Annotated in this window: 43 protein-coding genes and 1 riboswitch (2 of these 44 only partly in view); of the genes, 28 read left to right on the top strand and 15 right to left on the bottom strand. The window is 68.4% G+C overall.

The window, feature by feature from the left end:
* The 7 genes from A5732_RS14365 to ileS form a co-directional block, all read left to right on the top strand.
* The coding region annotated (locus A5732_RS14365; protein ID WP_076102544.1) for a non-ribosomal peptide synthetase crosses the window boundary (this coding region is incomplete at its 5' end): on the top strand, positions 1-10,016 show 10,016 of its 15,465 nt. The annotated region extends 5,449 nt beyond the left edge of the window.
* Between the two features lie 104 nt (positions 10,017-10,120).
* The gene (locus A5732_RS14360; protein WP_076102562.1) at positions 10,121-10,963 is read left to right on the top strand and encodes a helix-turn-helix transcriptional regulator; all 843 of its coding nucleotides are present in this window, start codon (positions 10,121-10,123) and stop codon (positions 10,961-10,963) included.
* Positions 10,917-11,318: a VOC family protein gene (locus A5732_RS14355; RefSeq protein WP_076050558.1), complete on the top strand. Its 402-nt coding sequence runs from the start codon at positions 10,917-10,919 to the stop codon at positions 11,316-11,318. The genes A5732_RS14360 and A5732_RS14355 overlap by 47 nt, the downstream gene beginning before the upstream one ends.
* Positions 11,319-11,394: 76 nt before the next feature.
* Entirely contained in the window at positions 11,395-11,964 is a 570-nt protein-coding gene (locus tag A5732_RS14350) for a carboxymuconolactone decarboxylase family protein (RefSeq protein ID WP_076102543.1), read from the top strand.
* Between the two features lie 76 nt (positions 11,965-12,040).
* Positions 12,041-13,165 (top strand): NAD(P)H-dependent flavin oxidoreductase, encoded by a 1,125-nt coding sequence (locus tag A5732_RS14345; protein ID WP_076102542.1) that lies wholly within the window; start codon positions 12,041-12,043, stop codon positions 13,163-13,165.
* Positions 13,166-13,348: 183 nt separating this feature from the next.
* Positions 13,349-13,534, top strand: a riboswitch (M-box (ykoK) riboswitch).
* Between the two features lie 266 nt (positions 13,535-13,800).
* Positions 13,801-14,052 carry an Rv1535 family protein gene (locus tag A5732_RS14340; RefSeq protein WP_076050563.1) on the top strand — a complete coding sequence of 84 codons (252 nt, stop codon included), beginning with the start codon at positions 13,801-13,803 and terminating at the stop codon, positions 14,050-14,052.
* A gap of 372 nt (positions 14,053-14,424) precedes the next feature.
* Positions 14,425-17,541 (top strand): isoleucine--tRNA ligase, encoded by a 3,117-nt coding sequence (gene ileS / locus A5732_RS14335; protein WP_076102560.1) that lies wholly within the window; start codon positions 14,425-14,427, stop codon positions 17,539-17,541.
* A gap of 14 nt (positions 17,542-17,555) precedes the next feature.
* On the opposite strand, the gene A5732_RS14330 is transcribed toward ileS, so the two are convergent.
* Positions 17,556-18,077, bottom strand: coding sequence for a hypothetical protein (locus A5732_RS14330; RefSeq protein WP_171975020.1), 522 nt, complete (start codon positions 18,075-18,077; stop codon positions 17,556-17,558).
* Between the two features lie 66 nt (positions 18,078-18,143).
* Between A5732_RS14330 and A5732_RS14325 the strand changes: the two genes are divergently transcribed.
* Complete coding sequence (locus A5732_RS14325) at positions 18,144-19,538, top strand: DNA polymerase IV (RefSeq protein WP_171975023.1); 1,395 nt, start codon at positions 18,144-18,146, stop codon at positions 19,536-19,538.
* On the opposite strand, the gene A5732_RS14320 is transcribed toward A5732_RS14325, so the two are convergent.
* Positions 19,503-20,459: an asparaginase gene (locus A5732_RS14320; RefSeq protein ID WP_076102540.1), complete on the bottom strand. Its 957-nt coding sequence runs from the start codon at positions 20,457-20,459 to the stop codon at positions 19,503-19,505. The two genes, A5732_RS14325 and A5732_RS14320, sit on opposite strands and share 36 nt — an antisense overlap.
* A 54-nt stretch (positions 20,460-20,513) precedes the next feature.
* Here A5732_RS14320 and lspA point away from each other — a divergent pair, with 54 nt between their 5' ends.
* Both lspA and A5732_RS14310 read left to right on the top strand, forming a co-directional pair.
* Positions 20,514-21,164, top strand: coding sequence for a signal peptidase II (gene lspA, locus A5732_RS14315; protein WP_076050554.1), 651 nt, complete (start codon positions 20,514-20,516; stop codon positions 21,162-21,164).
* Positions 21,157-22,083 carry an RluA family pseudouridine synthase gene (locus A5732_RS14310; protein ID WP_076102539.1) on the top strand — a complete coding sequence of 309 codons (927 nt, stop codon included), beginning with the start codon at positions 21,157-21,159 and terminating at the stop codon, positions 22,081-22,083. The genes lspA and A5732_RS14310 overlap by 8 nt, the downstream gene beginning before the upstream one ends.
* Position 22,084: 1 nt before the next feature.
* Here A5732_RS14310 and A5732_RS14305 read toward each other — a convergent pair whose 3' ends face one another.
* Both A5732_RS14305 and A5732_RS14300 read right to left on the bottom strand, forming a co-directional pair.
* Positions 22,085-22,843 carry a class I SAM-dependent methyltransferase gene (locus A5732_RS14305; RefSeq protein ID WP_076050552.1) on the bottom strand — a complete coding sequence of 253 codons (759 nt, stop codon included), beginning with the start codon at positions 22,841-22,843 and terminating at the stop codon, positions 22,085-22,087.
* A gap of 36 nt (positions 22,844-22,879) precedes the next feature.
* Positions 22,880-23,290 (bottom strand): group I truncated hemoglobin, encoded by a 411-nt coding sequence (locus A5732_RS14300; protein WP_076050551.1) that lies wholly within the window; start codon positions 23,288-23,290, stop codon positions 22,880-22,882.
* 284 nt (positions 23,291-23,574) lie between these two features.
* Here A5732_RS14300 and A5732_RS14295 point away from each other — a divergent pair, with 284 nt between their 5' ends.
* The 5 genes from A5732_RS14295 to dnaE all read left to right on the top strand — a co-directional run bounded on the left by A5732_RS14295 (position 23,575) and on the right by dnaE (position 32,003).
* Positions 23,575-24,615, top strand: a complete 1,041-nt coding sequence (locus A5732_RS14295; RefSeq protein WP_076050550.1) for an SDR family NAD(P)-dependent oxidoreductase — start codon at positions 23,575-23,577, stop codon at positions 24,613-24,615.
* 4 nt (positions 24,616-24,619) lie between these two features.
* Positions 24,620-25,423, top strand: coding sequence for an SDR family NAD(P)-dependent oxidoreductase (locus A5732_RS14290; RefSeq protein ID WP_076102538.1), 804 nt, complete (start codon positions 24,620-24,622; stop codon positions 25,421-25,423).
* 2 nt (positions 25,424-25,425) lie between these two features.
* Positions 25,426-27,678, top strand: a complete 2,253-nt coding sequence (locus tag A5732_RS14285; RefSeq protein WP_076102537.1) for an MMPL family transporter — start codon at positions 25,426-25,428, stop codon at positions 27,676-27,678.
* Between the two features lie 259 nt (positions 27,679-27,937).
* Positions 27,938-28,369: a type II toxin-antitoxin system Rv0910 family toxin gene (locus tag A5732_RS14280; RefSeq protein ID WP_065054331.1), complete on the top strand. Its 432-nt coding sequence runs from the start codon at positions 27,938-27,940 to the stop codon at positions 28,367-28,369.
* Positions 28,370-28,436: 67 nt separating this feature from the next.
* Positions 28,437-32,003: a DNA polymerase III subunit alpha gene (gene dnaE, locus A5732_RS14275; protein ID WP_076102536.1), complete on the top strand. Its 3,567-nt coding sequence runs from the start codon at positions 28,437-28,439 to the stop codon at positions 32,001-32,003.
* A gap of 87 nt (positions 32,004-32,090) precedes the next feature.
* On the opposite strand, the gene A5732_RS14270 is transcribed toward dnaE, so the two are convergent.
* Positions 32,091-33,029, bottom strand: coding sequence for an MBL fold metallo-hydrolase (locus A5732_RS14270; RefSeq protein WP_076102535.1), 939 nt, complete (start codon positions 33,027-33,029; stop codon positions 32,091-32,093).
* Positions 33,026-33,472 carry a PPOX class F420-dependent oxidoreductase gene (locus A5732_RS14265; protein WP_076102534.1) on the bottom strand — a complete coding sequence of 149 codons (447 nt, stop codon included), beginning with the start codon at positions 33,470-33,472 and terminating at the stop codon, positions 33,026-33,028. Before A5732_RS14265 ends, A5732_RS14270 begins: the two co-directional genes overlap by 4 nt.
* 62 nt (positions 33,473-33,534) lie before the next feature.
* Between A5732_RS14265 and A5732_RS14260 the strand changes: the two genes are divergently transcribed.
* The 4 genes from A5732_RS14260 (at position 33,535) to A5732_RS14245 (ending at position 38,215) form a co-directional block, all read left to right on the top strand.
* Positions 33,535-33,936, top strand: a complete 402-nt coding sequence (locus tag A5732_RS14260) for a helix-turn-helix domain-containing protein (protein WP_076102533.1) — start codon at positions 33,535-33,537, stop codon at positions 33,934-33,936.
* Positions 33,933-34,409: a VOC family protein gene (locus A5732_RS14255; RefSeq protein WP_076102532.1), complete on the top strand. Its 477-nt coding sequence runs from the start codon at positions 33,933-33,935 to the stop codon at positions 34,407-34,409. Before A5732_RS14260 ends, A5732_RS14255 begins: the two co-directional genes overlap by 4 nt.
* A 90-nt stretch (positions 34,410-34,499) precedes the next feature.
* Complete coding sequence (gene fadD11 / locus A5732_RS14250; RefSeq protein ID WP_076102531.1) at positions 34,500-36,326, top strand: fatty acid--CoA ligase FadD11; 1,827 nt, start codon at positions 34,500-34,502, stop codon at positions 36,324-36,326.
* Complete coding sequence (locus A5732_RS14245) at positions 36,323-38,215, top strand: lysophospholipid acyltransferase (RefSeq protein ID WP_076102530.1); 1,893 nt, start codon at positions 36,323-36,325, stop codon at positions 38,213-38,215. Before fadD11 ends, A5732_RS14245 begins: the two co-directional genes overlap by 4 nt.
* Before the next feature lie 80 nt (positions 38,216-38,295).
* On the opposite strand, the gene A5732_RS14240 is transcribed toward A5732_RS14245, so the two are convergent.
* Positions 38,296-39,471, bottom strand: coding sequence for a spirocyclase AveC family protein (locus A5732_RS14240; protein ID WP_076102529.1), 1,176 nt, complete (start codon positions 39,469-39,471; stop codon positions 38,296-38,298).
* Between the two features lie 229 nt (positions 39,472-39,700).
* Positions 39,701-40,303: a TetR/AcrR family transcriptional regulator gene (locus A5732_RS14235; RefSeq protein ID WP_076050539.1), complete on the bottom strand. Its 603-nt coding sequence runs from the start codon at positions 40,301-40,303 to the stop codon at positions 39,701-39,703.
* A gap of 209 nt (positions 40,304-40,512) precedes the next feature.
* Here A5732_RS14235 and A5732_RS14230 point away from each other — a divergent pair, with 209 nt between their 5' ends.
* From A5732_RS14230 to A5732_RS14215, 4 genes are all read left to right on the top strand, one after another.
* Entirely contained in the window at positions 40,513-41,682 is a 1,170-nt protein-coding gene (locus A5732_RS14230) for a spirocyclase AveC family protein (RefSeq protein ID WP_076102528.1), read from the top strand.
* Positions 41,683-42,513, top strand: coding sequence for a CbbQ/NirQ/NorQ/GpvN family protein (locus tag A5732_RS14225; protein WP_076055246.1), 831 nt, complete (start codon positions 41,683-41,685; stop codon positions 42,511-42,513). It begins immediately after the preceding gene.
* Entirely contained in the window at positions 42,449-44,200 is a 1,752-nt protein-coding gene (locus A5732_RS14220; protein ID WP_436971824.1) for a nitric oxide reductase activation protein NorD, read from the top strand. Before A5732_RS14225 ends, A5732_RS14220 begins: the two co-directional genes overlap by 65 nt.
* 263 nt (positions 44,201-44,463) lie before the next feature.
* Positions 44,464-45,243, top strand: a complete 780-nt coding sequence (locus A5732_RS14215) for a DUF6065 family protein (protein WP_076102526.1) — start codon at positions 44,464-44,466, stop codon at positions 45,241-45,243.
* Positions 45,244-45,250: 7 nt separating this feature from the next.
* Here A5732_RS14215 and A5732_RS14210 read toward each other — a convergent pair whose 3' ends face one another.
* Entirely contained in the window at positions 45,251-46,714 is a 1,464-nt protein-coding gene (locus A5732_RS14210; protein ID WP_076102525.1) for an FAD-dependent oxidoreductase, read from the bottom strand.
* Positions 46,711-47,118 carry a hypothetical protein gene (locus A5732_RS14205; RefSeq protein WP_076102524.1) on the bottom strand — a complete coding sequence of 136 codons (408 nt, stop codon included), beginning with the start codon at positions 47,116-47,118 and terminating at the stop codon, positions 46,711-46,713. The genes A5732_RS14210 and A5732_RS14205 overlap by 4 nt, the downstream gene beginning before the upstream one ends.
* Positions 47,119-47,214: 96 nt before the next feature.
* Here A5732_RS14205 and A5732_RS14200 point away from each other — a divergent pair, with 96 nt between their 5' ends.
* From A5732_RS14200 to A5732_RS14185, 4 genes are read left to right on the top strand one after another with little or no spacing between them, the layout of a single operon-like run.
* Positions 47,215-47,772: a TetR/AcrR family transcriptional regulator gene (locus tag A5732_RS14200; protein ID WP_076102523.1), complete on the top strand. Its 558-nt coding sequence runs from the start codon at positions 47,215-47,217 to the stop codon at positions 47,770-47,772.
* Between the two features lie 53 nt (positions 47,773-47,825).
* Positions 47,826-48,263, top strand: a complete 438-nt coding sequence (locus A5732_RS14195) for a nitroreductase family deazaflavin-dependent oxidoreductase (RefSeq protein WP_076055234.1) — start codon at positions 47,826-47,828, stop codon at positions 48,261-48,263.
* A 32-nt stretch (positions 48,264-48,295) separates the two neighbouring features.
* Positions 48,296-49,579 (top strand): threonine ammonia-lyase, encoded by a 1,284-nt coding sequence (gene ilvA, locus A5732_RS14190; RefSeq protein WP_076055232.1) that lies wholly within the window; start codon positions 48,296-48,298, stop codon positions 49,577-49,579.
* A 17-nt stretch (positions 49,580-49,596) separates the two neighbouring features.
* On the top strand, positions 49,597-50,505 hold the full coding sequence (locus A5732_RS14185; protein ID WP_076102522.1) for a phosphatase PAP2 family protein: 909 nt from the start codon (positions 49,597-49,599) through the stop codon (positions 50,503-50,505).
* Here the strand turns inward: A5732_RS14185 and A5732_RS14180 are convergent.
* Entirely contained in the window at positions 50,485-51,156 is a 672-nt protein-coding gene (locus tag A5732_RS14180) for a pyridoxamine 5'-phosphate oxidase family protein (protein ID WP_076055228.1), read from the bottom strand. The genes A5732_RS14185 and A5732_RS14180 overlap by 21 nt on opposite strands.
* A 40-nt stretch (positions 51,157-51,196) precedes the next feature.
* On the opposite strand from A5732_RS14180, the gene A5732_RS14175 reads away from it, so the two are divergent.
* On the top strand, positions 51,197-52,525 hold the full coding sequence (locus tag A5732_RS14175; RefSeq protein WP_076102521.1) for an aminotransferase class I/II-fold pyridoxal phosphate-dependent enzyme: 1,329 nt from the start codon (positions 51,197-51,199) through the stop codon (positions 52,523-52,525).
* Positions 52,526-52,532: 7 nt separating this feature from the next.
* Here the strand turns inward: A5732_RS14175 and A5732_RS27340 are convergent, their stop codons facing one another.
* The 4 genes in view from A5732_RS27340 to glgX are tightly spaced (at most 56 nt apart) and all read right to left on the bottom strand, a layout consistent with a single transcriptional unit that may run on beyond the window.
* The gene (locus A5732_RS27340; protein WP_171975019.1) at positions 52,533-52,709 is read right to left on the bottom strand and encodes a hypothetical protein; all 177 of its coding nucleotides are present in this window, start codon (positions 52,707-52,709) and stop codon (positions 52,533-52,535) included.
* Between the two features lie 56 nt (positions 52,710-52,765).
* Positions 52,766-54,496 carry a malto-oligosyltrehalose trehalohydrolase gene (gene treZ, locus A5732_RS14170; protein WP_076055224.1) on the bottom strand — a complete coding sequence of 577 codons (1,731 nt, stop codon included), beginning with the start codon at positions 54,494-54,496 and terminating at the stop codon, positions 52,766-52,768.
* Entirely contained in the window at positions 54,489-56,789 is a 2,301-nt protein-coding gene (gene treY / locus A5732_RS14165; RefSeq protein WP_076102520.1) for a malto-oligosyltrehalose synthase, read from the bottom strand. Before treY ends, treZ begins: the two co-directional genes overlap by 8 nt.
* Before the next feature lie 3 nt (positions 56,790-56,792).
* Positions 56,793-57,671 carry the 3' end of a glycogen debranching protein GlgX gene (gene glgX, locus A5732_RS14160; protein ID WP_076055220.1) on the bottom strand. Its footprint extends 1,323 nt past the window's final position, so the window shows 879 of its 2,202 coding nt (coding positions 1,324-2,202); its start codon lies beyond the right edge, outside the window; the stop codon is at positions 56,793-56,795.

Here is a 57,671-nt window from a genome sequence, read left to right as displayed (position 1 = left end):
TCCTGCAGGGCGCGTGGGCGCAGCTGCTGATGTGGCAGACCGGCCAACGCGACGTCGCCTTCGGCACCGCCGTCTCGGGCCGGCCGGCCGATCTGCCCGACGCGGAATCCATGGTGGGTCTGCTGATCAACACCGTGCCGGTGCGCGCCCGCGTTACCGCGACGACCACCGTCGCCGAATTGCTGGACCAGTTGCAGCGTGCCCACAACGACACCCTCGAACACCAGCACCTGGCGCTCAACGAGATTCACCGCATCACCGGCCACGACCAGCTATTCGACAGCCTGCTGGTGTACGAGAACTATCCCGTCAACGCCGCAACGCTATCGGGCGCCAATGACCTGACCGCCACGGCATTCACCAGCCACGAATACAACCACTACCCGCTGTCGCTGCAGGCCGTGCCGGGCGACGAACTAAGCCTGCGTGTCGAATTCGATACCGACGTGTTCGACCCGCCCGACATCGACAGGCTGACCGCGCGGCTGCGACGGCTCCTGGTGGCCATGGCCGCCGACGCGGCCCGGCCATTGGCGGCGCTGGACACGCTCGACATCTTGGAGCATCTCGAGCTGGCGCGGTGGGGGAATCGGGCGGCACTGGCCGAGCGGGCAAGCGCACCGGCATCACTCCCGGAGCTGTTCGCCGCACAGGTGGTCCGCGTCCCCGATGCGGTCGCGTTGACCGTCGACGGCCGCTCGATGACGTATCGCGAACTCGACGAGGCGTCGAACCGCCTGGCGCACCTACTGCTCGACCATGACATCGGCGCGGGAGACGTGGTGGCGCTGCTGTTTTCCCGGTCTTGCGAGGCGATCGTGGCCATGCTGGCGGTCTTGAAGTCCGGGGCGGCATACCTGCCGATCGACCCGGCGCTGCCGGCGTCCCGCATCGGCCTCATGGTCGATGACGCCGCACCCTCCGTCGCGCTCAGCACGACAGCCCTGCGGTCGCGGCTGGCCGGGTTCGGCCTGCCGGTCATCGACGTCGACGACACCGCCGCACCCGACCATCCCGGCACCGCGCTGCCGGCGCCCGCGCCCGAGAACATCGCCTACGTGATCTACACGTCGGGCACCACCGGCGTCCCCAAAGGCGTTGCCGTCACCCACCGCAACGTCGCCCGACTACTGGAATCACTGCACGCGCCGCTGCCCGGTGCGGGCGTGTGGTCACAATGTCATTCGTATGGCTTCGACGTCTCGATCCAGGAGATCTGGGGCGCCCTGGCCGGCGGCGGCCGGCTGGTCATCGTTCCCGAGTCGGTGACCCGCTCACCGGATGAGCTGCGCGCCTTGCTGATCGCCGAGCAGGTCAGCGTGCTCAGCCACACCCCGTCGGCGCTGGCGGCGCTGTCACCGCACAACCTCGACACCGCGCTGATCATCGGCGGCGAACCCTGCCCGGCCGCCCTCGCCGACCAGTGGGCCCCACGACGGGTGATGATCAACGCCTACGGCCCGACCGAAACCACCGTGGACGCGGTGCTCAGTGCGCCGCTGGCCGCGGGCGCGGGAGCGCCACCGCTCGGCTCGCCGGTATCCGGGACGGCCCTGTTCGTGATGGACGGCTGGCTGCGGCCGGTGCCGGCCGGCGTGATCGGCGAGCTGTATGTGGCCGGGGCCGGCGTGGCCGTCGGTTATCTGCGCCGGGCGGGCCTGACCGCGTCCCGGTTTGTGGCCTGCCCGTTCGGCGGCGACGGCGCGCGCATGTACCGGACCGGAGACCTGGTGCGTTGGTCCGCGGACGGCCAGCTGCATTACGTCGGGCGCGCCGACGAGCAGGTCAAGATCCGTGGCCATCGCATCGAGCTGGGTGAAATACGCAGCGCGTTCGCCGGATTGGACGGCGTGGGGCAGGCGGTTGTGATCGCCCGCGAGGACCGGCCGGGCGACAAGCGGCTCGTCGCGTACCTCACCGGGACCGCCGATGTGGCCACGGCCCGCGCCCGGCTCGCCGAGCGGCTGCCGGCCTACATGGTGCCGGCCGCGGTGGTTGGCATCGAGGCATTGCCGTTGACGCCCAACGGGAAACTGGATGCCCGCGCGCTCCCGGCGCCCGAATACACCGCCGGTGAGTATCGGGTCCCGTCCACCCCGACCGAGGAAATCCTGGCCGGTATCTACGCGCAAGTCCTCGGGGTCGAGCGGGTCGGCGCCGACGATTCGTTCTTCGATCTGGGCGGGGACTCGCTATCTGCGATGCGGGTGATCGCCACGATCAACACCACGCTCGACGCCCATGTCGGGGTGCGGACGTTGTTCGAGGCGCCCTCGGTTGGCCAGCTGGCGTCGCGCGTCGGTGCGGGCGGGGGCAGGCTCGACGGCGTGACGGCGCACGAGCGGCCCGCGGTGGTGCCGCTGTCGTTCGCCCAATCGCGGTTGTGGTTCATCGACCAGCTGCACGGCCCGTCCCCCGTGTACAACATGGCGGCGGCGTTGCGGCTGAGCGGACGCCTGGACGCCGCCGCCCTCGGGGCGGCGCTGCGAGACGTCGTGGCGCGCCACGAAAGCCTGCGCACGGTGTTCGCCGCCGTCGAGGGCATACCCCAGCAGGTGGTGTTGGCCCCCGAGCGGGCCGACGTCACATGGCTGGCCATCGACGCCACCGGCTGGTCGCCGGCCCGGCTGGAGGACGCCATCCGCGACACGGCGCGGCACACCTTCGACCTGGCAACCGAAATTCCCTTGCGCGCACAGCTTTTCCGCGTCGACGACGAGGAACACGTCCTGGTGGCGGTGGTGCACCACATCGCCGCCGACGGGGGGTCGCTGGGTCCGCTGGTGCGCGATTTGGCGGTTGCCTACGCCAGTCGCGCGGTCGGGGACGCCCCGGACTGGGCGCCGTTGCCGGTGCAGTATGTCGACTACACGCTATGGCAGCGAGGCCAATTCGGTGATCTGGAAGATCCGGACAGCCCGATCGCGGCGCAGCTGGCGTACTGGAAGCAGGAGCTAGCCGGGTTGCCCGAGCGCCTCGAGCTGCCCACCGATCGGCCGTATCCGTTGGTCGCGGACTACCGCGGGGCGAGTGTGGCCGTGGATTGGACCGCCGAGTTGCAGCAGCGGGTGCGCGCGGTGGCCAATGCGCACAACGCGACGAGCTTCATGGTGGTGCAGGCCGCGCTGGCGGTGTTGCTGGCCAAGATCTGCGCGAGTTCGGATGTGGCGGTGGGGTTCCCGATCGCCGGCCGGCGCGATTCGGCGCTGGACGACGTGGTGGGCTTCTTCGTCAACACCCTGGTGTTGCGCGTCGAAGTGGGCGGAGATCCTACTATCGCCGAAATCCTGGCCCAGGTTCGCAAACGCAGCCTGGCCGCCTACGAGCACCAGGACGTGCCGTTCGAGGCGCTGGTGGAGCGGCTCAATCCCGCCCGCAGCCTGGCGCATCACCCGCTGGTTCAGGTGATGCTGGCCTGGCAGAACACCGAGGCCACCGACCTGAGCCTCGGCGATGTGCGGGTGACCCCGCTGCCGGTCGACACCCGCACCGCCCGTACGGACCTGGCGTGGTCGCTGGCCGAGCGCTGGGCGCAGGACGGCACGCCGGCCGGGATCGGGGGAGCGGTGGAGTTCCGCACCGACGTCTTCGACACCGCCACCATCGAGACGCTGATCGGGCGTTTGCAGCGGGTGCTGGACGCCATGACCGCCGACCCCGCCCGGCGACTGTCGTCGATCGACGTGCTCGGCGCCGACGAGCGTGCGCGCCTCGATGCGATCGGCAACCGCGCGGCATTGTCCCAGCCCCGCGTCGAATCGCCGTCGATCCCCGCGTTGTTCGCCGACCAGGTGGCGCGCCGCCCGCAGGCGATGGCGCTGACGTCCGGCGGTCGGTCGATGACCTATCGGGAGCTCGACGAGACGTCAAACCGATTGGCGCAGCGGCTCATTGACAAGGGCGCTGAGCCCGGGCAGTGCGTGGCCGTGCTGATGGAGCGCTGCGCGCAGGCCGTCGTCGCGATCCTTGCGGTGCTCAAGACGGGGGCGGCCTACCTGCCGATCGACCCCGCGGTCCCGCAGCACCGGGTGGGGTTCATGCTCGCCGACGCCGAACCCATCGCCGCCATCACCACCCGTGGCCTGCGGCCGCGACTGGACGGGTTCGAGGTGGCGGTCATCGACCCCGACGACACCGCCGCACAAGCCCACCCCGCCGGCGCAGTGCCGGCGCCCGCGGCCGAGAACATCGCCTACGTCATCTACACCTCCGGCACCACCGGAACCCCGAAGGGCGTTGCGGTCACGCACCGCAACGTCACCGAGCTGCTGGACTCCCTGCACGGCCGACTCGCATCGACGACCGGGGTGTGGAGCCAGTGCCACTCGCTGGCCTTCGACTTCTCGGTGTGGGAGATCTTCGGCGCGCTGCTGGGCGGTGGGCGGCTGCTGGTCGTGCCCGACGACGTGGTGCGCTCGCCGGAAGACCTGCGCACCTTGCTGATTGACGAAGACGTCAGCGTCCTCAGCCAGACGCCGTCGGCGTTCTTTGCGCTGCAGAGCGCCGACGCCCCGCGCTCGGAACGCCAACTCAACCCGCACGCCGTGGTGTTCGGCGGCGAGGCGCTGGCTCCCCAGCGCCTGGGCAAATGGGTGCACGACCACCCGCGACACCCGCGACTGATCAACATGTACGGCATCACCGAGACGACGGTGCACGCCTCGTTCCGCGAGATCGTCGACGCCGACATCGATGGCCACGTCAGCCCCATCGGAAAACCGCTGGCGCATCTCGGGTTCTTCGTCCTGGACGCATGGTTGCGGCCGGTGCCCGCCGGCGTGATGGGCGAGCTGTATGTGGCCGGGGCCGGCGTAGCCGCCGGCTATCTGGGCCGGGCCGGTTTGACGGCGTCGCGGTTTGTGGCCTGCCCGTTCGGCGGCGACGGCGCGCGCATGTATCGGACCGGCGATGTGGTGCGCTGGGGCCAGGACGGGCAGCTGCAGTACGTCGGGCGCGCCGACGAGCAGGTCAAGATCCGTGGCCATCGCATCGAGCTCGGTGAAATCCAGAGCGCGATAGCCGAATTGGAGGGCGTCGCGCAGGCGGCGGTGATCGCCCGCGAGGACCGGCCGGGCGACAAGCGGCTCGTCGGCTATCTCACCGGTCCCGCCGATCCGGCCGCGGTGCGCGCCCAGCTGGCCGAACGGTTACCCGCCTACATGGTGCCGGCCGCGGTGGTGGCCATCGAGGCACTGCCGTTGACACCCAACGGCAAACTCGACACCCGCGCCCTGCCCGCGCCGGACTACCACGGCATCGATCAGTACAGCGCCCCGGTCACCGCCGTCGAGCAGACCATGGCCGACATCTACGCCCACGTGCTGGGCGTCGACCGCGTCGGGATCGATGACTCCTTCTTCGACCTCGGCGGCGACTCGCTGTCGGCGATGCGGCTGGTCGCCGAGGTCAACACCAATCTCGATGCCCACCTTGGTGTTCGGGCCCTGTTCGAAGCGCCCACCATCCGGCGCCTGGCGGCGCGCCTGGGCGCCGACGGGAGAGATCGCCTGCCGCTGGTGGCCGGTGAGCGGCCGGAAGTGGTGCCCCTGTCGTTCGCGCAGTCGCGGCTGTGGTTCATCGGTCAATTGCACGGACCGTCGCCGGTGCACAACATGGCGATCGCCCTGCGGCTGCACGGGCGTCTGGACGGCGAGGCCTTCGGCGCCGCGCTGGCCGATGTGGTGGCCCGGCACGAAAGCCTGCGCACCCTCTTCCCGGCGCGCGAGGGCATACCTCGGCAGCTGGTGGTCGAGGTCGACGACGCCGAATTCGGTTGGCAGATCACCGATGCGCGCGGGTGGTCGTCCGCCCGGCTGGGCAAGGCCATCGACACCGTGGTGGGCCACCGCTTCGACCTGGCCACCGAGCTTCCGTTGCGGGCACTGCTGTTCCGGCTCGACGATAACGAGTACCTGTTGGTGGCCGTGCTGCACCACATCGCCGCCGACGGCTGGTCGTTGACCCCGCTGGTGCGGGATCTGGGGGAGGCGTACGCCAGCCGGGTGGTCGGGGACGCCCCGGACTGGACGCCGCTGCCGGTGCAGTATGTCGACTACACGCTGTGGCAGCGCGCGCAATTCGGCGAACTGCAGGATCCGCACAGCCTGATCGCCGGACAGTTGCGCTACTGGGAACACACCCTGGCCGGAATGCCCGAGCGGCTGGAATTGCCCACCGATCGGCCGTATCCGTTGGTGGCCGATTTCGGCGGGGCGAGTGTGGCCGTGGATTGGACCGCCGAATTGCAGCAGCGGGTGCGCGCGGTGGCCAATGCGCACAACGCGACGAGCTTCATGGTGGTGCAGGCCGCGCTGGCGGTGTTGCTGGCCAAGATCTGCGCGAGTTCGGATGTGGCGGTGGGGTTCCCGATCGCCGGGCGGCGCGATCCGGCGCTGGACGACGTGGTGGGCTTCTTCGTCAACACCCTGGTGTTGCGGGTCGACCTTGCCGGTGATCCCACCATCGCCGAGGTGCTGGCTCACGTGCGCGCACGCAGCCTGGCCGCCTACGAGCACCAGGACGTGCCCTTCGAGGTCCTCGTGGAGCGGCTCAATCCCGCCCGCAGCCTGGCGCATCACCCGCTGGTTCAGGTCATGTTGGCCTGGCAGAACACCGACGCGGCCGACCTGAGCCTCGGCGACGTGCGGGTCACCCCGGTGCCGGTCGACACCCGCACCGCCCGAATGGATCTCGCGTGGTCGCTGGCCGAACGCTGGACCACCGACGGGCAGCCCGCCGGGATCGGCGGAGCGGTGGAGTTCCGCACCGACGTCTTCGACACCGCCACCATCGAAGCCCTGATCATCCGGCTGCATCGGGTGCTGACGGCCATCACCGCCGACCCCACCCAGCGGTTGTCGTCGGTCGATGTGCTCGGTGCCGACGAGCACGCGCGCCTCGATGCCGTCGGCAACCGGGCGGTGTTGACGCGCCCGTCGCACCGGCCCGCATCGATCCCGGAGGTGTTCGCCGGCCACGTCGCGCGCGACCCCGAAGCCGTGGCCATCCGCTACGGAGCGTGCTCGTGGACTTACCTGGAACTCGAGGAGCGCGCGAACCGGTTGGCGCACTTGCTCGTTGACCACGGCGCGGGGCCGGGGCGGTGCGTGGCGGTGCTGGTCGAACGCTCAGCCCGGGCGGTCGCCGCGATCCTGGCGGTGCTCAAGACGGGCGCCGCGTATGTGCCGATCGACCCGGCCCTGCCGGCGGCGCGGATCGAGTTCATGCTCACCGACGCCGCGCCGGCCGCGGTGCTCACCACCGCCGAGTTGCGTTCGCGGATAGTCGATTCCGGCCCGCTCGTCATCGACATCGACGATCCGGCGATCCAGGACCTGCCCACGACGGCGCTGCCGGCACCGGCACCGCACGACGTCGCTTACACGATCTACACCTCGGGCACCACCGGTGTTCCCAAGGGCGTGGCGGTCACCCACCACAACGCCACCCAACTGTTCGCCTCGCTGGGTGCTGCAGGTCTGCCGGCGGCGCCGGGCAAGGTGTGGAGCCAGTGCCACTCGCTGGCCTTCGACTTCTCGGTGTGGGAGATCTTCGGCGCGCTGCTGCACGGCGGACGGGTGCTGGTGGTGCCCGACGACGTGGTGCGCTCGCCGAAAGACCTGCACGCCTTGCTGGTTGCCGAGAACGTCGACATGCTGACCCAGACACCGTCCGAGGCGGGGTTGCTCGCCACCGACGGCCTGGACTCGACGGTGCTGGCCGTCGCCGGTGAAGCGTGCCCGACCGAACTCGTGGACCGCTGGGCCCCGGGACGGGTGATGGTCAACGTCTACGGGCCCACCGAGATCACCATCGTCGCGGCCGTCAGCGCGCCGCTGATCCCGGGGCCCGAGGTGCCGCCGATCGGTTCACCGCTGTCCGGCGCCGCGTTGTTCGTCCTCGACGCATGCCTGCAACCGGTGCCCGCGGGGGTGGTCGGCGAGTTGTATGTGGCCGGCGGCGGCGTGTCCACCGGCTACCTGGGTCGGCCCGGCCTGACCGCGTCGCGGTTCGTGGCGTGCCCGTTCGGCGGGACCGGTGCGCGCATGTATCGCACCGGGGACCTGGCGTGGTGGGGGACCGACGGGCAACTGCGCTACGTCGGGCGCGCCGACGAGCAGGTCAAGATCCGCGGGTACCGCATCGAACTCGGCGAGATCCAGGCCGCGCTGGCCGCGCTGGACGGCGTGGACCGGGCGCTGGTGATCGCGCGCGAGGACCGCCCCGGTGACAAGCGGCTGGTCGGATACATCACCGGAACGGCCAACCCCGCCGAGATCCGCACCCTGCTGGCCGAGCGGCTGCCCGCCTACATGGTGCCGGCCGCGGTGGTGGTGTTGCCCGCGCTGCCGTTGACGCCCGGCGGCAAACTCGACACCCGCTCGCTGCCGGCGCCCGACTACCAGGGCCCCGACGACTACCTCGCTCCGACCACCGCGGTCGAGGAGATCCTGGCCTGGCTCTACGCCCAGGTGCTGGGTCTCGAGCGGGTCGGGGTTCAGGAGTCGTTCTTCGATCTGGGCGGGGATTCGCTGTCGGCGATGCGCCTGGTCGCCGCGATCTACAACGCCCTGGACATCCACCTGCCGGTGCGCGCCGTCTTCGAGGCGCCGTCGGTGCGCAGCCTGAGCCAGCAGCTGAACGGCGATCATGGTGCGGCAGAAGGCCTTCGGGCCGACTTCGCATCCGTGCACGGCCGCGACGCGACCGAGGTGTACGCCAGCGATCTCACGCTGGACAAGTTCATCGACGCCCCGACGCTGTCCGGCGCGCCGGCGCTGCCGGGCGCGGGCACCCGGGTGCGCACGGTCCTGCTGACCGGGGCCACCGGCTTCCTCGGCCGGTACCTGGTGCTGCAGTGGCTCGAACGGCTGGAACTGGCCGACGGCAAGTTGATCTGCCTGGTGCGGGCCACCTCGGATGAGGATGCGCGGCGCCGTCTCGAAAAGACCTTCGACAGCGGCGATCCCGCGCTGCTGCGGTACTTCCACGAACTCGCCGACGACCATCTCGAGGTCATCGCCGGCGACAAGGGGCGGCCCGATCTCGGTGTCGACGAACAAACCTGGCAGCGGCTGGCCGCCACCGTCGATCTGATCGTGGACTGCGCGGCCGTGGTCAACGGCGTGCTGCCCTACAGCGAGCTGTTCGCCCCCAACGTGGCGGGCACCGCCGAGCTGATCCGGTTGGCGCTCACCACCAAACTCAAGCCGTACACCTACGTCTCGACGGCCAACGTCGGCGACCAGATCGACCCGTCGGCGTTCACCGAGGACGCCGACGTCCGGACCGCCGGCCCGATCCGGATCATCGACGGCAGCTACGCCAACGGGTACGGCAACAGCAAGTGGGCGGGCGAGGTGCTGCTGCGCGAGGCCAACGACCTGTGCGGGCTCCCGGTTTCGGTGTTTCGCTGCGACATGATCCTGGCCGACACCACCTATGCCGGCCAGCTGAACCTGTCGGACATGTTCACCCGGATGGTGCACAGCGTGGTGGCCAGCGGGGTCGCGCCGCGCTCGTTCTACGAGCTCGACGCGCACGGCAACCGGCAGCGCGCGCACTTCGATGCCCTGCCGGTCGAGTTCGTCGCCGCGGCGATCACCACGCTGGGCGCCCAGGTGCTCGACGGGTTCGAGACCTATCACGTGATGAACCCGCACGACGACGGCATCGGGCTCGACGAATACGTTGACTGGGTCATCGAGGCCGGTTACCCGGTGCAGCGCATCGACGACTTCACCGAGTGGCTGCAACGGATGGAGGCCGCCCTGCACGCGTTGCCGGAACGGCAGCGCCACCAGTCGGTGCTGCAGCTGCTGCAGTTGCGCAACGCCCAGCACGTGCCGCCCGCGGACCCGGCTCGCGGGTGCCTGGCGCCGACGGACCGATTCCGCGCCACCGTGCAGGAAGCCAAAATCGGCCCCGACAACGACATCCCGCAAATCAGCCCGGCGGTGATCGTCAAATACGTGACCGACCTGCAACTGCTCGGGCTGCTCGAGCCACCGACCTGACGTCAGACACGCGCCGGGCTAGCGTGGCTGAGATGGGCGGCGAAGTGCAGCGAAGCTGGGAGTTCGTGGCGGCGCCGACGCGCAATGCGCCCGGCGTCACGTCGATGGTGGGTTATCGCTCGCTGGAGGTGCCCGAGACTGTGCATCGCGGTTTGCCGTCGTCGATGTTGACGTTCATTGTCAGCCTCGACGACGGGGTGGAGGCCGCACCCACCGCCGATGGGCTGGCGAGTTCTCGGCCCAACCCGTTGGTCCTCGGGGGATTACACGTGCAGGCCAGCCATGTGCGGCAGCGGCGTGCCCAAGCGGGTGTGCAGCTGGCGGTGCACCCGTTGGCGTCGCGCGCACTGTTCGGTGTGCCCAGCGCCGAGCTGCCCGTCACCGCCTACGACGGTGTCGATGTACTCGGCCGCCGCGCGATCGAGCTCTCCGAACGTGTCGCCGAAGCGCGCCATTGGCCCCAGGTCTTCGCAACGGTGGCCGATTACCTCGTCGATGCCCGGCGCCGCCACGACGATGTGACCGTGCGTCCCGAGGTCGCGCATGCCTGGCACCTGATGGAGCGCACTCAGGGGCGAATTCCCTTGGGCGTGTTGGCAGATCGTGTCGGAGTGAGTGCGAGATGGATGACCACGCTGTTCCAGCGGGAGGTTGGCAGATCTCCGAAGACGGTGTTGAGGCTCATGCGATTCCAGCACGCGACGGCGAGCATCGCGGCGTCGGCGCGTCGAACCGGCCGGGTCGACCTCGCCGCGGTCGCAGCCGATGCCGGGTATTGGGACCAGGCGCACCTGACCCGTGAGTTCGGCCGGTTCGCCGGGGTGCCGCCAAGGGAATGGCTGGCCGAAGAGTTCCGAAACATACAAGACGGCGGGCACTCGTCCGGTTCACGATGGGACCATGACTACTTCGAATCCGACCGTCTGGTTGACGCTGCAGGCACATAACGCTGTCAAACTCATCGACTACTACGTCGACGTGTTCGGCTTCGTCGTCGCGGCCCGATACGGCGAGGGCGACAGGGTCGATCACGCCCAGCTGAATTGGCCGGAAGGCAGCGGCGGGATCATGCTGGGTAGCCACAAGGCCGGCGCGGACTGGTCGCGTGAACCGGGAACCGCCGGCGGCTACATCGTCACCGGCGATCCCGCCGCCCTCTACGAACGGGTGCTCTCACACGAGGCGGAAATCGTTCGCCCGCTCGGCAAAACCGATTACGGTGCAACCGAATTCGCCGTCCGCGACGCTGAAGGCAACTTGTGGTCATTCGGCGACTACGTCGGCGAGCCTATGCCGAGCTGATCGCTGAGGCCCCGACGCCTGGCTACCATGACCGTAGAACGCGACGGTCCCGCCAGCACGGAGGAGTGCTCATCCGATGACAACAGCGCGCCTGCCTAAACTGCCACTCGACGAAGCCAAGGCCGCCGCCGACGAAGCGGCCGTCCCCAATTACATGGCCGAGCTCAGCATCTTCCAGGTGCTGCTCAACCATCCGCCGCTGGCGCGTGGCATCAACGACCTGCTCGCCACCATGCTCTGGCACGGGGCCCTCGACTCGCGGCTGCGCGAGCTGGTGATCATGCGGATCGGCTGGCTCACCTCCTGCGACTACGAATGGACACAGCACTGGCGGGTCGCGTCCCGGCTCGGCGTTCCTGCCGACGATCTGCTGGGCGTGCGGGATTGGCCGAATCACGCGGGGTTCGGGTCCATCGAGCGGGCCGTGCTCGCGGCCACCGACGACGTGGTGCGCGACGGCGCGGTCAGTTCCGCGAGCTGGGCGGCATGCGTGCGCGAATTCGAGGGTGACACAACGGTTCTCGTCGAACTGGTGACGGTCATCGGTGCCTGGCGGATGGTCGCGTCGATCTTGCAGAGCCTGGAGGTGCCGCTCGAGGAGGGCGTGTCGAGCTGGCCGCCGGACGGCCGGTCTCCCCGGTCTTAGCGCCGGCGCGCACACCTGAGTTGCCCACGCGCCGTAGCCGATTGACTTAGCAGTCGATAACTCTTAGCGTCGGGCAATGAGAACCAGGGTCGCCGAGATGCTCGGAGTCGAATTCCCGATCTGCGCCTTCAGCCACTGCCGCGACGTGGTGGCGGCGGTGACCAATGCGGGCGGCTTCGGCATCCTGGGCGCCACCGCGCACAGCCCCCAACGCCTGCAGAGCGAGCTGACCTGGATCGAGGAACAGACCGGCGGTAAGCCCTACGGAGTCGACCTGCTGCTGCCGCCCAAATACGTCGGCGCCGAGCAAGGCGGCATCGACACCACCCAGGCCCGCACCCTGCTGCCCGACGAACATCGCGCGTTCGTCGACGACCTGCTGGCCCGCTACGGCGTCACCGCGAGCGCCGAGGAGCCCCGCGCCTGGCTGGGTGGCCTGAACATCTCGCCCAAGACGTATGAGCCGCTGCTCGACGTCGCCTTCTCCAACAACATCCGGCTGATCGCCAGCGCGCTCGGCCCGCCCCCGGCGGACCTCGTCGAACGCGCGCACGACCGCGACGTGCTGGTGGCCGCGCTGGCCGGCACCACCCGGCACGCGCAACGGCACGCCGCCGCGGGCGTCGACCTGATCGTCGCCCAGGGCACCGAGGCGGGCGGCCACACCGGCGAGGTGGCGACCATGGTCCTGGTGCCCGAGGTCGTCGACGCGGTGGCGCCGGTACCCGTCCTCGCCGCCGGCGGGATCGCCCGCGGGCGGCAGATCGCCGCGGCGCTGGCCCTGGGCGCCGAGGGCGTGTGGTGCGGCTCGGTGTGGCTGACCACCGAAGAGGCCGAGACGGTGCCCGTGGTCAAGGAGAAGTTCCTGGCCGCCAGCTCGTCGGACACGGTGCGGTCGCGCTCGATGACGGGCAAGCCGGCGCGGATGCTGCGCACGGCCTGGACCGACGAGTGGGAGCGGCCGGAAAACCCGGAGCCGCTGGGCATGCCGTTGCAGACAGCGCTGATCACCGAGCCGCAGGTGCGCATCAACCAGGCCGCCGCCCACCAGGGCGCCAAGGCGCGTGAGCTGGCCACCTACTTCGTCGGGCAGGTGGTGGGCTCGCTCGACCGGGTCCGCCCGACGCGTTCGGTGGTGCTGGACATGGTCGAGGAGTTCATCGACACCATCGGCCGGCTCGACGGCCTGGTCGAGAAGTGATTCGCCGCGGCCGGGCCAACTGCGCGGAATTGACGGATTCCTGACGGCTGGCGCGCATATGCGCAGCTCGGCGCGGTGAAGCTGGCCGAATGCTGTGTGCGCCCCTCATGAATGCGTACAGAATCTCGGACACGCTATCCAGGGATTTGACCGCGTCAGTGCCGTCGTGCATCATCGGTCGGGTAAGCACCTCGTTAGGTGAGGCGTCTACACGAATACAGGCCACTGACCCCGAACGTCGAAAGACGCCCCGGGTCAGGACAGCTCCTCCCGGCTTAAGGGTTGAGCCCAGGTGGCTTCCGGCTCGGATTGTTTTCCCGGGCCAGGACACGTCGTGTGGTGCCGAAGCTCTGACGAGTGGGGTGCGGATCTCCGACGGTCGTCGGGTTCTGCTCCTTTGCTGCGCATAGATTGCATGCGGCCCGCGCATGCGTCGTGACCGCGAGGAGGTGAGGGACACATGAGTTCTAGCGATAGTCCGGACCGAAGTCCGAACTGTGTTTCGTCCCGATCCGGTCTCCGGCGCGCGTCGTCGCAACGCTAAGTGGTTATCGCCCAAGCGTTTTGAGATCACACGGGATGGGACACATCAGCCCAGTCAGTCCCCCGTTGGATCTCCCCTTTAGGAGGCGATGATGACCGCAGCTTTCTACGACGAAGTGCTCACCGTAGCTCCCGCCCCCACGCTGACCGTGGTGCGCGACACCGACACGATCCCGGCGCCCGCCCAGGCTCCCGCGGCCAAGGCCCGCCGCCCGTCCGGCAACGCACCGTTCGGCGCCGGGAGCGACCCGCTGGTCGACGGCGCCGCCCGTCTGCTGAGCGTCCCGCTGCGTCACGTGTACGCCGCGCTGTGGCGGGTTGGCGTCCTCGAAGTCCGGGCCTGAAAGCCGAACTTCGATGGACGTCGAAAAACCGTGGCTCCAAGGGGCCGCCTGGCCGCAGACGTAGCTCTGCGCCTTGGCGACCCCTTGGAGTGCACCCGGATTTGCGGGTCTTCGTAGAATCGATCTACTGGCGTCGATCCGGCCATCACCGGGGAGCCTTCGGAAGAACAGCCGTCCTGGCTCAGTAGAACCGAACGGGTAGGCCCGTCACAGCCGTCATCGAGCGGCCACGCGAAAGCGCGGCAAGCGGGGTGGTACCGCGGCGCTCGCGCAGCCAGCGCGTCGTCGTCCCCGGTTTGCACCGTGGCACAGGAGACAACGCGCATCGTGACCGATACACCCGGCCCCGAAGCTGACCTCGAGGCTCAGCCGGTGGACTCCGTCCAGGCCTACCCCAAGCCGGCTGGCGGAGCGCCCGACTTCCCGGCGCTCGAGCTGGAGGTGCTGGACTACTGGGCCCGCGACGACACCTTCCGGGCCAGCATCGCCCGCCGTGACGGCGCGCCGGAATACGTGTTCTACGACGGCCCGCCGTTCGCCAACGGGCTGCCGCACTACGGGCACCTGCTCACCGGCTACGTCAAGGACATCGTCCCGCGCTACCGCACCATGCGCGGCTACAAGGTGGAGCGCCGCTTCGGCTGGGACACCCACGGGCTGCCGGCCGAGCTCGAAGTCGAGCGCCAGCTGGGCATCACCGACAAATCGCAGATCGACGACATGGGCATCGCCGCGTTCAACGACGCCTGCCGCGCCTCGGTGCTGCGCTACACCGACGAATGGCAGGCCTACGTCACCCGCCAGGCGCGCTGGGTCGACTTCGACAACGACTACAAGACGCTGGACCTGCCCTACATGGAGTCGGTGATCTGGGCGTTCAAACAGCTCTGGGACAAGGGCCTGGCCTACGAGGGCTACCGGGTGTTGCCCTACTGCTGGCGCGACGAAACCCCGCTGTCCAACCACGAATTGCGGATGGACGACGACGTGTACCAGAGCCGCCAGGACCCCGCGCTGACGGTGGGATTCAAAGTCACCGGCGGCGACTTGGATGGCGCGCATCTGTTGGTGTGGACGACGACGCCGTGGACCCTGCCGTCCAACCTGGCCGTCGCCGTCAACCCCGACGTGACCTACGTCGAGGTCGAGGCCCACGGCAAGCGTTTCGTCCTGGCCGAGCCGCGGCTGGCCGCCTACGCGCGCGAGTTGGGGGACGAACCCGAGGTGCTGGCCACCCACCGCGGCGCCGACCTGCTCGGCACCCGCTACCTGCCGCCGTTCCCGTACTTCATGGATACGGACAACGCATTTCAGGTGCTGCCCGGTGAGTTCGTCACCACCGAGGACGGTACCGGCATCGTGCACATGGCGCCGGCCTACGGCGAGGACGACATGGCGACCACCGACCAGGTCGGCATCACCCCGGTCACCCCGGTCGATTCCAAGGGGCGCTTCGACGCCACGGTCCCGGATTACCAGGGGCAGCACGTCTTTGACGCCAACCCGCACATCATCCGCGACCTGAAGAACGGCAGCGGCCCGGCCGCGGCCAACGGCGCGGTGCTGCTGCGCCACGAAACCTACGAGCATCCCTACCCGCACTGCTGGCGCTGCCGCAACCCGCTGATCTATCGGGCGGTGTCCTCGTGGTTCGTCGCGGTCACCGAATTCCGGGATCGGATGGTCGAACTCAACCAGCAGATCACCTGGTATCCCGAGCATGTCAAGGACGGCCAGTTCGGCAAGTGGCTGCAGGGCGCCCGCGACTGGTCGATCTCGCGAAACCGCTACTGGGGCACCCCGATTCCGGTGTGGAAGTCAGACGATCCCGCCTACCCGCGGATCGACGCCTACGGCAGCCTCGACGAGCTCGAACGCGACTTCGGGGTGCGGCCCACCAACCTGCACCGGCCCTTCATCGACGAGCTGACCCGGCCAAACCCCGACGACCCGACCGGGGCCAGCACGATGCGCCGCATCCCCGACGTGCTCGACGTGTGGTTCGACTCGGGGTCCATGCCGTATGCGCAGGTGCATTTCCCGTTCGAGAATGCCGACTGGTTCGACGGCCATTACCCGGGCGACTTCATCGTCGAGTACATCGGGCAGACCCGCGGCTGGTTCTACACCCTGCACGTGCTGGCTACCGCGCTCTTCGACCGTCCCGCCTTCAAAACCTGTGTGGCACATGGCATCGTGCTGGGATCCGACGGCCAGAAGATGAGCAAGTCGCTGCGCAACTATCCCGATGTCAGCGAGGTGTTCGATCGCGACGGCTCCGACGCCATGCGCTGGTTCCTGATGGCCTCGCCGATCCTGCGGGGGGGCAATCTCATCGTCACCGAGCAGGGCATCCGCGAGGGGGTGCGCCAGGTGCTGCTGCCGTTCTGGAACGCCTACAGCTTCCTGGCCCTCTACGCGCCCAAAGTCGGTACGTGGCGCACCGATTCGACGCAGGTGCTGGACCGCTACATCCTGGCCAAGCTCGCCGAGCTGCGCGACGACCTGACCCACGAGATGGACACCTGCGACATCTCGCGGGCCTGCGAGCAGCTGCGCCAGTTCACCGAGGCGCTGACGAACTGGTATGTGCGCCGGTCGCGTTCGCGGTTCTGGGAAGAAGATGTCGACGCCATCGACACCTTGCACACCGTGCTGGAGGTGACCGCGCGGCTGGCCGCGCCGCTGCTTCCGTCGGTGACCGAGATCGTGTGGCGCGGCCTGACTTCGCAGCGGTCGGTGCACCTCACCGATTGGCCGCAGGCCGGTGAGGTGCCCGCCGACCCCGACCTGGTCGCCGCGATGGATCAGGTCCGCGAGGTCTGCTCGGCCGCGTCGTCGTTGCGCAAGGCCAAGAAGCTGCGGGTGCGGTTGCCGCTGCCGAAACTCACGGTGGCGGTGGAGAATCCGCAGCGACTGGAGCCCTTCGCCGACCTGATCGCCGATGAGCTCAACGTGAAGAGTGTCGAGCTGACCGACGCGATCGACACCTACGGCCGCTTCGAGCTCACCGTCAACGCGCGGGTGGCCGGGCCGCGGCTGGGCAAGGACGTGCAGGCGGCCATCAAGGCGGTCAAGGCGGGGGAGGGCGTCGTCAATCCGGACGGCACCCTGACGGCCGGACCCGCGGTGCTGCAACCCGAGGAATACAGCTCACGCCTGGTCGCGGCCGATCCGGAATTCACCGCGGCCCTGCCCGACGGGGCGGGGCTGGTGGTGCTGGACGGCACGGTGACCCCGGAACTCGAGGCCGAAGGCTGGGCCAAGGACCGGATCCGCGAGCTGCAGGAGCTGCGCAAGTCGACGGGTTTGGATGTCTCCGACCGGATTTCGGTGGTGATGGCGGTACCCGGCGAGCGGGCCGACTGGGCGCGCACCCACCGCGACCTCATCGCGGGCGAGATCCTGGCCACCAGCTTCGAATTCGGCGATCCGGCCGACGGCGCCGAGATCGGCGACGGCGTGCGGGTGAGCATCGCCAAGGCATAGCTAGCCGGAAGCGCTCAGTCGCTGGACCGCAGCGCCCGGTGGGCGTGCGGCCAGAACGGCATGCCTACAGCCACCGTCGCCCCGGTGGCGATCACGCCAACCGCAACGTCCACGCTCTTGCGGCCATCCGAGGCCCAGTAGACGTCCTTGAGGTCCAACAGCAGCGCCAGCTCGTCGACGATCATCGCGTTGGCCGCGCCGTACGCCACCGCCGCCGCGGGATGCCGCCGTTGCTTCTCGCTTCCGCGCAGCCCCACGCCGGCCACCGTCGCCAGCATCCCGATGCCGATGTTGTAGTGGTGAAAGTGCTTGCCGCCCAACGACACACCGCCACCGGAGGGTCCATGGCCGGCGCGGATCCAGTGGGTGAGGCCGCGCAGGCCCGCGAAGGTGAGGGTGAACGACGCCCAGGCCAGCACCGTGGTCTGCTCCCCGGGTTGCAGGCGTTCGTTCCATTGATGGCGCAGTCGGGCCCATCGCGTCGAGGGCGACGCGCCCCCCTGCGGAACGGCCGCGTCGCCGGACCCGATGGCCATGACAAAACGTTAGTCCAACTGGCGGTTCGCGTGGGCCCTAGCATCGAGCGTGTGGAGTCGCGGTGGGTGCTGCACCTGGACATGGATGCGTTCTTCGCCTCCGTCGAGCAACTCACCCGCCCGACGCTGCGCGGGCGCCCGGTGCTGGTCGGCGGTGTAGGCGGGCGCGGCGTGGTGGCCGGGGCCAGCTACGAGGCGCGCGTGTTCGGGGCGCGCTCGGCCATGCCCATGCATCAGGCCCGCCGGCTGGTCGGCGTGAACGCGGTGGTGCTGCCGCCGCGCGGCGTGGTGTACGGGCTGGCCAGCAGGCGCGTCTTCGACACCATCCGCGCCGTGGTGCCCGTGGTCGAGCAGTTGTCCTTCGACGAGGGGTTCGGCGAACCCGCGCAGCTCGCCGGCGCGTCCGCCGAGGACGTCGAGGCGTTCTGCGAGGACCTGCGGCGACAAGTCCGCGACGAGACCGGCCTGATCGCCTCGGTGGGCGCCGGCTCGGGCAAGCAGATCGCCAAGATCGCCTCCGGGCTGGCCAAGCCCGACGGGGTCCGCGTGGTGCGCCGCGCCGAAGAGCGGCTGTTGCTCGGCGGGCTGCCGGTGCGCCGGCTGTGGGGGATTGGCCCGGTCGCCGAGGAGCGGCTGCATCGCCTCGGCATCGAGACCATCGGTGAGCTGGCCGCACTGACCGAGGCCGAGGCGGCCAACATTCTGGGCGCCACGATCGGGCCGGCGCTGCACCGGCTGGCCCGCGGGATCGACGACCGCCCGGTCGCCGAACGCGCCGAGGCCAAGCAGATCAGCTCCGAATCGACCTTCGCCGCCGACCTGACCAGCCTGGAGCAGTTGCGTGAGGCCATCGAACCGATCGCCGAGCACGCCCATCACCGCCTGCTGCGCGACGGCCGCGGCGCGCGCACCGTCACCGTCAAGCTGAAGAAATCCGACATGAGCACGCTGACCCGGTCCGCGACGCTGCCCTATGCCACCACCGAGGTCGCCGCGCTGGTGGGCATGGCCCGCCGGCTACTGCTCGATCCGCGCGAGATCGGGCCCATTCGCCTTCTCGGCGTTGGCTTTTCGGGGCTCAGTGACGTACGCCAGGAATCGCTGTTTCCGGATTTGGAACTGGCTGCGCCGCAACCGGATTCACCGTCGGTCGAGACCGCGACCGAGGCCATGTATGGGCCCGGGCCCCAGGCAGCGGAGGCCGCGGGGTGGCGGGTCGGCGACGACGTCGCCCACCGCGAGCTCGGGCACGGCTGGGTGCAGGGCGCGGGCCACGGCGTGGTCACCGCGCGGTTCGAAACCCGCAGCTCCGGCCCCGGCCCCGCCCGGACATTTCCCGCCGACGGCGGTGATCTGGTGCGCGCCAACCCGATCGATTCCCTGGATTGGCCCGATTACGCCGGGGGGCTGCAGGCCGATGCGCTGTCAGCCCCACCGGGCAACGACGTCGGCGATGGGTAGCTCGGCGGCCGGCGCGGCGATCAGCAGCACGCGCGCCTGAGGCGGTCGCAGCCGCGGCACCATCACCGCCCCGGCCGCCGCCATGTCGTGGCCGGGGCCGTAGCTGGCACCGACCCGCCCGCCGGGGACGCGGGTGGACACCGCGACGACGATCCCGTCGCCGCAGTGCCGGCGCACCGCGTCGACCACCGCGGGTCCGGCGTTTCCCGAACCCAGCGCCTCGAGCACCACGCCCCGCGCGCCGGCGGCCACGCACGCATCGAGGGCCACCGCGTCGCTGCCCAGGTACGCCGCGACGATGTCGACGCGCGGCGCGTCGTCGGCCCGCAGATCGCCGACGTACGGGCGGGTCTTCGGGCCGGTGAGGGTCACGTCGCCGGCCACGCCGCCGAGCAGCCGGCCGGTGAAGCCGCTCAGGTCCTCGGTGGCCACCTTGCTCATGCCCAGCGGCTGCAGCACCCGGCCGGCGAAGCACAGCAGCACGCCCAGGTCGCGGGCGGCCGGGCTGGCCGCCACCGTCAGGGCGTCACGCACATTCGCGGGGCCGTCCGCGTCGGGGGCGTCGGCGCTGCGCATGGCGCCGGTCAGCACGACCGGGGCCTGGCCCCCATAGGTGAGATCGAGCCACAACGCGCTTTCCTCCATGGTGTCGGTGCCGTGCAGCACCACCACACCGTCGGCCCCGCCGTCGACCGCGGCCGTCACCGCGTCGCGGATCCGGTCCCAATCGGCCAGCGTCAGCTCCGAGCTGTCGACCGCCAGCAGGTCAACGACGTCGACGTCGTGTTCTTCGCGGAAGGGCGCCGTCAGGTCCGACCCGCTGTACGACGGCCGGTGCACCCCGTCGGCGCCGGTGCCGGTCGATATCGTGCCCCCGGTGGCGATCACGGTGAGGCGGGCCATGGTGGCATCATTGCGCATCGCCCCTGCGCGAACATCGCTAGCCTGCGTGGGGCAGTAGGGGATGATGGGGAAGTGCCTGAAGAACCAACGAAATCGACTGAGCCGGTGACCTCAGCCGAAGAGGCTGGTGAGGCCGCCCCGGTCGAGCGAGACCCCGAGCCCGAAACGGCCGCCCCGGCCCAACCCGCGCCACGGCGTATACGGCTGCTGCTGTCGATCGCGGCGATAGTCCTGGCCCTCGACGTCGTCACCAAGGTCCTGGCCGTCAAACTGCTGCCGCCCGGCCAGCCGGTGCCGATCATCGGCGACACGGTGACCTGGACCCTGGTGCGCAACTCGGGTGCGGCCTTCTCGATGGCGACCGGCTACACCTGGGTGCTGACGCTGATCGCGACCGGTGTGGTGGTCGGCATCTTCTGGATGGGGCGCCGGCTCGTCTCACCCTGGTGGGCGGTGGGCCTGGGCATGATCCTCGGCGGCGCGATGGGCAATCTGGTCGATCGCTTCTTCCGCGCCCCCGGGCCGCTGCGCGGGCATGTCGTGGACTTCCTGTCGGTCGGCTGGTGGCCGGTGTTCAACGTCGCCGACCCCTCGGTGGTCGGCGGCGCCATCCTGCTGGTGGTGCTGTCGATCTTCGGGTTCGACTTCGACTCGGTTGGTCGGCGCACCGCCGGCGACCGGCGCAAGGACGAGGGCGGCAGCCAGGACAGTACGGGTGAGTGACCGCTCGATGCCCGTCCCGGAGGGACTGGCGGGCATGCGCGTCGACGCCGGGCTGGCCCGCCTGCTGGGACTGTCGCGCAGCGCGGCGGCCGCGATCGCCGAGGACGGCGGTGTCGAACTCGACGGCGTCCAGGCCGGCAAGTCCGACCGGCTGACCGGCGGTGCCTGGCTGCAGGTGCGGCTGCCTGAGGCGCCCGCGCCGCTGCAGAACACGCCGGTCGACATCGAGGGCATGGCGATCCTGTACTCCGACGACGACATCGTCGCGGTCGACAAGCCGGCGGCGGGGGCCGCGCACGCGTCGGTCGGCTGGTCCGGGCCCACGGTGCTCGGCGGCCTGGCCGCCGCCGGCTACCGGATCACCACCTCGGGGGTGCCCGAGCGGCAGGGCATCGTGCACCGCCTCGACGTCGGCACGTCCGGCGTGATGGTGGTGGCGCTGTCCGAGCGCGCCTACACCGTGCTCAAGCGGGCGTTCAAACAGCGGACCGTCGACAAGCGCTATCACGCGCTGGTGCAAGGACATCCGGACCCGTCCAGCGGGACCATCGACGCGCCGATCGGGCGTCATCGCGGCGGCGAGTGGAAGTTCGCGGTCACCAAGGACGGCCGGCACAGCCTTACCCACTACGACACCGTGGAGGCGTTCGTCGCCGCCAGCCTGCTCGACGTGCACCTGGAAACCGGCCGCACCCACCAGATTCGGGTGCATTTCTCCGCGCTGCATCACCCGTGCTGCGGTGACCTCGTCTACGGCGCCGACCCCAAGCTCGCGAAAAGGCTTGGGCTGGAACGTCAATGGCTGCACGCCCGCTCGCTGTCCTTCGCCCATCCGGCCGACGGCAGGCGGATCGAGATCGTCAGCCCCTACCCGCCCGATCTGCAACACGCGCTGGACGTGTTGCGCGACGAGGGCTGACTCAGGCGGGCTTGCGGGCCTCGACGAGCACCCGCGTGGGGTAGGTGACGAACGGCCCGTCGGCCTCGATGCGCTCGTGCAGTTCGGCAAGCCGCTCGCGGTAGCGCTGCACGCTGAAGTCGGGCACGGTCCAGATCACCTTGCGCAGGAAATACACAATGGCGCCGACGTCGAAGAACTCGGCGCGCATCCGCTCCATCCGCATATCGACGATTTCGAGCCCGGCGGCCTCGGCCTGTGCGCGCACGGCGTCCGGGTGGAACTCGGCCCACTTCTCCGGCTGCGGCCCGATGAAGTACTCGACCAGCTCGGCCATGGTGGCCGGGCCGATGTGCTGGGCGAAGTAGGTGCCGCCCGGCCGGAGCACCCGGAGGATCTCGCTCCACCAAACAGAGATCGGGTGACGCGTGGTCACCAGGTCGAACGCTTCGTCGGCGAATGGCAGCGGCGGCTCGTCGCGGGTCGCGACGACCACCACGCCGAGCGCGTGCAGACGCCGGGTGGCCAGCGCCGCGTTCGGCGGCCACGTCTCGATGGCCGCCATGGTCGGCGGGAACGGTGCCGCACCGGACAGCACCTCACCGCCGCCGGTGTGAATGTCCAGCGCGGCCGACACCGTCGCCAAGCGCCCCCTGAGCAGCCGCTGATACCCCCACGACGGGCGTTCCTCGGTGGCCCGGCCATCCAGCCACGAAAAGTCCCAGCCCTCGACCGGGGCGGCGTCCGCCTCGGCAATCAGGTCGTCAAATGTGCGCCGCATGTCAGGCATGCTAGGCGCGCGGCGCGCCTAAATCCGTTAGATTCTGACCTTGCCGGCGTCGCCCGCGGCGATCTCGGGGGCCAGTGGTGCGATCGCGCCGAGTATCTCGGTGACCGTCTCCGACGGCACCCCGGCGGCGGCCAGCGCGTCCGCCAAATGCCCGGCCACCAAACTGAAGTGGTGCATGGTGATCCCGCGGCCCTGGTGCACCTGCTTCATCGGGGCGCCGCTGTAGGGCTCCGGGCCGCCCAGGGCGGCGGCGAAGAATTCCACCTGTTTGCCCTTGAGGCGGCTCATGTTCGTGCCGGTGAAGAAGCCGGACAGTTCATCGTCGGCAAGCACGCGGACGTAGAAGTCCTCGACCACGACTTCGAGCGCCTCGTGCCCACCGATCCGGTCGTAGATGGGTGCCGGTGCGGAGTTGCGGAAGCGCGCCAGAATTTTCATAAGAAGGATTGGAACATTGCGGCGTTGCTCGTCAGTTAGTGCGCGATCACACCCGGATTGCCCTGTGTAACAACCGGATTGCCCACGGCTGGCGGCCTTTCCCGGCGAGCCGTGAGACCCGGGCGTCGCGTTACATGAGGGCAATCTGCATCGGGGTGATCCACTGATGTCCTAGGTTGGCTTAATGATGCACGTCACATCAGTCGCGCAGCCCCGCAAGTCGGTCGTGGTCAACGGGCAGGCCAGTTGCGGTCGGGGGGCTCACATCATCAGGAGCGAAGCCGATGAATCTCGGTGACTTAACGAACTTGGTGGAGAACTCGATCGGGAACCTGGTGGAAAGGCCACTGGCCGCGGTGTCCCACATCGTCAACACCCCGAACTCGGCTGGGCGGTATCGGCCGTTCTATCTGAGGAATCTGCTGGACGCGGTGCAGGGCCGCACGCTCGAGGAGGCCGTCGAGGGCAGGACCGCACTGATCACCGGGGGATCCTCGGGCATCGGTGAGGCCGCCGCGAAGAAGATCGCGGAGGCCGGCGGTGCGGTGGCCCTGGTGGCGCGCACCCGGGAGAACCTGGAAAAGGTCGCCTCCGAGATCCGCAACGACGGCGGGACCGCCCACGTCTACCCGTGCGACCTGTCCGACATGGACGCCATCGCCGCGATGGCCGATCAGGTGCTCGACGATCTCGGCGGCGTCGACATCCTGATCAACAACGCGGGGCGCTCGATTCGGCGCTCGCTGGAGTTGTCCTACGACCGGATCCACGACTACCAGCGCACGATGCAGCTGAACTATCTCGGTGCGGTCCAGCTGATCCTCAAGTTCATCCCCGGGATGCGCGAGCGGGGATACGGGCACGTGCTCAACGTCTCCTCGGTCGGCGTGCAGACTAGGGCGCCGCGCTTCGGCGCCTACATCGCCAGCAAGGCCGCGCTGGACAGCTTGTGCGACGCGCTGCAGGCCGAGACGGTGAACGACGACGTGCGGTTTACCACGGTGCACATGGCGCTGGTGCGCACGCCGATGATCAGCCCGACCACGCTCTACGACAAGTTCCCGGCGCTGACGCCCGAGCAGGCGGCCGGGGTGATCGCCGATGCGATCGTGCACCGGCCGCGGCGGGCCAGCTCGCCGTTCGGGCAGTTCGCCGCCGTCGCCGACGCGGTCAACCCGGCGGTGATGGACCGGGTGCGCAACCGGGCGTTCGCCATGTTCAGTGACTCCGACGCGGCGAAGGGCGACGAATCATCAACCGAGGCAACGAAATTCGATAAACGCAGCGAGAACTTCGTCCGGGCGACCCGAGGGATACATTGGTGACGGCATGAGCCTTCCAAAACCTGACATTCAGACCACCGTTGTCATCACCGGCGCCTCGTCCGGCATCGGCGCCGAACTGGCCCGCGGGCTGGCCCGCCGCGGCTTCCCGCTGCTGCTGGTCGCGCGGCGCCGCGAGCGCCTCGACGAGTTGGCCAACGAGGTGGGCCAGGAGTACTCGGTGGCCGTCGAGGTGCTGCCGCTGGATCTCGGCGACGGCAAGGCCCGCGCCAAGCTGGGGAGCCGGCTGCGCAGCGAGCCGATCGCCGGCCTGTGCAACAGCGCCGGTTTCGGCACCAGCGGGGTGTTCCACGAGCTGCCGGTGGAGCGCGAGGGCGAAGAGGTCACCCTCAACGCGCTGGCGTTGATGGAACTCACCCACGCGACGTTGCCCGGCATGGTCGACCGCGGCGCCGGCGCGGTGATGAACATCGCGTCGATCGCGGGATTCCAGCCCGTTCCCTTCATGGCGGTCTATTCGGCCACCAAGGCCTTTGTGCAGACGTTCTCCGAAGCGGTGCACGAGGAGCTGCACGGGACGGGGGTGTCGGTGACCTGCCTGTGCCCGGGACCCGTGCCGACGGAGTGGGCCGAGATCGCCAACGCCGAGCGGTTCAGCATTCCCATCGCGCAGGTGTCGCCGCGCGACGTGGCCGAGGCGGCCATCGGTGGCATGGTGGCCGGCCGGCGCACGGTGGTGCCCGGCGTGGTGCCCAAGGTGGTCAGCACCGGCGGCCGGTTCGCGCCGCGCAGCCTGCTGTTGCCGGGCATCAGGATCGGCAACCGATTCCGCGGCGGGCCCAAGAGCTGACGGTGCTACGGGGAGCCGCTCGACTCGCCATAAGCGCGCCGCGCACGATCGTCGCCGGGGCTTTCCTGGTCATGGTCGCGGCCGGAATTTTCGGCTTCTCCGCCCTCGACGTGCTGTCGGCGGGCGGCTATCAGGATCCGTCATCGCAGTCTGCACGGGCCCAGCGGGTGCTCGCGGAGAAGTTTGACTACGGCGACCAACAGATGGTCTTCGAGGTGACCACCGAGGCGGGCGCCCAGAGCGAGTCCGCCCGAAAGGTGGCCACCGACATCGTCGCGCAGCTGAAAGCGTCGCCGGACGTCGCTCAAGTCAGCTCGGCGTGGACCGTTCCGCCGCCGGCCGCGGCGGGCCTGATCAGCAAGGACGGTAAGACCGGATTGATCGTCGCGGGCATTCGCGGCGGCGAGACCGGCGCCCAGCGCAACGCCGCGGCGCTGGCGAAGAAACTCGTGCGCGACCGTGACGGCGTCACGGTGAAGGCAGGTGGCGAGGCGCTGACGTATGCGCAGATCAACAAGCAAAGCGAAAAGGACCTGTTGGTCATGGAATCCATCGCGTTTCCATTGAGCTTCGTTGTGCTGGTGTGGGTGTTCGGCGGCATGCTCGCCGCGGCGATTCCGATGGCGGTAGGCGGCTTTGCCATCGTTTGCACCTTGGCGACGCTGCGAGCGATCACACTCTTCGCCGACGTCTCGATATTTGCGCTGAACCTGACGGTGGCCATGGGTCTGGCGTTGGCCATCGACTACACCCTGTTGATCATCAGCCGATACCGCGACGAGCTCGCCGACGGCATGCAGCGCGAGGATGCACTGGTTCGCACCATGTGCACGGCCGGGCGAACCGTGTTGTTCTCGGCGACGACCGTCGCACTGTCCATGGCCACGATGGTGCTGTTTCCGATGTACTTCCTGAAGTCGTTCGCCTACGCGGGCGTCGCGGTGGTCGCCTTGGCGGCCGTTGCCGCGGTGGTGATTACCCCTGCCTTGATCGTGCTGCTCGGCGACCGGCTGGACTCGCTCAACGTGCGGCGGCTGATTCGCCGGGTCGGCGGGCGTTCAGAGCCGGTGTCAGTCCCGATCGAAGAGAGCTTCTTGTACCGCTCGACGAAAGCCGTGATGCGACGGCCGATTTCGATCGCCGTAGCGGTGATCGCGTTCTTGCTGGTGCTGGGGGCGCCTTTTCTCGGGGCGAATTGGGGCTTCTCCGACGACCGGGTGCTGCCGACATCGGCATCGGCTCGGCAGGTCGGCGACGACATGCGCTTCAATTTCGCGGTCGACGCGGGACAAGACGTAATCGTCGTGATCCCTGATGCGTCCGGGTCGGCGCCCGGCGAGATCGAGCGCTACGCCGTCCAACTCTCGCGGGTAGCCGACGTCGTCTCCGTATCGACGCCTGGCGGGACCTTCCAGAACGGCGCCCCGGTCGGGCCGCCTGCCGCACCCACCGGCGCAAAGGACGGCAGTGTCTTCCTCACGGTGCGCAGTGCCGCGGCGTTGTTCTCCATCGCATCGGAAAGACAGCTGGATCGTCTTCAGGCGATCGCCGGACCTGGCGGCCGCGACGTGCAATTCACCGGCAGGGCGGGGATAAACCGCGACAGCGCGGGAGCGGTGACGTCGCGGCTGCCGCTTGTGCTGTCGATCATCGCGGTGATCACGTTCGCGCTGTTGTTCTTGTTGACCGGCAGTGTGATGATGCCGCTGAAAGCCTTGGTGCTCAACGTCTTTTCGCTGACCGCCGCATTCGGCGCGTTGGTATGGATCTTCCAGGAAGGCCACCTCGGCGCCCTGGGCACCACGGCCAACGGCACCTTGATGGTCCACATGCCGGTGCTGCTGTTCTGCATCGCGTTCGGTCTCTCCATGGATTACGAGGTCTTCTTGGTATCTCGGATCCGCGAGCACTGGTTGGCCTCCGACCGAACGCCAGGGGACAACGACGAGGCCGTCGCGCAAGGCGTGGCTCGTTCCGGTCGGGTTGTGACTGCTGCGGCGCTGTTGATGGCGATCTCGTTCGCCGCGTTGATAGCCGCGCGGGTGTCGTTCATGAGGATGTTCGGTCTGGGACTCACTCTGGCGGTGGTGGTCGATGCGACGCTCGTTCGTATGCTGCTGCTTCCGGCGTTCATGCGCTTGATGGGCCGCGCCAACTGGTGGGCGCCCAAACCGTTGGTCAGGCTGCACGAGCGCATCGGCATCAACGAGGAAGAAGGCGAAGTTCGGCCTCGCGCCCTCAGTCCCGAACAGTGATTTGCGCGGTTGCCGCCGGGCGTGATTCGAGGACCCGGATCACACCCGTCACGCCCGTCTCTCCGCCGGACAGGTGACGAAATGCCCGCCTCTGAGCGACAAATGGTGGGTGCGCCGTCTTCCGCGGTCGCGCGGTCCCCGCACCGTCTCCCGTTGTCGCGTCGCCCGTCTCCCGTCGTCGCTCAGAGGCGGGCAACTGACCATGTGCCTCAGCGGTGAGACCGCAGTGGCGGATGTGACGAAGCGCTAGGCTCAGGCGGTGGCTGCTGTGGACCTGACCGCCGACGTCCCGATGACCCCCCAGGACATGTGGGACCACGTGTCCGACCTGTCGGACCTGGGCGACTGGCTGATCATGCACGAGGGCTGGCGCAGCGACCTGCCCGACGAGATCGCCGAGGGCACCCAGATCGTCGGCGTGGCACGCGCCAAGGGCCTCCGCAACCGGGTGACCTGGACGGTCACCACGTGGGACCCGCCGCACGAGATGGCGATGTCCGGGTCCGGCAAGGGCGGGGCCAAGTACGCCGTCACGCTCACCGTGCGGCCCACCGGCGAGGGATCGACGCTGGGCCTGCGCCTCGAACTGGGCGGACGGGCGCTGTTCGGCCCGGTGGGCTCGGCGGCGGCGCGCGCCGTCAAAGGCGACGTCCAGAAGTCGCTGAAGAACTTCGTCGAGTTGTACGGATAAACCGGTCAAGACACACGTGGCGACACGCCGAACTCGTGTCGGTCCGCGGTCATAGACTGGCGTCCCTATGACCGGTTCGTCTGCTCCGAGCGCGAGCGCTCCTCGCGGGTCGTCGTTCGTGCACCTGCATAACCACACCGAGTATTCGATGTTGGACGGTGCTGCGAAGATCGCGCCGATGCTGGCCGAGGTGGACCGGCTGCAAATGCCCGCGGTCGGGATGACCGACCACGGAAACATGTTCGGCGCCAGCGAGTTCTACAACGCGGCGACCAAGGCCGGGATCAAGCCGATCATCGGCGTCGAGGCCTACATCGCGCCGGCCTCGCGCTTCGACACCCGGCGGATCCTGTGGGGTGACCCGGGGCAGAAGTCCGACGACGTGTCGGGCAGCGGCTCCTACACGCACATGACGATGGTGGCCGAGAACGCCGCCGGCCTGCGCAACCTGTTCAAGCTGTCCTCGCTGGCGTCGTTCGAGGGCCAGCTCGGCAAGTGGTCGCGGATGGACGCCGAGATCATCGCCGAGCACGCCGAGGGCATCATCGCCACCACCGGCTGCCCGTCGGGGGAGGTGCAGACCCGGCTGCGGCTGGGCCACGAGCGCGAGGCGCTGGAGTCGGCCGCCAAGTGGCGCGAGATCTTCGGCGCCGACAACTACTTCCTGGAGCTGATGGACCACGGGCTGTCCATCGAGACGCGGGTCCGCGAGGGCCTGCTGGAGATCGGCCGCAAGCTGGGCATCCCGCCGCTGGCCACCAACGACTGCCACTACGTCACCCGCGACGCCGCCCACAACCACGAGGCGCTGCTGTGCGTGCAGACCGGCAAGACCCTCTCGGACCCCAACCGGTTCAAGTTCGACGGTGACGGCTACTACCTGAAGTCGGCCGCCGACATGCGCCAGATCTGGGACGACGAGGTTCCCGGCGCCTGCGACTCCACCCTGCTGATCGCCGAGCGGGTGCAGTCCTACGACGAGGTGTGGGCGCCGCGCGACCGGATGCCGATCTTCCCGGTGCCCGACGGACACGACCAGGCGACCTGGCTGCACCACGAAGTGCTGGCCGGGCTGCAGCGCCGCTTCCCGTCGGGCGTCGGGCAGGACTACATCGACCGGGCCGAGTACGAGATCAAGGTCATCTGTGACAAGGGCTTCCCGTCCTACTTCCTGATCGTCGCCGACCTGATCAACTACGCGCGGTCGGTCGACATCCGGGTGGGGCCGGGGCGCGGCTCGGCGGCGGGCTCGCTGGTGGCCTACGCGCTGGGCATCACCAACATCGACCCGATCCCGCACGGTCTGCTGTTCGAGCGGTTCCTCAACCCGGAACGTCCGTCGGCGCCCGACATCGATATCGACTTCGACGACCGTCGTCGCGGCGAGATGGTGCGCTACGCCGCCGAGAAGTGGGGATCCGACCGCGTCGCCCAGGTCATCACCTTCGGCACCATTAAAACCAAAGCGGCGCTAAAAGATTCGGCGCGCATCCACTACGGCCAGCCCGGGTTCGCGATCGCCGACCGGATCACCAAGGCGCTGCCCCCGCCGATCATGGCCAAGGACATTCCGCTGTCGGGCATCACCGACCCGGGCCACGAGCGGTACAAGGAGGCCGCCGAGGTCCGCGGCCTGATCGAAACCGACCCGGACGTGCGCACCATCTATCAGACCGCGCGCGGCCTGGAGGGCCTGATCCGCAACGCCGGCGTGCACGCGTGCGCGGTGATCATGAGCAGCGAGCCGCTGACCGAGGCCATCCCGCTGTGGAAGCGGCCCCAGGACGGCGCCATCATCACCGGCTGGGACTACCCGTCGTGTGAGGCCATCGGCCTGCTGAAGATGGACTTCCTGGGCCTGCGGAACCTGACGATCATCGGCGACGCCCTGGAAAACATCAAGAGCAACAGGGGAATCGACCTCGACCTGGAATCGGTGCCGCTGGACGACAAGCCCACCTACGAGCTGCTCGGCCGCGGCGACACCCTGGGCGTGTTCCAGCTCGACGGCGGCCCGATGCGAGATCTGTTGCGCCGCATGCAGCCCACCGAGTTCAACGACATCGTCGCGGTGCTGGCGCTGTACCGCCCCGGCCCGATGGGCATGAACGCGCACAACGACTACGCCGACCGCAAGAACGGTCGTCAGGCGGTCAAGCCGATCCACCCGGAACTCGAGGAGCCGCTGCGCGAGATCCTGGCCGAGACGCACGGCCTGATCGTCTACCAAGAGCAGATCATGTTCATCGCCCAGAAGGTCGCCTCCTACACGATGGGCAAAGCCGACGCGCTGCGTAAGGCGATGGGCAAGAAGAAGCTCGAGGTGCTCGAGGCCGAGTACAAGGGCTTCTACGAAGGCATGACCGCCAACGGCTTCTCCGAAAAAGCGGTGAAAGCGTTGTGGGACACCATCCTTCCGTTCGCCGGGTACGCGTTCAACAAGTCGCACGCCGCCGGTTACGGCCTGGTGTCCTATTGGACCGCCTACCTGAAGGCCAACTATCCGGCCGAGTACATGGCCGGGCTGCTTACCTCGGTCGGCGACGACAAGGACAAGGCCGCGGTCTATCTGGCCGACTGCCGCAAGCTCGGCATAACGGTGCTGCCGCCGGACGTCAACGAGTCGCTGGTGAACTTCGCCTCGGTGGGCCAAGACATCCGGTTCGGGCTGGGCGCGGTGCGCAACGTCGGCGCCAACGTGGTCGGCTCGCTGATCGGCACCCGCAACGGCAAGGGCAAGTTCACCGACTTCTCGGACTACCTCAACAAGATCGACGTCGCGGCCTGCAACAAGAAGGTCACCGAATCGTTGATCAAGGCGGGCGCGTTCGACTCGCTGGGCCACGCCCGCAAGGGCCTGTTCCTTGTGCACACCGACGCCGTCGACTCGGTGCTGGGCACCAAGAAGGCCGAGGCGATGGGCCAGTTCGACCTGTTCGGCGGCGACGACGGCTGCACCGAGTCGGTGTTCAACATCAAGGTGCCCGACGACGAGTGGGAGGACAAGCACAAGCTCGCCCTGGAGCGAGAGATGCTGGGCCTGTACGTCTCCGGGCACCCGCTCAACCAGGTGGCGCACCTGCTGACCGCGCAGGTCGACACTCAGATCCCGGCCATCCTCGACGGCGATGTGCCCAACGACGCCCAGGTGCGGGTGGGCGGCATCCTCGCCTCCGTCAACCGCCGGGTCAACAAGAACGGGATGCCTTGGGCGTCGGCCCAATTGGAGGACCTCACCGGTGGCATCGAGGTGATGTTCTTCCCGCAGGCGTACTCGGTGTACGGGGCCGACATCGCCGACGACGTCGTGGTGCTGATCAAGGCCAAGGTGTCGCTGCGCGACGACCGGGTCGCGCTGATCGCCAACGAGCTTGTGGTGCCAGACTTCTCCAACGCGCAGCCCAACCGGCCGCTGGCGGTCAGCCTGCCGACGCGGCAGTGCACCATCGACAAGGTCACCGCGCTCAAGCAGGTGCTGGCCCGTCACCCTGGCACGTCGCAGGTGCATCTGCGGCTGATCAGCGGCGACCGGATCACCACGCTGGAACTGGATGCATCCCTTCGGGTTACGCCGTCGCCGGCGCTGATGGGGGATCTCAAGGCGCTGCTCGGCCCGGGCTGCCTGGGCGGTTAGGCGGGGGGGCCAATCCTCCACGAGTGTGAGGTTAGTTTCACACTCGCGTTCGAACGTGAAGCTAACTTCACGTTCGACCCCGAACAGCTACGCCAATCGCAACGCAGCCTGGTGGTCGTGGGTCGGGATGATCGCCACCGTGTGCCGCGCCAGGTGCAGGCGCTGCAGGGTTCTGAACGTCTCCTCGCGATCCTCGTCCACCAAATTGCCTGGGTAGCTTGCCTTCTGCCGGACCTTGTCGATCTGCAAATGGTGCCAGGCGGCGTCGCCGGCGATGAGGATCCAGCCCCGCGCGGTATGCGCGAGCACCCCGACGCTGCCGGGGGTGTGGCCGGCCAGGTCCACCAGGATGACCGAATGATCGCCGAAGAGATCGTGGCTGGCGGTGAAGGTCAACACCGGCGGCCCGTCCAGGTCGTATTCGTTGACGGGCCGGCCGCGCAGCGAATCACGAACGCCGCCAACGGGAGCGACGGGCCCCGAGCCAATCCAGTCATGTTCGCGGCGGTGCAGGTGCACGGGCAGATCCGGCAGGTCCAGCAGACCCGACACGTGGTCCCAGTGCGCGTGGGTGGGGAGCGCGAAATCCAGGCGGGGCGCGTCGGGCAACCGGTCCAGCGCGGTGCGGGTAGGGATGGTGCCGGCCGGCGGCCGGACCGCGACCCGCAGCCCGGCGGGCAGCTGGGCGATCGCGCGTCGCTCGACGTCGACGCAGACCGCGGGGTCGACGATGAACGTCGCCTCCGGATGGGTGACAACGAACGAGGTCAGCGAGTTCTCCACGCGCGCCGGGGCGAATGTGCCCTCCACGATGGCGGCGGTCGGCACCGGGCGCGGCAGTTGGGGCAGCGCGGTCACCGTCACGGTGCGCGCGGGAGACGGCAGGCCCGCGTCGACGACGCTGCACAGGAACCGGTCGTCGGGCCGCTTCGGGCGCACCATGCCGAGCGCCAATCCCGCTGCGGCGCCGCAGCATTGGCGAAAGCCGGGGGAGCGGACGGGGTTGGACACCGTCGCACGCGTCATGGCAGGTCCACCCGCACGATCACGCTGTCCGGCCACACCCCGCGGTCGCGGGCGCGCCGCAACTTCTCACGCGCGCACAGATCCTGGTGCACGTTGGTCACGCCGGGCACCTTGATCAGCGGAACGATGTTCCACTGCCAGCCGTAGCGCCGGTGCAGCACGCGGTTGGCGCGGGCGGCCTCGGCGCCGGACAGCACCGTGGCGCGGCCCGTCACCGTCGTCGCGCCGGGGCGCAGCCGGCCCCGGTGGTCGCAGGCCGCGAGCTCGACGTCACGGCGGGCGGCCAGCCGCCTGGTTTTCGGGCCGACCTTGGTCCGGAACAGCAGGGCGTCATCGTCGAACGCGAACCAGATCGGGGTGTCGACGGGTGTGCCGTCGCGGCGAAACGATCGCAGCAGGGCGTAGCGGGAACGGCTGAGTTCCGCGTGTTGGGGGATGGCCATAACCCCAGTCAACGACTTAGAGTTGGCTCGAAGTCAAGCATCGAATTCCCGGGGAGGGTGTGATGGCGCCGAGCCTGACGATCGGAGAGGTGGCGCGCCAGGCCGGGGTGGCCGCGACGGCGTTGCGCTACTACGAGCAGATCGGCCTGGTGCCGGAGCCGGCGCGGTCGGGCGGCCAGCGCCGCTACGACGACTCGGTCCTGGCCCGCCTCGAGGTGATCGCGCTGTGCAAGGCCGCCGGGTTCTCGCTGGAAGAGATCCAGTTGCTGTTCGCCGACGACGCCCCCGGGCGGCCGGCCAGCCGCGCGCTGGCCGGGGCCAAACTCGCCGAGATCGACGCCCAGATGGACTCGCTGGCCCGCGCCCGCGCCGTCATCGAGTGGGGGATGCGCTGCACGTGCCCCTCAATTGACGCCTGTACCTGTGGCATTCACCCACCCCACGCCGGCAAGGAGATCATGTGACCCAGCAACACCCCATCGCCGTGCAGAACTTCTCGCACATCTGCGTCGGCGTCTCCGACATCGAGGCGTCGCTGGCCTTCTACACCGCGGTGCTGGGCATGGACGTGGTGTTCGACGTCGAACTCGCGGGCGCCGGGCTGGATTCGGTCACCGGCGGCGCCGCCCAGCAGGGCCGCATGATCGGCGGGCTGATCGGGGCGGCGATGGTGGAGCTGTTGTCGTTGGGTGCGGTGCCCGAGTGCCCGAGCGGCCCGCACCTGGGCTACACGAACATGTCGTTTCGCGTCGACGACCTCGACGCCGCCTACGACACCGTGACGCGCCAGCACCCCGGCGTCCGGGCCGACCCGCCCGTCGACATCGGGGGCGTGCGGATGTTCTTCATCCACGACCCCGATGGCACGCCGATCGAGCTGGTGGAACTGCCCGGCGGCGCGACGAGCACGGTGCAGCTCTGGCGCCCGGAGGCGTGATCCGGTGAAGTCACGCGATATGTTCCCTGCCCCTGTGCTCGCACGTAGGCTCACGGGGGCAGTGCTGATGCGGCGCCGAGGAGGACGGAAATGACGACGGCCCAGGATCCGGCCACCTTGTGCGAGGCGTTTCAGCGCAACGCCGCGATCGACCCCGACGCCGTCGTGCTGCGCACACCCGGTGCAACCCAGACGATGACGTGGCGCGAGTGTGCCGAACAGGTGCGCAAGGTGGCCGCCGGCCTTTCGGGGCTGGGGATCCGGCGCGGCGACGCCGTGTCGCTGATGATGGCCAACCGCATCGAGTTCTATCCGCTCGAAATCGGTGCGCAACACCTTGGGGCGACATCATTTTCGGTGTACAACACGCTGCCGGCCGAGCAGCTGACGTATCTGTTCGGCAACGCGGGCACCAAGGTCGCAATCTGCGAGGAGCAGTACGTGGACCGCATTCGCGCCAGCGGGGTGCCGATCGAGCACATCGTCTGCATCGACGGCGCGCCGCCGGGCGCCTTGTCGATCGAGCAGCTGTACGCGGCGGCCGAAGATGAATTCGACTTCGAATCAACCTGGCGCGCGGTGCAACCCGACGACATCGTCACGCTCGTCTACACCTCGGGGACCACCGGAAACCCCAAGGGTGTGGAGATGACCCACGCCAACCTGCTGTTCGAGTCCCAGGCCCTCAACAGCGTGCTCCCGTCGCAGTTCGGTGACCGGGTCACCTCGTATCTGCCGACGGCGCACATGGCCGACCGGGTGATGGGGCTCTACGCCCTGGAGGTGTTCGGCGCCCAGGTCACCGTCGTCGACGATCCGCGGGCCATCGCCGCCGCGCTGCCCGACGTGCGACCCACGGTGTGGGCCGCGGTGCCGCGAATCTGGGAAAAGCTCAAGGCGGGAATCGAATTCACCGTTGCCAACGAAACCGACGAGGTCAAGCGCCAGGCGTTGCAGTGGGCGATGGCGGTGGCCGCCAGGCGCGCCGACGCACTGGTGAGCGGTGACCGGATGCCGGACGAGCTGGCCGCCGAATGGGCGCGGGCCGACGAGCTGGTGCTGTCGAAGCTGCGCGAGCGGCTCGGGTTCGGCGAACTACGCTGGGCGGTCTCGGGCGCGGCGCCGATCCCCAAGGAGACGCTGGCCTTCTTCGCCGGCATCGGGATTCCGATCGCCGAGGTGTGGGGGATGTCGGAGCTGAGTTGCGTTGCGGCCGTGAGTCACCCGCGCGACGCCCGGCTCGGTTCGGTCGGCAAGCTGCTGCCCGGGCTGGAGGGCAGGATCGCCGACGACGGCGAGTTCTTGGTGCGCGGTCCGCTGGTGATGAGGGGCTACCGCAAGGAGCCGGCGAAGACGGCCGAGGCGATCGACCGCGAGGGCTGGCTGCACACCGGCGACATCCTGGAGGCCGACGCCGAAGGCTACCTGCGCGTGGTGGACCGCAAGAAGGAGTTGATCATCAATGCGGCCGGAAAGAACATGTCCCCGGCCAACATTGAGAACGCCATCCTGGCCGCTTGTCCCATGGTCGGGGTGATGATCACCATCGGCGACGGACGGCCATACAACGCCGCACTGATGGTCTTCGACGCCGACTCGGTCGGCCCCTACGCGGCCCAGCGCGGCCTGCCCGACGCATCGCCGGCCGCCCTGGCGGCCGACCCCGAGGTCGTAGCGCAGATCGCGGCCGGGGTGGCCGCGGGCAACGACAAGCTCTCCCGGGTCGAACAGATCAAACGGTTCCGGATCCTGCCCACCTTGTGGGAGCCCGGCGGCGACGAGATCACGCTGACGATGAAGCTCAAGCGCAAGCCGATCATCGCGAAGTACGCCGACGAGATTGAGCAGCTCTATGCCCCCGAACCGCATCCGGATGTGCACGAGCCCGTCGAAGCCGCCACGGCGCAGCCGGCATGATCGGGGGACCGGCGGGCATGGCCCGCGAATTTGGCCGGGTCGGACTGCGAAAGCTGTTGCAGCGCAGCGGTCTTGTCGCGGAATCGACGTCACCGCTATCGACGGACCCGGCCGAGGTCGGCGATTTGCTGGCTGCGCCATGGTATGACGAGCGGCTGGGCAAGCTGGCCCACGAGCTCGGGCGTGATTTGGACAGCGTGCGTGCCGAGGCCGCCTGTTACCTGCGTGAGATGGCACCTTCGCTCGACGAGCGGGCGGTAAAGGCCTGGCGAAGCTTCAGTTGCTGGCTGATGCGCGCCTACGACGTGCTGACCGACGAGGATCAGATCGCCCAGCTGCGCAAGCTGGACCGCAAAGTCACACTGGCGTTCGCCTTTTCGCATCGCTCCTATCTGGACGGTCTGCTACTGCCCGAGGTGATCCAGGCCAACCGGCTCTCACCCGCACTCACCTTCGGCGGCGCCAACCTGAATTTCTTCCCGATGGGCGCCTGGGCAAAGCGCACCGGAACCATCTTCATTCGGCGCCAGACCAAGGACATTCCCGTCTATCGCTTCGTGTTGCGCGCGTACGCCGCGCAGCTGGTGCAAAATCACGCCAACCTGACCTGGTCCATCGAGGGCGGCCGTACCAGGACGGGCAAGTTGCGGCCGCCGGTGTTCGGGATCCTGCGGTACATCGCCGACGCTGTCGACGAAATCGACGGCCCAGAGGTCTATTTGGTGCCGACTTCGATCGTGTACGACCAGTTGCACGAGGTGGAGGCCATGACCACCGAGGCCTATGGTGCGACGAAGCGGCCCGAAGACTTTCGCTTCCTGATCCGGCTGGCACGACAGCAGGGCGAGCGGCTGGGCCGCGCCTACCTCGACTTCGGGGAGCCGCTGCCGCTGCGCAAGCGCCTCGAAGAGCTGCGGGCCGAGGAGTCCGGCACGGGCACCGAGATCGAACGCATCGCGCTGGACGTCGAGCACCGGATCAACCGCGCCACGCCCGTCACCCCGACCGCTGTGGTGAGCCTCGCCCTGCTGGGCGCCGACCGTTCCCTGTCCATCAGTGAGGTTTTGGCCACCGTGCGTCCGCTGGCGAGCTACATCGCGGCTCGCAACTGGAAGGTGGCCGGAGCGGCCGACCTGACGAATCGCTCCACCATCCGCTGGACCCTGCACCAGTTGGTCGCCTCCGGCGTCGTCAGCGTGTACGACGCCGGCACCGAACCGGTCTGGGGCATCGGTGCGGAGCAGCACCTGGTCGCCGCGTTCTACCGCAACGCCGCCATTCACATCGTGGTCGACCGTGCGATCGCCGAGACGGCATTGCTCGCCGCCACAGAGGACGCCGAGGGTTCGGTCGACGGGCTGGTGCAACCGACCGCCGTGCGCGATGAGGCGCTGCGCCTGCGCGAGTTGCTGAAATTCGAGTTCTTGTTCTCAGCACGCGCGCAATTCGAGAAGGAACTCGCCGACGAGGTGCGCCTGATCGGGCGGGTGGATGACACCAGCAAGGCGGCAAGCGCGGGGGACGTGCGTGGCCTGCTGGACAAGGCCGACGTCCTGCTGGCGCACCTGGTGCTGCGCCCGTTCCTCGACGCATACCACATCGTCGCCGACCGGCTCGCCGACTACGACGACGAATCGTTCGACGAGGACGAATTTCTCGCCGAGTGCCTCGAGGTGGGCAAGCAGTGGGAGCTGCAACGCAGGATCGCCAGCGCCGAGTCGCGGTCGATGGAGCTGTTCAAGACCGCGCTGCGGCTGGCGCGGCATCGCGAACTGGTCGACGGCGTGGAGCACCCGGAGATCGCCCGCCGGCGGCGTGAGTTCGCCGACGAGATCGCGGCGGCTGTCCGGCGGGTGAATACCATTGCGGAGCTGGCCGGGACGCGGTGAGACGCGGTTTCGGCGACCGCATGGTACGACCCTGTCGCGCAACGTGATCGGAGCGCAAGGGTCACTGGTGAATCAACTCCTCACCGATGCGATTCGAAGGGCACCGTCTTGGGAAGTTCGGCTCCCTTCGGTAGGACCAGCCGGCCGTCGGTGTTGTTGTAGCCGGACCGTTTCGTCGGCATCGGCAAGACAGGATTGGGGCACGGCTGATCGGTGCCGTCACCGCAGATGCCACCGTTGAGGTAGGAACGCTTTTGAACATCTTCCGGCCAGGGGTCGGCATGCATGCCGATCCATTGCGCCGGAAGGTTGTAAAAGAAGAAGAAGCAGGCGCTCACCGCGGCGAAGATCGCCAGGAAGCGGGTGAGCTGCTGGCTGGCGAGACCGCCTCGGACATGGTCGAGTCCGCGCTCCACGATGGTGCGGCCACGGTCGTCGGTGAAGAAGCGCAGACAGCACAGCGCGGTCAGGACACCGCCCCACATCAGGCCTTCATAGATGGGCCACTGGTAATACGTGCCGGCGTTGATTGACACCGCCCGAATCGCACCGGGGTATACGTAGAACCCGATTGGCAAGAAGATCAGGCCCTCCATGACGAAGTCGAGCAGGAAATTGAACGCGAAGGCAAGGGCTATCAACGGCGCGTTGTTGACGTTGGGCCAGCGCGCCTTGATCCTGCGCATCACCCAGCATCCGAGCATGACGATCAGCAGATTGCCGAATGAGTAGCCGGGCACGTTGGTCAGTAGTGGTTCCACGACCTGATGTCCGGGTACCTCCGGCGATACCCACCCCGGGATGTTGGACGACCAGGAGCCTCGATTGGGCATCCAGGTGTTGTAGGTACACCAGGTGTTCAAGTAGTTGAGCAGTGGATCCTGGAAGAACATCAGGCCCATCGAAACCATGAGCATGCCGTCCAGGGTGATCCGCCGCTCGCGTCGCCACGGTCGAATGATGAACCACCACACCGCGAATGGCAGGCCGATCCACGCGAAGACCGCATTCGCCACGAGAGGCACTTTCATGTACATCGGCGGGACATCCGGACCGGAAGCCACCGGGTCGAAATACGGGCCCGTGATCCACCGGATCCAGACGTACAACTGAAGTGCGAGAAGCGCGCCGCCAATGACAGCCCACACCTTGACCGGCCGGACGGCGGCCTCGGCCCGGCCGCCAGGTTCGGCCACCCTGCGAACCACGGCCTCGGTGAGGAGGGGCGCGTTGGTCTTGTTCGACAGATCACTCATTGCGCGCTGTGTCCTCCTGTGTCGCAGAGAGGTTCGTCGCGCCTCCGCGCGGCCCAGCGACGAGGCCGGCGATTGAGGGCGGGAGCCATTGGTCCAATCGTCCGCCAATATACTCATGGGTATCCAAGAATCGGAAGAGGTTCCCAGAATGCGCGCAGAAGCTCCTAGCTATTCGGCGAGACGGGTAAAAGGGGTTTCAGACAGCTGGCCTGGGCGAAAGATGTTGTGCTCAAGGCAACTTGATGACGGAGACATACATTTCAAGGGTGGGCCGGTAGAGATCGACGTCATCGAGCTGGCTGCCCAGCATGACGGAGTCAGTGGTGGCGACGAGTATGTGGGCGAATGTCAGTGGAGGGATCAGCAGAGCTCCGCCTAGCCGGTTTATGCCTTCGACGATGAACTTGGCCAGTGCTTCGACGACTTCTGATCGCTTCGCGGCCACCCGTTCCCGTGCGTCGGGGTTGCGAAGTAGATACAAGGTAAATTCGTGTCCCAACGCGGCGTGCTCGGCGCCGCGGTCATCGCTGAGTTTTCGCCAACGTTCGGCGATTTGGTCGAGTTCGCGCGCTCCGATCTGGGTGGCGGTCGACATCACCTCGGAGAAGTTGTCGAAATACCGGCGCCAGTAGCGATCGCTCACCGCCAGGAACAGGTCTTCCTTCGCGGCGAAGTGTTTGTAGATGGCGCCCTTCGTGTAACCCGCGGCGTGTGCGATGTCGTCGAGAGAGGCTGCCATGAAGCCTTTTTCGGCAAACACCTCCTCCGCGGCGTCCAACAGCAGCGAACGAGTGTGCTCAAGGCGCCGCTCTCGCGTCCAGCGCTCAACCATGTCGCGATTCTGCCATAGAATCTGAGATTATCCTTGGTTATCGAGATACCAGTTGGTATGTTAACGGAGACCCGGCTATCCGAGCTTCACGACTGATCGCCTCATCGTGAGCGTGGGCATGCGTATCGCGGGCGCGCCGTGGCCGGTGGCGTCGCTGGCGCGGCCGGGTTCACGGACGCTGTATCACGACGATTCAGGAGGGCAGTGTCATGACTGAACTGGCGAGCGGCAAGAGCACACCGGTGGTTACCGAGTCGCTCGGGGACGTGGCTTCACTCGGGACCAGGGCTGCTCCCAAGTCCAAGCCCGTGCGGATCTGGGCCATCGCCGGGGGCGCCATTCTCGCTTTTCAGCTGTACGTGTGGATCCGCTGGATCGTCGGCCCCAATTTCGAGCGGGTCCCTCCGGGGCCGAGCGATCCACCGGCGTTCATGAAGGCGATCCTTTTCACCTGGACCGCCGTGATCGTCGTCGGGCTGCCGGTTGCCTTCTGGTGGTTCATCATTCGGCCGTGGCGCCGTGAGCGGCGAGTCACCCTGGACGGGATGCTCCTGATCTCATGCGGCTTGCTGTTCTTTCAGGATCCGCTGCTGAACTACTTCAACACATGGAGCACCTACAACACCTGGATGTGGAACCGGGGCTCATGGGTCCAGGACATTCCGGGTTGGGTCTCGTTCGGAAAACCGGGTGCCATGATGGCCGAGCCGTTCCTGATGAATGCGCCGGGCTACTTCTTCGTGCTGCTCTGCACGATGCTTGGGTGCTGGGTAATGCGCAAAGCCAAGCAGCGCTGGCCCAACATCAACACCTTCGGCTTGATCGGCGTGGTGATCGCCTGGACCTTCGTCTTCGATTTCGTCATCGAGGGGTTGTTCCTCATGCCGATGGGTCTCTTCACCTACCCCGGCGCTATTCGGGCCTTGTCGGTCAATCCCGGTACCTACTACCAGTGGCCGCTCTATGAAGGGCTCATGTGGGGCGGCGTGCAGGCCGGACTGTGCTGCCTGCGCTACTTCACCGACGACCGCGGCCGGACCTTCGTCGAACGCGGGCTGGACCACGTTCGAGGCGGTCTCGCCAGACAGCAGCTCGCCCGCTTCCTGGCGATCTTTGCCGCCTGCAGCGCCTTCTTCTTCGTCTTCTACAACCTGCCCGCGCAGTGGTTCGCGATGCACCAAGATCCCTGGCCCGACGACATCCTGAAGCGCTCGTATTTCCTGATGGGCATCTGCGGTGCGGAAACCGATCGGCCGTGCCCCGATCCGTCTCTGCCGGTGCCCCTGACGAATTCGGGCTACATCAACCACGACGGGCAGCTTGTCCTCCCCGCGGGCGTAAAGCCGCCGGCAAACGTTCCACTCGATCGGGGGAAGTAATTGTTGAACAGCCAGCCCGCCGCCGTTCGCTCCCTATCGGATGCGCCGTTCTACCGAGCCGTCGGCGACGAGGTGGAAGTCTTCCGCGCGGCCGCCCGCCGCGGCCTGCCGGTGCTGCTGAAAGGCCCCACCGGATGCGGAAAAACACGATTCGTGGAGGCGATGGCCCACCAGCTCGGCCGGGACCTGATCACCGTTGCCGGCCACGAGGACATGACGTCGGCCGATCTGGTGGGCCGGTTCCTGCTCAAGGGCGGTGAAACGGTCTGGGTGGACGGACCCTTGACTCGCGCCGTGCGCGAGGGCGCCATCTTCTATCTGGACGAGGTGGTGGAGGCGCGCCAGGACACCACCGTGGTCATCCATCCGCTCGCCGATCACCGTCGGGAGCTTCCGGTCGATCGGCTCGGCACCACCTTGCGGGCGGCACCCGGATTCCAGCTGGTGATCTCCTACAACCCCGGCTACCAGAGCGTCCTGAAGAACCTCAAGGAGTCGACCCGCCAGCGCTTCGTCGCCATCGAGCTCGGCTACCCGTCCCCGGAGATCGAGACGGAGGTGGTTGCCTACGAAGCCGGGATCGACACCGAGACCGCACGTTCGTTGGTCAAGCTCGCTTACGCCATCCGCAACCTCGACGGCTCACCCTTGCGCGAGGTGTCCTCCACGCGCATGTTGATTCTCGCCGCCGGCCTTGCCGCCGAAGGGCTGAACCTGCGCAGTGCAGTCCACGCGGCCGTCGTCCAGGTGCTCTCCGACGACGACGATGTCATCCGAGCCCTCGACGAACTCGTCAACACCGTCCTGCCCCAAAGTGACCGACGCGCCTAACAATCCCGACCGGTTCCGGTTCCTCGCCACATACATCGCCGGCAGGTCCGTCGAAGTCACCGAGGCGCCGGCCGGCCTGCCTGTGCACACCGACGGCAGGTTCATCTTCGTGTCGCCCGGCGCCTCCGTCGCGCAGCAGCGCCGCGAGATGGTGGTGCAGGCGGCACTTCTCGGCGCGGGCAGCCTTGATCCGCGGTTGGTCAGGGGATTGCGCGCACGTTCCACCTTGGCGCGCCGTTACCTGGCACTCGAAGGTCGACGGGTTCTCGCCGACCTCGCCCGGCACGTTCCCCTCGATGCCGTGCTCCTCCCGGACGAACGACCCAGTACTACGACCGCCGATGAGTCACTCGAGGTGGCCAAGAGCCGAATCAAGGTTGGCGACCCGCCGGGATGGTTCGGTGTCATCAAGCCGTCCCGGCTGATGGCGGCGTCCACTGGACCGGGTGGTCAGGCCACCAACAAAGATCTGCAATTGCGGTTCGACCCTATCGAGATGCCCGAGTCGGAGGACGACGACGAAGACGATGACGGCGGGAAGTCGGGGGACAGCAAGATCCTCAAATTGTTTGAAAGTCCGTTCCTCAACAACAAGTCGATGTCGGACTATTTCCGCAAGATGTTCGGAGGTTCGAGCTCTCCTGGAGTGGGCGCTGCGGGCGCCGAGCTGACGGTTCGCTCAATGCGCCGGGCGAAAGAGGTCGGTCCGAATGCGCGTCCCCTGCCCACCCGGGTCCGGTTCACCGATGACGGCAAGCCCGGTCCAGCGATAGGCGTGGGCGGCGCCCTGTATCCCGAGTGGGACGTCTTCGACGACCGGTACAAGCCTGACTGGTGCCGGGTCATCGACTTTCCACTGACCGTAGCCGCCGACGTCTCGGATGCCGGTGTGGCGCACGACGACATGCTGCGGCGCCGTCTGGCTCGCGTCGGCCTCGGGCCGAAGGTCCTGCGCAGCCGTGCCGACGGGGATGACCTCGACATCGAGGCGCTCATCGATCTGTTCGTCGATCTGCAATCAGGCTTCTCCTCACCCGAGCACGTCTACCTGGAGCGCCGCAAACTTGCCCGCAATCTCGGCGTGCTCATTTTGATCGACGCGTCCGGGTCCGCCATCGACGCCGATGCGGATGGCCTCGCAGTGCACGACCACCAGCGACGCGCGGCCGCCACTCTGGCCGTGACACTCGAAGAGCTTGGTGATCGGGTCGCCGTCTACGCCTTCAGATCACAGGGCCGCCACGCCGTCCATCTGCCGGTCATCAAGACGTTCGACCAGAGTTTCGGCGCTGTCGGGCGCGCGCGGCTCAACCAGCTCGAACCGTCGGGCTATACGCGCCTCGGTGCCGGCATCCGCGGTGCCGGCGAGATCCTCAAAAGTCAGGCGGGCACACCGAATCGGCTGTTGGTCGTCCTTTCCGATGGATTCCCCTACGACGACGGCTACGAAGGCCGCTATGCCGAAGCCGACTCCTTCAAGGCCCTCGAAGAACTGCGGGCAGAAGGCGTTGCCTGCCTTTGTCTTTCCATCGGGACCACGACTGCTACCGATGCGCTCGAACGTGTCTTTGGTTCCGCCGGCTATGCGAGCGCCGCAACGCTGACCGAATTGAGCCCACGAATGGATGAGTTGTTCCTGTCTTCCCTGCGTGAACTCGCCGCGACGAGACCGTCGCGAGTTCGCTGACCACGCCGAGCGGCTGCGCATCGCGCACGTCAAGGCCCGGCCACTCCTGCTCAGCGAGCGGCCCCTCGCACACCGGCAGGTCGAGACCCCTGATGTGCTCGAGCGCTACCAGCGTGCAGTCGAAGGTGACCCGCCAACGTGGTGAGTGGGAGTCCCAGCCGCAATACCTCTGACCTCCGTCGGCGGGCATGACATGCGCTATGCCTCTATGGTGGACGTGATTCCCACGGCGGGACGAGGGCAACCAGCGAATTGAGGAGCCGATGAGTGACAACTCCGACAGGCGGCAGCGCCCCCTGATCGGGTACATCACCCATGAGATCGCGCCCCCGATCAGCCGCGCGCCGATCGGCCGGGAGTGGATGTCGGAGATACGGCAAGGTTGGCCGCACCGGTGTCTGCCGATGCTGATCGCCAACCAGAGCGGCTGGGAGGTGCGCAATCGCAGCGCGTTCACCGCAACGTGGATGGGCGGCAACGACCGCACGAACCTGATGATCGCCCCCGACACCCGCGAAAGCGGCCAGTTCCTGCCCTCCAGCCACTTCGGCTACGGCATCTTGACCTGGCATCTGCCGATTCTGTTTCGCACCCCGCCGGGCTACAACCTGCTGGCCCGCGGGCCGGCCAACTATCCGAAGGACGCCATCTCCCCGCTGGAAGGCATCGTCGAAACCGATTGGTCCAGCTCGAGTTTCAGCATGAACTGGAAGTTCACCCGCGAGTTCATGCCGGTGCGATTCGAGGTAGGCGAGCCGATCTGCATGATCGTGCCGCAGCGCCGGGCCGAGCTGGAGGAGTTCGTCCCCGAGCTTCGGCCCATCGAATCCGACGAAGAATTGCACCGCAAGCACGAGCACTTCCTCGGTTCACGCGGCGCACTGGGCCGCGAGCAGGAAGCCGCGGGCGGCGCCGGGAACGAGAAGGTGCCGTGGCAAGGCGATTACACGCGGGGCCGGCACAGCGACGGCGAGCCCGGCGCGGAGGACCACCAGACCCGCCGTCATCTCCGGTCGTTCGTCCAACACGAGCACGCGGACTAGAACGAAATCACCACGCGGGCACGGTAGTTGCCGCGGCCATGTTCGTGATCCCGTCCGGCGCCTGCGCCGAAGCGCCGGCCCACGCGATGTAGCCGTCGGGGCGTACCAGCACGGCCGGCCCGTGGTCGGCGCGCTCGGCCTGCAGCATCCCGGGTGCCTCGATTGGGGCGGCGCCGTATTCGCGGATGAAGACGAAGCCACCACCGCGCTGCAGGTGCGTCAACCTTTCGTCGACCAGGGGAATCGTGGCGGCGCGGGTGCCGACCAGTCCGCGCCGGCCGTACCGCAACGCCGTGCCCGCGAAACTGCCGGCCACGAAGTCCTGTACCGCGGGTATCCGAAGCAGGTTGGGAGCCAACAGATTACGCAGCCAGATCGCCGGCCGCCGGTGCAGCGTCGCGCCCCGGGCGACCATCCCGGACTGCAACAGCACCCGCTTGCCGATCGGGTGGCGTTCGTCCTGGTAGGTGTCCAGCAGGGCGTCGTCGGCGCCGCCGAGCACCGCGTCGAGCTTCCAGGCCAGGTTCGCGGCATCCTGGATGCCGGTGTTCATGCCCTGGCCGCCCATCGGCGAGTGCACGTGCGCGGCGTCGCCGGACAGGAACACCCGTCCGTGCCGGTACCGCGCGACTTGCCTTTCGTCGCAATGGAATCGCGACTTCCAGCCGATCTCGATGACGCCGAAGTCGGTTCCCATGGCGCGGGCCAGGACCTCGATGATCTCGGCGTCCTCGACGGGCGCGCTGTCGGGCAGCTGGTGGTCGCGGTCCCAGACCAGGGCCCGATACCACGAGCCGTCCTCGTCGTGGCGGTTGTACGGGGCCAAGAACCCCAACACGTCGCCGGTGGTGCCCACCACCAGTCCGCCGCGCGCCGGGCCGTGGGCCAGCTTGACGTCGGCCAGCATCAGCGAGGTCAGCACCGTCTTGCCGGGGAAGTCGACGCCCAGCAGCGTGCGGACGGTGCTGTGTGCGCCGTCGGCGCCGATCACGTACCGCGCCCGCCACGTCTGCCGGTGTGCGGGATCGCCGTCGTCCTTGGGGCGGGCGGTGACGGTGACGCCCGCGGCGTCCTGCTCGAGCGCGACCACCTCGACGCCGCGCCGGATGTCGGCCCCCTCGGCCACCGCGTAGCGGCGCAGTGCCGCGTCAACGTTGGTCTGCGGGGTGACCAGGACGAACGGGTAGGCCGAGTCGATGCGAGTCAGGTCGATGCGGGCCTTGGCGAACAGCGTCACGTCAGGTCCGCGCTGCCCGACTGCGAGCAGTTCGTCGGCCGCGTCGCGCGCGTCGAGGACCTCCAGCGTCCGGGGCATGACGGCGAACGCGCGGCTGGTCGGGTTTTCGGCGGGCCAGCGCTCCAGCACCGTCACCGACCGTCCGGCGCGGGCCAGGTCACCCGCGGCGGTCAGGCCGGTGGGGCCGGCTCCCACCACGAGGACGTCGACCTCGCGAACAGTATTTGTACTCATCGGACCGCTCCTTCCGGTTGCGGGTACCAGCGACGGATGTCGCCGGGGGTGGATTGCGCTGCCTGGTTGAAGACGAAGCGGCAGCCGGTCTGGGTGGTGTGCGCGAGGTTGATGATCGACTCGAACAGCAGGGTGTTGCCGGCGACCAGGCGAATCCCGGCGCCGATCAGCACGGCGTCGTAGTGCTTGGCGCGCAGCCACTCGCCGGCCTTCTCGGCGCCGGCGGTGCCGAAGTCGATCAGGCAGTTGTCGACCCGGTAGCCGGCGGCGCGCAGACCCGCGACGTTGTCGTCGTTGGCGGCCCGCAGCGCCTCCCTCGACAGGCCCCCGAACTGGGCGAACTCCGGCGACGAGTAGTCGATGACGTCGGGATCGAGCCCGATCTGGATGACGGTCACGGTCATGTCCGAGCCTCCTCGACCAACCGATTCAACAATTGTTGAAATCAAAGTAAGTCCAGTTGCTAGCGATGTCAACAGTTGTTGAACTAGAATTTCGGCATGCCCGGTAAAACTCGCGACGGCAAAGTCACCCGCGCGACAATCCTCAGTGCGGCGCGGACCCTGTTCTCCACCCACGGCTTCGAGCGGACCACCATCCGGTCGATCGCGGCCGAGGCCGGCGTCGATCCCGCGCTCGTCATGCACTACTTCGGCAACAAAGCCGACCTGTTCGCCGCGGTCTCGCGGCTCGAAATCGCCTTTCCGGACCTCACCGGCGTCGCCCCGGAACGCATCGCCGACATACTGGTGCCGTTCCTCATCCGGGTGTGGGATCCGGCCGGGTCGTTCCTGCCGCTGCTGCGCGCGGCCGCCACCAACCGGACGGCCGCCGACGCGCTGCTGGAGGTGTTCGTCGAGAAGGTGGCGCCGGCCCTGGGCACCGTCACCCCCGACCGCGCCGCCGAGCGGACCGCGATGGTGGGATCGCAGGTATTGGGAATCGCCATGGCGCGCAACATTGTTGGTGTGCCCGCGCTGGCCGCGATGGACAACGCGACGCTGACCGAATGGCTGCGCCCGGTGCTCGCCCACTACCTCACCGGGGCGGCGCCGTGATTGCAGGCCGCGGCGAAGTGCGGGACCGCGAAAACCGCGCCTAGAGTGAAGCCATGCCGCTAGAGGGGGAGTACGAGCCGTCGCCTTGGGACTGGTCTCGCGAGCAAGCTGACAAATACGCCGAGTCGGGGGGAACCGAGGCCGCCGACATGAAGGGCAAGCCGATCATTCTGCTGACCACGGTCGGCGCGAAGACCGGCAAACTGCGCAAGACGCCGCTGATGCGGGTCGAGCATGACGGCCAGTACGCGGTCGTGGCCTCACTGGGCGGGGCGCCGAAGAACCCGGTCTGGTACCACAACATCAAGAAGAACCCCCGCGTCGAGCTGCAGGACGGCTCGGTGACCCGCGATTACGACGCCCGGGAGGTCTTCGACGATGAGAAGGCCACCTGGTGGGAGCGTGCCGTCGAGGCGTGGCCCGAGTACGCCGAGTATCAGACCAAGACCGACCGCCAGATCCCGGTGTTCGTGCTGACCCCGGTCGGCTGAATTCCGGAGTTCTGTCGTGGCACCATTAATCAGTGTCCGCCGAATTGAGCCAGAGCCCGAGCTTCTCGCGGTTATCCGCGGCTGATATCGACAGCGCGGCCAAGCGGATCGCCGCGGTGGTCACGCCGACCCCGCTGCAGTTCAGCGACCGGTTGTCGGCGCTCACGGGCGCGCAGGTCTACCTCAAGCGCGAGGACCTGCAGATCGTGCGCTCCTACAAGCTGCGCGGCGCCTACAACCTGTTGGTCCAGCTGTCCGAGGCGGAGCTGGCCGCGGGCGTGGTGTGCTCCTCGGCGGGCAACCACGCGCAGGGCTTCGCCTACGCGTGCCGGATGTTGCAGGTGCACGGCCGCGTCTATGTGCCGGCCAAGACACCCATGCAGAAGCGCGACCGGATCCTTTACCACGGCGGCGACTTCATCGACCTGATCGTGGGCGGCACCACCTACGACCTCGCCGCCGAGGCGGCGCTGGCGGACGTGCAAAGCACCGGTGCCACCCTGGTGCCGCCCTATGACGATCTGCGCACCATGGCGGGCCAGGGCACCATCGGCGTCGAGCTGCTCGATCAGCTCGACAACGAGCCGGATCTGGTGGTCGTCCCGGTAGGCGGCGGCGGTTGCATCGCCGGCATCACCACCTATCTCGCCGAGCGCACCGACAACACCTCGGTGTTGGGCGTCGAGCCGGCCGGCGCCGCGGCGATGATGGCCGCGCTGTCCGCCGGCGAGCCGGTGACGCTGGACCACGTCGACCAGTTCGTCGACGGCGCCGCTGTGCGCCGGGCGGGCGACCTGACCTATGCCGCGCTGGCGGCCGCCGGCGACATGGTGTCGATCACCGCGGTCGACGAGGGAGCGGTGTGCACCTCGATGCTCGGCCTCTATCAGAACGAGGGCATCATCGCCGAGCCGGCGGGCGCGCTGTCCGTCACCGGATTGCTGGACGCCGACATCGAGCCCGGATCCACTGTGGTGTGCCTGATTTCGGGTGGCAACAACGACGTGTCGCGCTACGGCGAAGTGCTCGAGCGCTCGCTGGTCCACCTCGGCCTCAAGCATTACTTCCTGGTGGACTTTCCGCAGGAGCCCGGTGCGCTGCGCCGCTTCCTCGACACGGTGCTCGGGCCGAACGACGACATCACCCTGTTCGAGTACGTCAAACGCAACAACCGGGAGACCGGCGAGGCGCTGGTCGGCATCCAGCTGGGCTCCTCGGCCGACCTGGACGGTCTGCTGGCCCGGATTCGTGCGACGGAGTTGCACGTCGAGAGCCTGAAACCGGGCTCGCCGGCCTACCGGTACCTGCTGCTCTAGCGGCGGGGCCGCCAGACATGCGCCCGCCTTATGGACCAGGTAACGCCGGTTTCGGCCTGGTCAGCGCCGGCTTTGTGGCCTGTCTTCTACTGCTGGCGTGGGCGGCGATATGGATTGCTCGGCGCGGGCGCCTGTTACTCGGGCTTTGGGAGAGGGCGTCCAACTCCGCCGTGATCGGCGCAGGGCTGACCTGGGCACGCGATCGGGTCGGCACCAGGGATCCGGCGCTGACCCGGCGATTGCCCTCGAGCAAGGCAGCGGCGGTCGCGATGCTTTTCGGGCTGGTCGTGGTCGTGGCGCTGGCGGTCGGCTTTACCGAAGTGCTCGATGACGTGCTCGAGGGCGATGGCATTGCCGGATTCGACCAACCGACGACCCGGTGGCTTGCGGCCCACCGTGATCTGTGGCTGACCACCGTCCTGCGCCTGGTCACCGACGTGGGCAGTCCGCTCTTTCTGGCCGCGGTTGCCTTGCCAATCTCCGTGGTCGCCGGCTGGAGGTGCGGGTCGTGGCGGCCCGTGGTGCTTGCGCTGGCCGCGGGCGTTGGGATTCCCCTCGTGCTGTTTACCGCCAAAGCCCTAGTGGGTCGGACTCGCCCCGCGCTGCCTTTCGCCCTGGTCGACGCGGACGGGTATTCGTTTCCCTCGGGCCATGCAACCGGCACCGCCGCGAGCATGGTGGTTTCCGCGTGGATGCTGACCCGCTGGCTGGTCCCCTGGTGGACCGGGCGTGTGATGGTATGGGCGATCGCGGCCGGCGTGACGTTCGTGGTCGGGTTCTCCCGCGTCTATCTGGGAGTTCATTACGTCAGCGACGTGCTGTCCGGTTGGTTGCTGGGTTTGGCCTGGGCCGGCACCGTCATGCTTGTCGGATCCTGGTGGGACAACACCCGACGCGTCCGCGGCTCAGCGTCGGTACTCCCGTAAGTACGTCGGCACCGTCGTGCCGGGGGTCAGGTCGCCGGCCGGCACCGGCGTTGCGGCCGTCAGGCTCAGCGGCACCACGCCCGCCCAGTGCGGCAGCGCAAGGTCCTGCGGATCGTCGGCCGGGGGTCCGCTGCGCACCTTCGCCGACACCTCGACGAGGTCGAGCGCGAGCACCCCGGTCGCGGCGAGCTCGCGCGCATCGGGCGCCCTGCAGTCCGCGGCGCGCCCCGGCGCGATGTGGTCGAGCAGGCAGCTCAGCGCCCGCGACTTCTCCGCCGGATCGTCGACGACGCGCGCGTCACCCACCGCGACCACCGAGCGAAAGTTCACCGAGTGGTGCATCGCCGACCGGGCCAGCACCAGCCCGTCGACGAGCGTGACGGTGACGCAGACCGGCAGGCCCGATCCCGACGCCTGGGCCGCCCTGGCCGCCAGCAACGGGCCGCCGCCCGTCGAACCGTGCAGGTAGAGCGTTTCACCGAGCCGGGCATGCGTAGTGGGCAAGACCACCGTCCGACCTGCGCTCGAGTAGCCCAGGTGGCAGATCAGCGCCTCGTCGAGGATGTCGTGAACGGCGCGGCGCTCGTAGCGGGCGCGCTCCCGGTAGCGGGTCGGGGTGGTGCGTGCCGTCGGCTGGTATGCGGTGTCCACCAGATTGCCCTCTACTTTGTCCTAGTACATAATATATTGCGTGCCAGTACAAAGAAGCATAACCGGAACCGGGGCGGAATCCATAGCCGCCAGCATCGAAGCGGCGATCTCGGCCGGATCCCTGGCGCCCGGCGACGCGCTCCCGCCGGTGCGCGAGCTGGCCGCCCAGCTCGGCGTGAACGCCAACACCGCCGCCGCGGCCTACCGCCTGCTGCGCCATCGCGGGGCCGTCGAGACCGCCGGCCGGCGCGGCACCCGCGTGCGCCATCGCCCGGCGACCACCCCGCGCTCGCTGCTCGGCCTCGACGTGCCCGCGGGCGTGCGCGACCTGTCGACCGGCAACCCGCATCCGGACCTGTTGCCCATCGCCGGCGCCTCGCTGGCCGGCCCGGGCGCCGGCCGGCCCGTGCTCTACGGCGAGCCGGCCCTGTCGCCGCCGCTGGACGAATTCGCCCGCAACACGCTGGCCGCGGACGGGATCCCCGCCGATCACCTGGCCGTGACCAGCGGCGCGCTGGACGGCATCGAACGCGCGCTCACCGCGCATCTGCGCCCCGGCGATCGCGTTGCCGTCGAGGATCCGGGCTGGGCCAACCTCCTCGATCTCCTTGCCGCACTGGGGCTTTCGGCCGAGCCGGTGCGGGTCGACGACGACGGGCCGCTGGCCGACGACCTGGCCCGGGCGCTGGGGAGTGGGGTGCGTGCGCTGGTGCTCACCAACCGCGCCCAAAACCCCACGGGCGCAGCGCTTTCGGCGGAACGCGCCGAGTCGCTGCGTGCGTTGGTTGCGCGGCGGGGCGAGGAGCTGTTGCTGGTCGAAGACGACCACTGCGCGGGCATTTCCGGGGCACCGCTGCACACCCTCGCCGGCTGCACCGCGCACTGGGCGTTCGTCCGCTCGGCGTCCAAGGCATACGGCCCCGACCTGCGGGTGGCCGCCCTCGCCGGCGACCACCGCACGATCGAGCGCGTGCACGGCCGGTTGCGGCTCGGGCCCGGTTGGGTGAGCCACTTCCTGCAGCGGCTCGCCGTCGACCTGTGGACCGACCGGGCGGCCGGGCAACTGGTCGCGACGGCCGAGCGGCACTACGCCGCCAGCCGCCAACGGCTCTGCGACGCCCTGACCGAACGCGGTCTACCGGCTCACGGCCGCTCGGGGCTCAACGTGTGGGTACCGGTTCCCGACGAGGCGGTCGCGGTATCGCGGCTCCTCGGCGCCGGCTGGGCGACGGCGCCGGGCAGCCGGTTCCGGATGAACACGCCGGCGGGCATCCGCATCACGATCTCCGACCTGACTCCCGATGAGATCGAGCCACTCGCCGACGGGGTCGCCCGGGCGGTGCATCCGGCCGGGCGAGCCATCGTGTAGCCGCAGCTCAAGCGCCCTCGTCGTCATCGGTGGCGCCGGGCCCGGGGCCCCTCCACAACAGCTCGACGCTGGGATATGGCGGCATGTCGTGACGCACGGTGCGCCGGCCCGACGCCGGGTGGTTGGCGCGGCGGCTCGGCTTGCGCAGACAGATCCGTCGGTGACGGAATTCAGATTGACTCATGGCGGCATCATCGGGGGTGAGCCCGCCGTGCCGCCATTCAGTTATCCACAGCCCACTCAGGCGGACAGGATGGCGAACGAATGGCCTTGTAGCACAGTGCCGTCGGCGTCGACGGCCGGCTCGTCCCACGCCAGCACCACTTCGCCGTTGACCGGGACCCTCACCTGCTCGGCGCCCAGGTTGCACACGATGCGCAACCGGCCGCGAGACACGCTGATCCAGCGTTCGTCCTCGTCGTAGTCGACCGCGAGGTGTTCCAGCCAGGGATCGGCCATGTCGGGGTGGTTGCGCCGCAACGCGATCAGGTCGCGGTACAGGCGGAGCAGCCGGGCGTGCTCGCCGGTGCCGACCTCGGCCCAGGCCAATTTGGAGCGCCCGAACGTCTGGGGATCCTGCGGGTCGGGAATCTCGTCGGCGTCCCAACCGTGCTCGGCGAACTCGGCCTTGCGTCCTTCGGCCGTGGCGCGGGCCAGCTCCGGTTCGGGGTGCGAGCTGAAGAACTGGAACGGGGTCGAGGCCCCGTACTCCTCACCCATGAAAAGCATGGTGGTGTAAGGGGATCCGAGCGCGAGCGCGGCCTTGATGGCCAGCTGGCCGACGGTCAGGTTCTGCGACGGGCGATCTCCCAGGGCGCGATTGCCGACCTGATCGTGCGTGCAGGTGTAGGCGACCAGCCGGGTGGCCGGGATGCCCGACTTCTCGCTGGTGTCCAGCGGCCGCCCATGGCGGCGGCGCCGGAACGACGAATAGGTGGCGGCGTGGAAGAAGCCGTGGCGCAACGTCTGCGCCAGAGTGGCCAGGCTGCCGAAGTCACCGTAGTAGCCCTGGCGCTCGCCGGAAACCGCGGTGTGGATGGCATGATGAATGTCGTCGGCCCATTGCCCCGTCAGGCCGTAGCCGCCCCGATCGCGCGGGGTGATCAACCGCGGGTCGTTCATGTCGCTCTCGGCGATCAGCGACAGCGGACGCCCCAATTGCTGTGCCAGCCAGTCCGTTTCGGTGGCGAGCTCCTCGAGGATATGGATCGCGGTGGTGTCCACCAGCGCGTGCACCGCGTCCAGCCGCAGGCCGTCGGCGTGAAAATCGCGCATCCAGCGCAGCGCGCAGCCGATGATGTAGCGGCGCACCTCGTCGGAATCGGCGTCGGCGATGTTGATGCCCTCGCCCCACGGGTTGCTCGCCGACGACAGGTATGGCCCGTACCGCGGCAGGTAGTTGCCCGACGGGCCGAGGTGGTTGAAGACCGCGTCGATCAGCACCCCCAAACCCTTGGCGTGGCAGGCGTCGACGAAGCGCACCAGCCCGTCGGGGCCGCCGTAGGGTTCGTGCACGCTGTACCACAGCACGCCGTCGTACCCCCAACCATGAGTGCCGGCAAAGGAATTCACCGGCATCAGCTCGACGAAGTCCACCCCGAGATCGACCAGGTAGTCCAGCTTCTCGATGGCCGCGTCGAACGTGCCGGCCTCGGTGAAGGCGCCCAGGTGCAGCTCGTAGATCACCGCACCCTCGACCGCGCGGCCGGCCCACCCGGTGTCCGTCCACGTGGCGGCGGCCGGATCCCACAACTGCGAGCGGGCGTGCACCCCGTCGGGCTGGCGGGCCGATCGCGGGTCGGGCAGCACGGTGGGGTCATCGTCGAGCAGGTAGCCGTAGCGGGCGTCCGGCGCCGTGTCCACGGTCGCATGCCACCAGCCGTCATTCGAGCGCGTCATGGCGTGCGCCTGGCCGTCGACGTCGAGCCGGACCCGCGCGGGTTTGGGCGCCCAGACCCGGAATTCAGTCATGGTGGCGCTCCAGCAGAACGACCGGCAGATCGGCGAACAACTGGGCGGCCGACGTCGGGCCGTCCGCGATCGCCCCGGTGAGGGCGTCCTTCCAGGTTCCGTCCGGGAGCGGCAGAACCGTGTTACCCCAGCCCGTTTCGGTCAGCCGCACGGTCCAGCGGGTCACCGCCACCACGATGTCCTCGCCCCGGCCGAAGGCCAGCACATGATCGGCGGCGTCGCCGTCGGCCAGCAGCGGGACGTAGTCGCCGTGCAGGAAGGTGTCCGGATGGTCACGGCGCACCCGAAGTGCAGTGGTGACGACCCGGATTTTCGGATGCTCCAACGCCCGCAGGGCGGCGCGCCTCGCGGCGTAGTCGACGGCCCGGCGGTTGTCCGGGTCGACCAGACTGTCGTCCCACAGCTCGGTGCCCTGATACACGTCCGGGATCCCGGGCACGGTCAGCGCCAGCATCTTCTGGGCCAGCGCGTCGCTGGCGGCGTGCGGATTGAGTTGGGCGACAAGCTCGGTCAGCTGGCCGGCCACCGGGCCGTCGAGCACGGTGTCCAGCCACCGGTGCACCGCACCCTCGAACTCGGCGTCCGGGTCGCTCCACGAGGTGTGCCAGGCCGCCTCCCGGATGGCCTTCTCGGTGTAGCCGTGCAGCCGCTCGCGCAGCGCGTCGGTGACCTCGCCGTTGACGGGCCACACGCCGAAGATGTTCTGCCACAGGAACTGTCCGGTCGCCGGATCGGGGGAGGGCGCGGCGATCTCCCAGCGCGCGAGGAATTCGGTCCACAGCGACGGCACCTGGGACAGCACCGAGATGCGGGCCCGTACGTCCTCGCCGCGCTTGGTGTCGTGGGTGGTCAGCGTCGTCATGGTCTGCGGCCACAACCGGGCCCGGGTGGCGGCGCTGTGATGGAATTCGGCCGCGCCGACACCGAAGCGGTGCGGCTCGCCGCCGACCTCGTTCAGCGAAACCAGCCGGGCGTCACGGTAGAACAAGCAGTCCTCGACGGCCTTAGCGGTGACGGCGCCGCACAGCTGCTGCAGCCGGGTGGCCGGCTCACCGCCACGGGCCAACGCCGTGGCCAGCACCTGCAGTGCGGGCCCCAACTCCGGTGCGGCCGCCTCGGTTTCGGCCAGCGCGGTGGGCAGCAGCGCGACCAGGCCGGGGTAGTCGCTGCGGTACACCCCGATGTGGGTGAGCAGCGCGGCCACCGCCTCGGGCAGCTGCGGGTGGTCGGCGCCGGCGGCGGCCACGATGCTGCGGCGCAGTCGGCGCAGCTCACTGGCCAACGTGTCGGTGGCCGCGTGGATCTTGAGGTCCACCAGCATGTCCGGCATCGCCTGGTAGTCCACGCCGGCCGACTCCACCAGCGCGGTCAGCGCCGGGGCGCCCTTCGGATCCACCAGGACGCCGCCGGTTTCGCGCAACACGTCGTAACCGGTGGTGCCGCCGATGGGCAGGGTGGGCTCGAGGGCCTCGTCGACGGCCAGGATCTTCTCGATCACGATCCAGGGCTCCGGGCCGGTCAGCTCGCGCAGCCGCGCCAGGTATCCGCACGGGTCGGACAGGCCGTCGGGGTGGTCGATGCGAATGCCGTCGACCAGCCCCTCGGTGAACCACCGCCCGACTTCGGCGTGCGTGGCATCGAAGACGGCGCGGTCCTCCTGACGCAACCCCGCGAGCGAGGTGATCGAGAAAAAGCGGCGGTAGCCGCACACGCCGTTGCGCCAGCCCACCAGCCGGTAGTGCTGGCGCTCGTGCACCTCGGGTCCGGTGCCCCGCGCGGTGCCTGGCGCGATCGGTAACGCCAGATCGCCCAGCCGCAACAGGTCACCGTCGACGGTGAGGCCGGCGGCGTCGTCGTCGGAGCCCAGCACGGGCAACACGATGCGGCCGTCGTCGTCGAGGTCCCAATCGATGTCGAAAAACGTTGCGTAGGGCGAAGAGCGGCCGTTCCGCAGGACGTCCCACCACCAGGGGTTCTGCCGGGGCTGGTCGATGCCCACATGGTTGGGCACGATGTCCACGATCAAGCCCATGCCGCGCTCCCGCGCCGCCGCCGACAGTCGCGCCAGGCCCTCTCGGCCGCCGATCTCGGGTGACACCGTCGTGGGGTCGGTGACGTCGTAGCCGTGGCTCGATCCCGCGGTCGCGGTCATGATCGGAGACAAATACAGGTGCGACACCCCGAGGTCGTTCAGGTAGTCGAGCAGGTTTTCCGCGTCGGCAAAGGTGAACGCGAACCCGCTGGATTCACCACGCAGCTGCAGCCGGTAGGTGGAGATGACGGGTAAAGCCATGCGTCACTGCGTCTTACGCAGTACCAGCAATGAACGCGAGGGCAGCGACACCTTCTCCTCTGCGGTCACCGCCTGGTCGGCTCCCTCTTTGCGGCCCGTCGGTTCGTTGGTGTCCAGTTCCACGGTCCACTCTTTCGCATAGTCGGTGTTCGGCGTCACGAAGTCCACCGGATCTTCACCGGCGTTGAAACACAACAGGAATGAGTCGTCGACGACCCGTTCACCGCGTGCGTTGGGTGCGGTGATGGCCTCGCCGTTGAGGAACACCGCCACACACTTGTGAATGCTCTCGCCCCAGTCCTCGTGCGTCATTTCGCGGCTACTGGGATTCAGCCAGGCGATGTCGCGCACCTCGTCGCCGGTCCGGATCGGCTCGCCCTCGAAGAACCGGCGCCGCCGGAACACCGGATGCCGCTTGCGCAGCGTGCTCACCCGGCGGGCGAACGCCAGCAGGTCGGCATTCTTGTCGACCAAAGACCAGTCCATCCAAGACAATTCGGAGTCCTGGCAGTACACGTTGTTGTTGCCGTTCTGCGTACGCCCGAACTCGTCGCCGTGGGCGATCATCGGCGTGCCCTGGCTGAGCATCAGCGTCGCCCAGAAGTTGCGCATCTGCCGGTAGCGCAGCTCGTTGATGTCGGGGTCGTCGGTGGGGCCCTCGACGCCACAGTTCCACGACCGGTTGTGGCTCTCCCCGTCCCGGTTGTCCTCCCCGTTGGCCATGTTGTGTTTTTCGTTGTAGGACACCAGGTCGTTGAGCGTGAATCCGTCGTGCGCGGTGACGAAGTTGATGCTGGCGCTGGGACGACGACCGGTCGCCTCGTACAGGTCTGACGACCCGGTCAGCCGGGAAGCGAACTCGCCCAGGGTTGCGGGCTCGCC

Source organism: Mycobacterium colombiense, from assembly GCF_001953985.1.
Classification (GTDB): Bacteria; Actinomycetota; Actinomycetes; order Mycobacteriales; family Mycobacteriaceae; genus Mycobacterium; species Mycobacterium colombiense_B.
The sequence above is the reverse complement of the archived record's forward strand: the minus strand, read 5'-3'. Positions and strand labels throughout refer to the sequence as shown.

Excerpts from the sequence above, each read along its gene's own strand:
- A5732_RS14360 (WP_076102562.1), top strand. The coding sequence starts at position 10,121 with ATGGTGGGTTATCGCTCGCTGGAGGTGCCCGAGACTGTGCATCGCGGT.
- A5732_RS14355 (WP_076050558.1), top strand. The coding sequence starts at position 10,917 with ATGACTACTTCGAATCCGACCGTCTGGTTGACGCTGCAGGCACATAAC.
- A5732_RS14350 (WP_076102543.1), top strand. The coding sequence starts at position 11,395 with ATGACAACAGCGCGCCTGCCTAAACTGCCACTCGACGAAGCCAAGGCC.
- A5732_RS14345 (WP_076102542.1), top strand. The coding sequence starts at position 12,041 with ATGAGAACCAGGGTCGCCGAGATGCTCGGAGTCGAATTCCCGATCTGC.
- A5732_RS14340 (WP_076050563.1), top strand. The coding sequence starts at position 13,801 with ATGACCGCAGCTTTCTACGACGAAGTGCTCACCGTAGCTCCCGCCCCC.
- A5732_RS14330 (WP_171975020.1), bottom strand. The coding sequence starts at position 18,077 with ATGGCCATCGGGTCCGGCGACGCGGCCGTTCCGCAGGGGGGCGCGTCG.
- A5732_RS14320 (WP_076102540.1), bottom strand. The coding sequence starts at position 20,459 with ATGCGCAATGATGCCACCATGGCCCGCCTCACCGTGATCGCCACCGGG.
- A5732_RS14305 (WP_076050552.1), bottom strand. The coding sequence starts at position 22,843 with ATGCGGCGCACATTTGACGACCTGATTGCCGAGGCGGACGCCGCCCCG.
- A5732_RS14300 (WP_076050551.1), bottom strand. The coding sequence starts at position 23,290 with ATGAAAATTCTGGCGCGCTTCCGCAACTCCGCACCGGCACCCATCTAC.
- A5732_RS14295 (WP_076050550.1), top strand. The coding sequence starts at position 23,575 with ATGAATCTCGGTGACTTAACGAACTTGGTGGAGAACTCGATCGGGAAC.
- A5732_RS14290 (WP_076102538.1), top strand. The coding sequence starts at position 24,620 with ATGAGCCTTCCAAAACCTGACATTCAGACCACCGTTGTCATCACCGGC.
- dnaE (WP_076102536.1), top strand. The coding sequence starts at position 28,437 with ATGACCGGTTCGTCTGCTCCGAGCGCGAGCGCTCCTCGCGGGTCGTCG.
- A5732_RS14270 (WP_076102535.1), bottom strand. The coding sequence starts at position 33,029 with ATGACGCGTGCGACGGTGTCCAACCCCGTCCGCTCCCCCGGCTTTCGC.
- A5732_RS14265 (WP_076102534.1), bottom strand. The coding sequence starts at position 33,472 with ATGGCCATCCCCCAACACGCGGAACTCAGCCGTTCCCGCTACGCCCTG.
- A5732_RS14260 (WP_076102533.1), top strand. The coding sequence starts at position 33,535 with ATGGCGCCGAGCCTGACGATCGGAGAGGTGGCGCGCCAGGCCGGGGTG.
- fadD11 (WP_076102531.1), top strand. The coding sequence starts at position 34,500 with ATGACGACGGCCCAGGATCCGGCCACCTTGTGCGAGGCGTTTCAGCGC.
- A5732_RS14245 (WP_076102530.1), top strand. The coding sequence starts at position 36,323 with ATGATCGGGGGACCGGCGGGCATGGCCCGCGAATTTGGCCGGGTCGGA.
- A5732_RS14240 (WP_076102529.1), bottom strand. The coding sequence starts at position 39,471 with ATGAGTGATCTGTCGAACAAGACCAACGCGCCCCTCCTCACCGAGGCC.
- A5732_RS14235 (WP_076050539.1), bottom strand. The coding sequence starts at position 40,303 with ATGGTTGAGCGCTGGACGCGAGAGCGGCGCCTTGAGCACACTCGTTCG.
- A5732_RS14230 (WP_076102528.1), top strand. The coding sequence starts at position 40,513 with ATGACTGAACTGGCGAGCGGCAAGAGCACACCGGTGGTTACCGAGTCG.
- A5732_RS14220 (WP_436971824.1), top strand. The coding sequence starts at position 42,449 with ATGTCATCCGAGCCCTCGACGAACTCGTCAACACCGTCCTGCCCCAAA.
- A5732_RS14215 (WP_076102526.1), top strand. The coding sequence starts at position 44,464 with ATGAGTGACAACTCCGACAGGCGGCAGCGCCCCCTGATCGGGTACATC.
- A5732_RS14210 (WP_076102525.1), bottom strand. The coding sequence starts at position 46,714 with ATGAGTACAAATACTGTTCGCGAGGTCGACGTCCTCGTGGTGGGAGCC.
- A5732_RS14205 (WP_076102524.1), bottom strand. The coding sequence starts at position 47,118 with ATGACCGTGACCGTCATCCAGATCGGGCTCGATCCCGACGTCATCGAC.
- A5732_RS14200 (WP_076102523.1), top strand. The coding sequence starts at position 47,215 with ATGCCCGGTAAAACTCGCGACGGCAAAGTCACCCGCGCGACAATCCTC.
- A5732_RS14195 (WP_076055234.1), top strand. The coding sequence starts at position 47,826 with ATGCCGCTAGAGGGGGAGTACGAGCCGTCGCCTTGGGACTGGTCTCGC.
- A5732_RS14185 (WP_076102522.1), top strand. The coding sequence starts at position 49,597 with ATGCGCCCGCCTTATGGACCAGGTAACGCCGGTTTCGGCCTGGTCAGC.
- A5732_RS27340 (WP_171975019.1), bottom strand. The coding sequence starts at position 52,709 with ATGAGTCAATCTGAATTCCGTCACCGACGGATCTGTCTGCGCAAGCCG.
- treZ (WP_076055224.1), bottom strand. The coding sequence starts at position 54,496 with ATGACTGAATTCCGGGTCTGGGCGCCCAAACCCGCGCGGGTCCGGCTC.
- treY (WP_076102520.1), bottom strand. The coding sequence starts at position 56,789 with ATGGCTTTACCCGTCATCTCCACCTACCGGCTGCAGCTGCGTGGTGAA.